We start from the raw sequence: 57671 nt of genomic DNA, 5'->3' as shown, positions 1-57671 counted from the left end.
TGCATAAAATAATGCATATGAAGTACATTCATATTTTCCACTTAACGTTCCTAATTTAACGATTTTTTCAATAAATCAATAATTTCAGGACTAAATAGTAGTAATGCATGATCACTTCCTGGATTGATAACTACATCACGTTCTTTTAGTGTTTCAAGCAAATCAGCAGCATTTGCTTTAACATATGGAGAAGATTGCTCATTTAGAAAATTACTCAGCGAGTCTAAACTTAGAAAGATAGGAACGAATTCCAATCCTTCATAAATCATTGAGAACACTTGCAAGTTTTCACCTGTTTCAATTTTTGTATTTCCTGTTGTGCTATTTGCTAGTAAATATACATCATGGAGTAACATTTCATAAAAGAAGTGTTTTCTTTTATCTACATCATCACCAAGTAATTCAAACTTTTCTTCTAATGTCATCTTAAGCTCCTGCCATGCGTTTTTGCATGACTTCATGTGCGCGATTTTCTAACGTATCATCAAGTTTCGCTAATTGTACTTCACCATAGCGTTTCGCAAGTGCTTTGCTAATAATGAAGTCTGCTACTTCAGGATTTTTTGGCAACAATGGTCCGTGCATATACGTACCAAGTACTTGTCCATTGTAGAAACCTTCATAACCACCTTGATATTCATTTCCATGTCCATGCACTACTTTACCTAATGGATGTTCTACACCACGTGTTTGTCCACCGTGGTTTTCAAAACCAACAATGTTCACGGTTTTTCCATCCAATATCGCTTCAATCTCAATATTTCCGATGCAACGTCCAACACTTGAATCACTTGTTGTATAGTAATTAAAGATCCCTAGTCCTTCAATTTTATTATTGCTGTTGTCGATATAGTATTGACCAAAGAATTGGTAACCACCGCATATCAATAAAACAAATGTTTTTGCATCAATAGCATCAATAATATCTTGTTTTCGTGAAACTAAATCATCAAAGAGCAATCCTTGTTCGCGGTCTGCCCCACCACCGATAAATAATAAATCATAATCGCCAATGTGTTTTGATTCACCAATACCACATGTATCAATTTCAATTTCTATATGACGGTCCATACAACGTTTCTTTAACACTTGTATATTTCCACGATCTCCATATAAATCCATGACATCGTGATACATCCAGAGTACGTTTAGTTTCACTTTTCATTCCTCCTTAGAATTTTACGCATACTTTGTAATGCGGTATATGTTGCAATCACATATGCATGATCATCTAATTTCTTTAATTCGTCAATGGATCCTTCAAGACTTTCACACACAATCAAGTTCCCTTCATATCCTTCGTATTTCAAACGCAATGCCATATCGTATGCACGTTTTCCTGCACATATAATATGTTTTGTATGTGTGTCAACAAGCAAATCAAAGTGTGCATCCCATATCCAAGATACATCGGTTCCATCTTGGTCATTATCATTTAAGACAATAACGATATCCTTATCTTCTGGATCACGCATAATATACTTCATAACTTCGTTAGCCCCTGTTGGGTTTTTCACTAAGTTAAGTAATACATTACGTCCAATGTTAAACGACTCCATACGGCCATCTTTTAATTCAAAGTTTTTAAGTAACTCTTGTACACTTGCAAATGGAATATCCATCAATTTCGCTAATGCGATTAGCCCTGTAGCATTATAAATTGCATACAAAGCATCCTGTGGTGCATGAAAGGTTGTATTTTCTACGACAAAACTTTGTGTATCTAAGTTCACATCACTTGCTTGCACATAGCGTTCATTATGTCCGAACCCACAATTTGGACAAGCGAAATGTCCAATGTGTGAGTATTGATAATATGCATACTCCAGTTGGTGATTACAGCGAAAACAGAATTTTCCTTCACTTGCTTCATTACTGATCTCTTTACTTTCACTATTTTTATCTACACCAAAGAAATATACATGTGCTTGTTTTGATGTATCTGCCAAACGAACGACATTTGGATCATCTGCATTTAAAACCAAATCACCTTGGAAGTCTTCAAGTGCTTTACTTACTTTACCAACAACACTTTCCATTTCTCCGGCACGATCTAGTTGATCACGAAAGAAGTTATTAATAAGCACTTTTGTGACTGGAACACGTTTTAATACGTGAGGTACATTGAGTTCATCAACTTCAATAACTGCACAATCTGCATCCACTTGTAAATTCATCTTTGTATTACGTAAAAATAATGCTGCAATACCTACAAGTAGGTTATCTCCACGTACATTACAAATGACATGTTTGTATTTTTTTTGCATCAAACGATACACCATATTGGTTGTTGTCGTTTTTCCATTTGTTCCTGTAACCAAAATAATTTCTTTTGGATATTTTATTTTCTGTAGTATTTGTCCATCAAGTTTTAGTCCAATTTGTCCTGGCAGTGATCCTCCACGCCCGAGTAGTGACAATAGAAATCTTGATATTTTTACAACACATAAGGTTATTCTAGCTCGCATAATGTTCTCCTAAATTCATGTTTTATTATACCTTAGACAAGAGAAAAGACCAAGCGTATTGGCCTTTTGCTTAAATATATTTACTTGCTTCTTTAATACTTAGTTTTGCCATTTGACTTTGATATCTCTCTAGAAAGTCTCTTACCCAAGCTGGATCCGTTTTACTGTATTGGCGAAGTGCCCATCCGATTGCTTTATTAATAAAGAATTCATCACTACCAAAGTTATTCACGATAATTGTTTCTAGTAATTGTGTATTCGTTTTTTCTTTACGCATCAATTGGTGATCAATAGCAATACGACGCACCCAGAAATCTTCATCTTTAGACCATGCAATCATAATGTCATTTAAACGTTCATCCACTAAGCCAATCGAGCCGATGGTTAGATCTAAACTGTCCACACTATCCCACCATGAATTGGTTTGAACAAGTTTTTTTAATTTGTCGACATCATCAATGGTTAGTGCTTGTTTTTTCTTCTCTAAGTAGTAACAAGCAAAGTAATGCAACTCACGATATTCATCATCAAAGCATTCAAAAAGTAAGTCCCAGTCAATTTCTGGATTTGCTTCTAATTTTATGGCTTGATTATAGACATCTCTTCTTTCTTTCGTTGTTAAGCCTAAACAGGAAAACTGATTACGTAAATATGCTTCTTGTTGCTCAATTCTCTCTGGTCGTTTTATTTTTATTAATTCATCTTTTACATATGTATAAAGTTTGTGCATCTAATAATATCCTCCACCTTGTATTCCAAGGTATTCTTCTAAAGTTAGTCCACTTGCATAAATTGCAGGAGCATGACTTCCAACATAACGTAAATGCCATGGTTCTGCTTGATATCCTGTAATATGTTCTTTACCTGCTTGATAACGAACAATAAAGCCATATTCATGTGCATGTTGTGCAATCCATGATGCTTCTGGTTCACTAGTTAAAAGTTGTCCATTTGGACTAATTAAATCAAATGCCAGTCCACTTTGATGCTCACTATGACCTGCTCGTGCAGAAAATGTATCCGTCGCTGCTTGTCCATAGCTAGCCACATAATTCCAATAGAGTTGATTTTGATACGAGTAACTGCGATAACCACTATAACTATCTAAGACTTGTAAGCCATTTGCACGCATGCCTGCAATGAGTTGTTGTAAAGCATATACTGCTTCTCCATTTACTCCTGGTGCATAACTTGCTGGCAACCCATATTTCTTATTTACCACAAGTATTCCTTGAACATAGGTTGGTTGAACACTAGTTTGTTCAATTACTGGCTGTGGTTGTATTACCGGTTGTTCTATTGGCTGTGGAATTGGTTGTGGTTTTTCACCTATATGCACGGATATAGTTTTATGTATCGCATTTTGATATGCATCAGTGACACTCACATATGCCTCATATGTTCCAGTTAGAGCAAAATCAACCTTACTTGTATCGATATCCATATGCACACCACTTAAGTCAGTTGCCTCAAAGTGTTGATAAAAATCATAATCACTTGCACCATAAGCGACTTCAATTGCCTCTACTTCTTTGGTCAGTGTTGGTGCTATTGTATCTTGTACTTCTAATGTTACAGTTGCTTTTTGTGTTGAATCTTCTACAGGATAACTAATCACAATTGGATACAATCCAACTGCAGGATATGTATTTTCATCATATGTAATCTTTGATGTATCCATTGTTGCTTGCTTTAGTACATCCTTGTCTTCACAAGATAGAAAATCACTTACTTTAAGATTTAGTGTTTCTCCATATTCTATGCGTAGTATCTTACGATACACAGTTACATCCGGTGTATCTTCACTACTGCTACATCCTATAAGTAAAAAAAGCAACAACACACAATATACTTTTTTCATAATCTGTCCCTCTTACAAACATTTTAGCACGAAAAAAAGCAGTTACAAACTGTAAGCTGCTTTCATCACTCTAAATTAACTATTTTGCTTCTGGAACGATTTGTTTACCATTGTAGTTTCCACATTCACACATTCTGTGTGGACGCACATAATCACCACAAGCTGGACATGTTGTCAATGTAGGTTTCACTAATTTATAGTGCGTTCTTCTTTTTGCTTTTCTGTGTTTAGAACCACGTCTTTGTTGAACAGCCATAAATACCTCCTCTAGTCTTCTTCGATCTTAAACTCGGCTAGCTTTGCTAATCGAGGATCCACTTCATCTTTTTTACGTTTTTGGTAATCACTTTCGCTAATTACCTCCCAACCTTCTCCTTTTGGATATTCCTTAATATCGTCTTTAACAACTTTTAAGGGAACTTCCATCATGATATCTTGGAAAATAATCGGCAATAGTTCAATTACATCACCTTTAGCTTCGTGTAAGTCTTCAGTATCATCTACTTTGCGAAACGCAAATACTTCAGTAGGTTCAATATCAAATGGATAAGGAACATCTTCATTCGTAATTGCACAAGGTAAAATCATTTCGCCACTGATTTCCATGTCTACTGTGACTAAGTCACTTTTTCCATCGTAATCAAGACTACCTTCAACATGCACATCCTTCAGGTCGCGTAGTTGGTGGATTTTCGCAAAAGTCTCTTTCGGAAATGTTAAATCTTCTTGAAAAGAAATAACTCCATCTTTTGTATTTAACAAGTCATTCTTTGACCATTTCACGATCATCACCTCATTGCCTGCCTAAATATTATAGCAAAAGTCGACGATAAGTCAACAAAAGATTGGGATATTTCCACACCAAAAATCGTTGCTGTTTTTCGCACTTTTGATAATATACTTCCCTATCTTATAACACTTTTCAAAAAAGGCAAGAAAAAACACCAAAGATTTATGACCTTTGATGCTTTTATTACATTCTTATTTAGACCAAAGTGGTACTGGATACTTACCTTCATCGATAAGTTTTTTAATTCCTGCTTTTACTTTTGGTTTATCTTCTTGATAGGTTACACCATACCAAGAATCATTACTTGATAATACATTAACACTTACTTTGTTTTCACGAACCATTTTCCCTACTTCTTTTGGAATAAAGAATTCTGATTTTAGTAAGTTTGATGGTACTTCTTCTTTAAAGAAATTCACAAAGTCTTCTTTCATATATTGAATGAAGTTTGGATTGAATCCCCAGAAGTTTAATGAAACTAGACGATTTGGATCTAATTCATGGTAAGTTGCTCCTGCATCTTCTGTATAAAAGATATGTCCATCTTCACGTTTTTCAATACTTGTTAGTTCTTGAATGTCACTTAATTTATTGTTTTCTACATTACATACACCACGCGCAACACTTCCATTATCACTTACTGTATTTTGTAGTAAGTAACCAACCATTGCATAGTTATCTTCATCTGTATTATTTACTAAGAAGTCATGGATTTTTACGAATGCTTCTTGTCCATAGTAGTCATCCGCATTAATTACACAGAAAGGTGCATCAATGACATCTTCACAGCATAATAAAGCATGTCCTGTCCCCCATGGTTTTTCACGTCCTTCAGGAATACTGCATCCTTCAGGAATTTTTGTCATATCTTGGAATACGTATTTTACTGGGAAATGTTCAGCGATTTTGTTTCCGATTGCTTCTTTAAAGTCTTTTTCAATTGCTTCTTTGATAATAAAGATAACTTCATCAAATCCAGCACGTTTTGCATCGAACACACTTAGTTCGAGAATAATTTCTCCATTAGGTCCGATTGGATCGATTTGTTTTAACCCTCCATAGCGACTCCCCATTCCAGCCGCTAACACAACTAAACTTGTTTTTTTCATGTTTTATTTACCTCTTCTAGACACTATTCTATCATATTCCTAATTTTATTTGCACTTGAAATCCTATATACTATATATATGAGAAAATTAACAGTATGCGGAATCGTATGTGAATACAACCCTTTCCACAATGGACATATCCATCATATCCAACAAGCCAAAGCCATCAGCAAATGCGATGTGCTTGTTTGCATCATGAGTGGTAATTTCGTTCAGCGTGGAGAACCTGCGATTATCGACAAATGGGAACGCACAAAAATAGCACTTGATTATGGAGTAGATATCGTTGTTGAACTGCCTTATATTTATGCAACGCAAAGTGCCAACCACTTCGCAAAAGCAAGTATTGATATACTAAAAATGATGCAAGTTGACTGTATTGTCTTTGGAAGTGAATCCAATGATGTATCTTTTTTACATTCCTTAGTCGCAAAAGAAAAACAACTTATTAAAAAGCCAGGACAGTCGAGTGCAAAAGCTTATGAAGAAATGTTTGGTGACTTATCACCAAATGATATTCTTGGTTACAACTATATCAAAGCCATAGGTGATGCTCCTATTGCAGCCTATACAATTCAACGCACCAATGCATATCATGGCAAACAGCTTACAGGAAGTGTATCTAGTGCAACAAGTATTCGTAATCAAATTGCTAACCAACAAGTTGTTTCAAATACAACACCAATGACAAACTTAGATGATCGCTTTCTTATGGAACACTACTTTCCCTTTATCAAGTATCAACTTCAAGTACTATCGAAACAAGAACTTGCATCGATTTTCTTAATGGATGAAGGTATGGAAAGTCATTTATACAAACAAGTAGAACTTGCAGACAGTTATGATGACTTTATCAAACGTGCTATCACGAAACGTTACACGAAAGCAAGCATCCAAAGAAGTTTGATTCATTTGCTTACTCACACCACAAAACAAGCGGCAAATAGCTTACCTACACTGGATTACGTACGCATTCTCGGGTTTAATCAAATAGGGCAAAACTATCTAGCAAATATTAAAGAGGATGTCCACCTAGCAAGTAGTTTTGGACAAATCCCACAAGTCTATCGCGATATGGAATATAAAGCTGCACAAGTCTATGCAAGTGTACTCCCACTAGATAAACAAGCTGCTTTTATTAAAAAGGAAATCCAACAGCCAATTATAAAAAAATAGACCCTATCAGTCTATAATTTATATTTATATAAAGCGGTTAAATAACCTTTACCTAAATCCACGATTTCAACAAGTGTGAAACCATTACGTTCATAATATGCACGTAGTGGTTTTTTATATGCGCGCACATCAAGTTTTACAACAGCATATCCTTGTTTACGTCCAAGTTCTTTAAAGTAATCTAACATCATAGTTGATATACCTGATTTACTTGCTTCATCTAAGACCATAACTTTGTGGATATATAATGCTTCTTTTGGTTTATCATGCAGCCAATACGTTGGATCATAATCAACCACACTAAACGTTGCCACCGGTTTATTATCACGATATACAATATGGAAGTTCGTAATATCATAATCCTTAGATAAGGCACCCCATGTGACTTCCTCTAGTTCCCATTGCACAATATCTTTTGCGGCTAGTTCATGTACTTTTGTCGTTAATAGGTTTTCCACAACCATTTCATCACCAGGTTGTGCCTGTCGAATTTGAATATCATATTTCATAAAAACAGTGTAGCAAACCTGCATAAAAAAAGAAAGAAGGACTTTACATCTTCTTTCTCACAGCAATCCAAATTTCACTGTATGCTTCTTGTTGATTTGCATCCAAAAACTTCGTAAAAGAGATCTCTGGAGCTTCTACAAGCTCATACGAACTTGCCGGTAGCCAAATCGAGGCAATATTAGCCCAAGTATCTTGAAGCGCTTTAGGAAAGGCACCACGACTTGGGAAAATTGCCCAAGTATGTGCAGCAACGCTTTTCGCTTGTAACGAAATTGGCTGATGTAAACTTGTCGTTAAAGCTCCAATCATATGTGTTAACGTTCCTTCTTCCTTTGTGCGGTCGCCTGTAAAGTTAAATGATGCATTTACGACCTGGTTTGGATACATATCCATGTATTTATGTATTTCTTCTCTTTGCTTTTCCTTAATCGATTGTGCTAATTTTACGATTTCATCATTGACTCCAGAAAACTGCAAAGACACTGTTCGACTGACTCCCACGATTGTAAAAGCAGGTTTTTCTTCAATCCGATATTCCATTTCTTGTCCTCCTGTTACTTGTATCTGAAAGGATAGCCTTGGAAACTCTTTATGAACATGATTTACCACAATATCGCTGGGTGTATAATTTGTCCATTGTTTAATTGCGCGTGTAAATCCATCCAATGAATCATAACCATAATCATATGCTACATCACTTATACGATAGCCTTCATGTAATGCTTCAATCGCTTGACTCAAGCGACGCAAACGAATGTATTGCGTAATAGAAACACCCGAAATAAAACTAAATGTCCGTTTTAAATGATATGCACTCATACCGAATTTCTTTGCAAGTTTATCAAAATCTACCGTTTCATATAAATGCTCTTCTATGTAATCTACAACCTGATTTAATACTGTAATCATATGACCCTCCTTTCATCTACAGTGTAAAACAATATATGTCCTTTGACTCGACAATTGTTAGACCTTTTCTATCGTACGAAAAAAGAACTCTAATTAGAGTCCTTCTACGTTGTGGTATACGTTTTGTACATCATCAACATCATCAAGTAATGTTAATAAACGTTCAAATAGCATTTTGTCATCACCTTCAAGCGTTACGTATTCATTTGGTACCATTGTTTGTTCTAGCACATCAAATGTTACGTCAGGAATCAATGCTTCGATTTCATCCTTCGCTTTGTATAAATCTTGTGGTGCGACAGTTACTGCCATGTGTCCATCTTCTATTTCAATTTCTTTAACATCAACATCAGCTGTTAATAAAGTTTCTAGCATTGTATCTTCATCTTCATATGCAAAGACTAGTTGTCCTACACTTTCATAGTTAAATGATACAGAACCACTCACTCCAATTTTCGCTTTTGCTTTGTTGAAAGCTCCACGTAAATCTGCAATGGTACGGTTTGCATTATCCGTTAAACATTCAATAACGATTGTCGCAAGACCACCACTACCAAATCCTTCATATACTGAACTTTGATAGTTTTCGTCACTTCCACCTTTAGCTTTATCAATCGCACGTTTAATTACATCCGCAGGTACTTGATTCGCTTTTGCTCTTTCTACAACTTTCTTTAAGTTGGAATTCATTTCAGGATCTGGTTCACCATTCTTTGCAGCTACATAGATCTCTTTTCCAAATTTTGAATAAACTTTTGTTTTTGCAGCAGCCGTTTTGGCCATGCTGGCTTTTCGTACTTCAAAGGCACGTCCCATAGTTATCACTCTCCAAATCGTACCTATTATAACAAATAAGTGTCTCTGGCACAATTTCCAAATACATAAAATATAAATTTTTTATCCTAACTAAAAAAAGATATATAGAATCTTCATTCTATATACCTTGTGGTTTTGTTATTTCTTTGTTTGCTCAAATTGCTTATCAATAAACTTACTCAACTTACTTGCAAGCTTTTTATCTTTTGCTTCTTGATACCCATGTTTTGCATTTTGGTTGTTTCGATAATACACCGTTCCATCCTCACAAACATAGTACGTATGAATTACATTTTTCATCGATATATAGATTCCATGTGCATCTCCTGGCGTTTGCTCAGTATCCACAAAATCTAAATCATTGATAATTGTTGATATTTCTTCATAACAGCTTTGATCAACTTCAATAGTTTTATGTAAATCTTGTATATGACTAAATTCCATATTTTCAATTTTCTCTGCTTTGATACTTTTTGATACACAACCTACCAATAACATGGTGCAAACAAGTGCACATAATCCTTTTCTTTTATATCCCATATAACACCTCTACTACTATTAATAGCATACAAACTGTATTAAGTCAATCATACAGTTTTATTCTTGTAGAAATGATGCCCAAGTGCGTGGTGTATCACCTTTGTGTATCACCCAATATTGCAGTGCTTCTACATATGCATCTACTTGCTTTTGAATATATGGCTTACAGTTCTCGATTCCATATTGATGAACCATCGCTGTAATTTGATATATTGGTAAGCCCAAAGCATGTGTGGGTGTATGAACAACACTACATGCTTGCCCAATCGCATGACATAATGCAATATCTTTTTTATCATCTATTGTTTTGGCAAATGCGTGTATATCAAGTATCATCCGTTTTGCTTCTGGCATTTTGCACTTCCCTTGTGCCCAACATGTCGCTTTATCAACCACGTCTGAAATAATTGATGCATCTGGATATCTTGGTTGTAATTCTTGTGCTAATCGATTTGCATAATCTAGACCCCACAAAACAACCACTTGACGCCCTGCTTGTTTACATGCTTGATCTAATGGATGCAACAATTCACTATCTTGTCCAATCAAAATTGTATTCTTTCTTTTATATCTTGCTTCAATTTCTGTAAACCAGTCCATAGTTCTCCTTTTAGTCGTTTTCGATTAATGGCACAATACTTTCTGGTTTAAAGACAATTTCATAACGATACTTATTGCTATCTACCCAGTCTAATTGTTCCACTGTATAACTTGTGTTGTCTGAAAGCCCAAAGTAATGTACTTTGTATTGATCTTTTCCAAGTTTACATGTAACTTCCAAGCGTTGTGCTTCATTGTTGGTTTCTACTGAACAGTTACCTTCCGCTTGAAATAAATACTCACCAGTAATGTTATTAATAAATACGATTCGTCTAAGAATCTTGAATTGTTCAGCATCTTTTTTGATGTTCTCTGTTACTACATCTGCATCTGAATCACATGCAACAAGTCCAATTCCACACAAAAGGACAAGTACTAAAATTTTTACTTTTCTCATTTTATTCCCTCTACTTTATATCTACATTTTAGTATATTTCTTTGAAATATACACGAGAAAACAAGAGATAATAAAAAAAAATCCTCCGCACGATGCAGAAGAATTTTTAATTTTCACCAGTTCTACAAACTAGAATTTGGCAATTATTAAGCCATCTCAACTATCACTATCTCGTTTCCATCGATATCGTTTAAGCGAACTTCGTAAGTTCCCCAATCATATCTAATAGCCTCAGACATTGAAACCCCTTTTTTCTTCAAATATTTCATTGTTGAATCAAGATTTTCTGTTTGAAAAACGAAAGATTGATAACCTGTTGGTTGTGTGTCGAACACTTCGCAATCCCAGATGCAAAGAGTGGGTGCTTTCTCTATAAAACCAAGATAAACTCCATTTGAATCGTCCACATCTGTCTTAATAAAGGGGATTTCTAATATATATCTATAAAACTCAATAAGCTCTTTTGCTTGCTTAGAAAAAATATTGGTGCAATAGTATCCTGTTATCATTTTCTTACCTCGCTAAGTTCAAATTAATTTAATTATACGATGAAAAAATAGAAAAGACTATAGTATATCCTCCTATTCATATTCTCAGGCTTTTTCGTCACTTTCAATTAAATCTACAATATCTTGCAAGGAAGAATTTGCCGCTCCACCACTAGAAAAATGGAAAAGATAAAAACGCAATTATAAATTATATATTACGCTATATTGGAAGACCTGCAATGCTACAAAATAGAATTATCCATTACAACAAAGATAAAAAAAACAATCAAGTATTATTATGATGAACATAAAACAAATGAACACATTGAAGTATAAGAACATGTATTTCTATTTATGAAAAAACTTCTTCTTCATATTCCCGAACAACAATTTAAAATAATTCGCTATTATGGAATATATGCAACATGTAATCATTCTCATAATGAGAAAATGAAAGTCTTACTTCCACGATTAGGAAAAGCAAAAGCTGCGGATAGGAAGAACAAGTTCCTACATAGTGTTTTGATGAAGTAGCAGAAATGATGCGATATGATAACAACAATGACACACCACATACCCATTGTCCAAGATGCGATAAACCAACACTTTATCCAAAGAAATAAATACAACCTAAAATCAAAATAAAGGATTAGGTCTTTTTAAGTGCCTGACCCTTTATTTTGACTTTACTTAGCAATGAAGAGTACTTTCCTTGAGAATAAAAAAGAGCACTTGGCTCTTACTTAATATCTCTACGTAAATAGATGTATTGATTCATTCGTTTTTGTGATTTCATATACTTTTCTTCACGGCTTACTTCATAGAATTTACTATGTTTTAAAATCCGGATAATTCTTGCATCAGTGTCTGGAATCACTGCTAAATAGGCTTCCCCATACGCTTGTTTAAGCACATATTCAATGAGTTCATGACATACTTTATCACTTTCACCATATACAAAATCAATCAAGCAAATCGTATCTTTATTACATAATGGTTTTTCGAAAATACGAATCAGACGTTTGTAGATTGCTGGACCTCGAAGAATTCCAAACCATTTTATGACTTCATTACGATCTAATTGCAAAGCTCTCTTATTCCCTTGTGTACTTGCTAACACACCAACAACTCTTCCATCGTTTTCTGCGATACATACATGCTGTGGTTGTAAAGCACACATGATTGCTTTCTCTAATTTCTCTTCATCTATTTTTGGCAATTGCTTTTGGTATGCTTTAACTAAAGCATCAGCAACAAATAAACAATCATTTGAATTTCCTGGGCGCACTGTAATTGTTGCACTCTTTATCATAAATTAAACACTCCTTTGATACGCTATTAGTGTAATCAAAGAAGTGCACTTAAACAAGTCATATGCTTGCATATATACTAGAAATCTTTTTTCTCTTCATGAATGATACGATAGACATTTTCAGCAACTTGTTTTGGGACTAGTTCTGTTAATTCTTCCACACTTGCTGCTTTCATTTTTTTCATACTCTTATAGTGATTCCACAGTTTTTTACGACGCACACTACCAAGTCCTGGAATCTCATCCAAGATGGATTTTGTTTGTGCTTTACTACGTAATTTCTTATGGAAGGTAATCGCAAAGCGGTGAACTTCATCTTGCATTTGTGTCAACAAGAAAAATAGCGGTTGATCTTTTTTTACTGGAAGAATATTTCCTTCACTATCCATTAGACTAGCAGTTCTATGTTTATCATCTTTTACAAGTCCACATAGTGTAATATCAATATCTAGTCCATCTAGTATTTCTTTAGCTGCGTGGATTTGTCCAAGACCACCATCAACAATAAGTAAATCATTGGTTTTTCCTTGTTCTTTCAGTAAGCGGAAATATCGACGATAAATCACTTCTTTCATCGAATCTGTATCCGACACATATGTATCAAGCTTGTATGTTCGATAGTCTTTCTTTGATGGTTTTCCATCTTTAAAAACAACCATCCCAGATACATTAAATGCACCTGATATATGCGAGTTATCATAGATTTCAATCGTTGAAATCTTTTTACCAAGTAAGTTTGATAATTCTTCTAGTGCTTCATTACGATTTTCATCTTTACGTTTTACTAACTCAAATTTATCGATGTGTGATTTTTTCGCATTCTCTTTTACCATTTCCATCAAACGCAGTTTTTCTCCACGTTGTGGTTTGATGATCTTACATGGGAATACTTCGCTTAAATCCGTTTGGATATCCTTTGGTAAATATAGAATTTGTGGATATGGATTTTTCTGATAGTACTGCATTAAGAAGGATACAAAGGCATCTTCTACTTCTTCATAAATTGGCGTTACACTTAATGCGCGATCCAAGATTTTCCCTCCACGAATGAAAAACCCTTGGATACATAAATACCCTTTATCATAATAGTAGTTAAAGGCATCTTGATCCTTTTTATCAGCAAACTCAACGTGTTGGTTACTGGCCACATGATCAATGGACAAAATAAGTTCATGGTATTCTTGTGCCCGCTCATAATCCATCTTTTCACTAGCTTCCATCATGCGGTTTTTTAATTGATCGACCACCGCTTTGGTATCACCATTTAGAAACTTACGAATTTCTGTCGCCATTTTTTGATAGATTTCTGGATCAATATCATGAATACAAGGTGCTAGACATTGCCCTAAATGATAATACAAACATGCACGATTTGGCATATGTTTACATTTTCGTAAAGGATAAATCTTATTCAATAAATCTTTTGTTTTATGTGCTGCACCAGCATCTGGAAAAGGTCCAAAGTAATACACATCTTTTCGTTTTGGATTTCGAATAACAGATAATACGGGTGCTTTATCCTTTGTTAGCATGATGTAGGGATAACTCTTGTCATCCATAAACATAATATTGTATTTCGGTGTATATTTCTTAATTAAGTTAATTTCAAGAATTAAACTTTCCTTCTCACTATCGGTAACAATGGTTTCAAAGTCATCAATATTTTGGACAAGACGTGTTGTTTTTGTATCATGGACACCACGAAAGTAGGAACGCACACGATTGTTTAACTTCTTAGCTTTCCCTACATAAATGATTGTTCCATGTTTATCTTTCATCATATAACAGCCTGGTTTTGCTGGCAGCAAATCCAACTTGTCTTGAATCTTGTCCATATTTGCCATTTATTTTTTTCCTTTTAATGTCACAACAGTGGCTCCTAAACCACCTTCTCCTTCGCCACCTAAACGATAGCTATCCACATATTTACTTTTCTTTAAATACTCGTGAATGGCTTTACGTAAGGCTCCAGTTCCTGCACCATGTACAATGCGTACCGAATACATTTTTTGCACAACTGCATTATCAATATATTTCTCAACAATCGGTAATGCTTCTGCAACACGCATTCCTATGACGTTACATTCCATCGCCATTCGCGAATTACTTTGCATTGTTGTTTTAACTGATGCTTTTGCTTTCACTTTTGGTTTGAATGCAGGTACTAAATCTTTTGTCTTTACATTCATGCGCATTCCATTTGTGAGAATGGTTGCTTTATTTCCTTTTAAGGAGATGATTTCTCCTTCATATTGTAAGCCTTTGACTTTCACATAGTCATGTAATTTGACTTCATATACTTTGTCATCTTGTACATCTTCTACAGTTTCACTTTTCAGTTTGGAAGCAACTGCAATCATTTCATGTTCTTTCACATCTTTTAAGGAACGTAATTCTTGCATAACTTCTTTTGCTTGTATCCGTGCATCTTCAAGAATTTCATTTGCTTCTAAACGCGCTTTACGTAAGAGTGTTTCTTTTTCTTCCAACTGTTTATGCTTTGCTTTATCTAATTCTTCATGCATCAGTAGCAAACGTGCTTCATCATCTTTGAATTTACTTTGTGCTTCTAGCAATTCTAGTTTATCTTTCTCTAATTGCTCAAGTAAGATTTCTTGATTACTAAAACTTTGTTCGCGTAGTGTTTGCGCAGTTTGTAAAATCTCAGGTTTGATATGATAACGTTTCGCAATTTCTAGTGCATTGGAATTCCCACTGAATCCTTCCATATACTTATATGTAGGTTCCATTGTATCTAAATTAAAGCCAACACTTGAAAGTAAAATTTCAGGTTGTGTTTTCGCATACTTCTTCACCCCTGAATAGTGTGTTGTCGCAATTGACATAACTTTATGTTCTTTTAAATACTCTAAGATTGCAATTGCAAGACATTCTCCTTCGTTTGGATCTGTTCCACTACCTAACTCATCAAGTAAAACTAATGAGTGACTTGTTGCTGCATCAAAGATGCTCGCAAGTCTTGATAGATGTGCTGAAAAAGTGGATAGAGATTCCAAAATTGATTGAAAATCTCCAACATCAACAAATACATTATCAAATAGTGGAATAATGGCTTCATCACAAAGCACAGGTAATCCACTCATCGACATAATGGTGAATAACCCAATAGTTTTTAGTGTTACAGTTTTTCCTCCCGTATTTGAACCACTTATTAGTAATATTGAATGTGGTTTTTCAATACGATAGGTATTAGCAACAACCTTCTTTTCATCGATTAATGGATGACGTGCATCACGCATAAATAAGGTTGTTCCATCTTTTTGTAAATCTGCATAACATCCATTTGTTGAAAATGCATAATGTGCTTGAGCAAATAAGACATCCAATAAAGTTAGTGTCTCTAAATTTGCTTGCATTTCATCACTATATGGTTCAATCATTTTACACAACTCACGCATAATACGTTCCATTTCATTTTTCTCGTTGGCACGTAAAGACTGTAGTTTATTGTTTAGAATTAGTAGTTCTTCTGGTTCAATGTACACTGCTTGTCCAGATGCACTTTCATCATGCACAAATCCTTTTATTTTATTTTTATCACCAGCTTTAACAAGCAAAGTTGTTCGATTATTACGCGTTGCTGTAATTTGATCCATTAATGATCCACTATAACGTTGTAATAGTTCTCCAGTTTTTTTAGCTATATCACTTTCCGTTTGCTTTAGTCCTTTACGAATACGCGAAAGTTCTTCACTTGCATGATCTTTCACATCTCCTGACGGATCAATTTTTCTTTCAATTTCCTCACCTAGTTTTGTAAAGTCACTCAATGCATCAAAATAGTCCATAACTAGTGGTACATCTATTTCGATGTTTCGTTTGTATGCTTGCATGTTTTTATATGATGCAAAAAACATGGCAACATCAAAAAGATCTGCACCACTTAATAGTTTTCCTTTTCCAACGCTTTTGAAAACATCGTACAAATCTTTAACCCCTGCAAATACAGGTGCTTGGTATCGTTCGTATAATTTTAAACTTTCTTTTCCACGGACAAGTTCACGACTTGCTTGTAGATATGAAAAGTTTGGTTGTTTATTTTGGATATACTGTTTCGATAATGAAAATGATGCATACTTTGCAATCAGTTCTTTTACCTCCTCAAAATCCAATCCTTTATAATCCTTCATAATATTTTCCTTCTATTCATTTATTGTATCAACCTTGTCAAATACATTAAGTACATCTTTAATGACAGGTATATTTTCTTGCATACATTCTTTTACTGGTTCTAAGTGTGCTTGTTTTAATACTTCTCTACCATTACTAAAAAGTGGACTTGCTAGTAGCAAAACAACAAGGATAATATAAATACTTCCTTTTAATACAGCAAGTATACTTCCAAGAATTTGATTGATCGTTCCTACAACAATAATATCGTTAAATTTCTTCGATAGTTTACGTAATATATAAAAAGCTAAATTAATCACTATAAAGAAGATGAAAAACGTTATAAGTTGCGTAGCACTTTTATCTAACGCTTGATTTACATGTACTTCACCGACGTTAATACTTGTTTGAAATACAAAACCACTTTCACTTATCGCAATGGATACTAAGTAACTAGCAACTAAACTAACCAATAATGATGCAACCATCACAAGTTCTAATAACAATCCATTTTTATATCCTCTGATGGCATAAAAAATAAGAAGTGCTAGTAAAACTACGGGAATAAACATACTATATGCAATGGGAAATTCCATAAAAACCTACTTTCTGTTACTAGGACTATCATACAATGCAACCATAGGGAATGCAACTTTCCAAAGTTGTGTTATAATACTCAAAAAGGTGATTATGACAATAACAAAAACATATACAAAAAAACAAATCGATACACTCTATCAAGCGCTATCAAAACAAGGAGACATTCGTAAAACCCCACTATATGCCATCTTTCAAATCAAGATGAGTGATTGTACAATTACAGCATATGAATCAGGAAAAGTTGTCTTCCAAGGAACTGGTGCTTCTTTTTATGCCGGTGAAGATGAAAGTGACAACGTAACGCCAACAAACCAACAAGTATTTCCCCAAAGTGGAAGTGATGAAGTTGGTACTGGGGATTACTTTGGACCAGTTGTCGTATGTGCAAGCCATGTGCGTCAAGAAGATGTTAAAACACTTCATGCGCTTGGGGTGCAAGATTCAAAGAAAATGAAAGATGAACAAATCATCAAAGTCGCAAAGGAATTAATTACGTTTATTCCCCACTCATTTCTTATTTTAACTAATGAAAAATACAATCGTGTACACGAGCATTTCAATATGAATGCCATCAAGGCAAAGATGCACAACCAAGCATTTATCAATCTAGCAAATAAAGGTGTAACACTTGCCCAAATCTACGTGGATCAATTTACGCCACCAAAAAGTTATTTCCGTTATCTTCAAGGGGAACATTCAATTATTCGTGACATCCACTTTGAAACAAAAGCAGAAGATAAATATTTAAGTGTGGCATGTGCATCTATTATCGCCCGTTACTACTTTCTAGATACAATGGATAAAATGAGTGAGCATTACAACTTCACTTTCCCAAAAGGCGCTGGAGCACATGTTGACAAAGCCATTCGTGAATTCGTAGAAATACATGGTAAAGAAACGTTACAACTAGTCGCAAAAACGCATTTCTCAAATACAGAAAAAGCATTATCATAAACAAATAAAAAAGAACGGTTCTCCCACATGAGTCGTTCTTTTCTATATCCTTTCCTATCTTGAATGAAGTGAGGTATCCCTTCCATACCTTATTGATATTTATAGAATATCACAATTCATATAAATGTAACGCAAAAGTACTTCTTTTGGACAAATATGCAATTATTTGGAATAATCGGTAATTTTTGTGTGTTTTCCATGAAGTGAAAAAAAGCAGACCTTCAAGATCTACTTCTTTTTGCCATGATAATTTTTAAGGGCAACTGCGCAACCGATGGAAATTGTTCCAATACCGGCTACCCAGATAATCATGGCTTCACGGTTTTCCTGCGCTACTTTTTGGGCACGTGTACGTGATGCGCTAACTTCACGTTTGGTTGTAAAATCATTTGCATGATAATGCGTCGTAGCTTGCGAAACTGGTGAGAATAAACACGTGAGAGTTACTATCCCTTTACACACGAAAGCAGTAAAACTCATCATTTTTTCTCCTTGATTAGGTACTAATCACCCATATAGTACACCCAAGAAAACCAAAAGTAAAGTTATATTTTAGAAATAATTTTATCCTTTAATCTATGTGTTTTATCTTTGTAAGCAAATGAATGGAAGCACTGTTTCATTCAAGGTATGATAGTTCTATAAAAGGAGATAATGTATATGGAAAAAATAATTGTTGTGGGTGCAAATCACGCCGGCACTGCAAGCATCAACACGATGTTAGACAACTACAAAAATATTGATGTTACGGTATTTGATGCAAATTCAAACATCTCATTTTTGGGTTGTGGAATGGCGTTATGGATTGGCAAACAAATTGCTGGTCCTGAGGGATTATTTTATTCGGACAAAGAACAATTAGAAGCAAAAGGGGCAAAGGTGTACATGAACACAAAAATCGATCACATCGATTACGAAAACAAAATCGTGCATGCAACAACTTTTGATGGAAAACAAATGGAAGCAAGCTATGACAAATTGATTTTAGCTACTGGTTCATTACCTATTGCACCTAAAATTCCTGGTGCAGATTTACAAAACGTGCAATTTGTGAAGTTATACCAAAACGCACAAGAAGTAATTGATAAATTGGAGCTTCATCCAGACATACAAGACATTGCCGTTGTAGGTGCTGGATATATTGGAGTAGAACTTGCTGAAGCTTTCCAACGTAATGGACGCAAAGTGCGTTTGATTGATGTGGCTAGCAGTTCGCTATCAAGTTACTATGATCCAGAATTCACAAAACTTATGGATGAAAATCTAAGTGAACATGGAATCGAGTTGCATTATGGAGAATGTGTTCAAGCAATCAAAGGAACAGATAAAGTAGAAAGTATTCAAACCGATAAAGGTGAATATAAAGCACAAATGGTTATTCTTGCAGTTGGTTTTAAACCAAATAACCTACTTGGTCAAAACCACTTAACGTTATTCAAAAACGGTGCATTCCTTGTGGATAAAACACAGAAGACAAGTGATGATAGTGTTTATGCGATTGGGGATTGTGCAACCGTATATGATAATGCTATTCAAGATACAAACTACATTGCTCTAGCAACGAATGCTGTACGAAGTGGAATTGTTGCTGCACACAATGTTTGTGGTACGCATTTAGAAAGTCTAGGAGTACAAGGAAGTAATGGAATTCATATTTATGGGCTATCAATGGTTTCTACTGGACTTAGTTTACATAAAGCAAAAGACTACGGCTTTGATGCACTTGCTACTGACTATGAAGACTTACAAAAACCTGCATTTGTGACGGAAGATAATCAACCTGTAAATATTCGTATTGTTTACGATAAAGAAACACGTAGAATTCTTGGTGCACAAATGGCAAGTATGTATGATATCTCAATGGGAATTCATATGTTCTCATTAGCAATCCAAGAAAAATTGACTATCGATCAATTAAAACTATTGGATTTATTTTTCTTACCACACTTCAACCAACCATACAACTACATAACTATGGCTGCATTAACGGCAAAGTAAAAAGGACTCGCGTCCTTTTTTTTATGATTCTTGATACTTACTTCCTTGTAACGTATACATAGTAGCATACACTCCGTCTTGATTCATCAAGTTGTCATGACTTCCATCTTCTTTTACAATTCCATCTTCGATTAGAATAATTCGATCACTACTACGACAACTTGATAATCGATGACTAATCATTATCGATAATTTTGTATCAGTAATGTTTTTGAAATGATTGAATACTTCTTGTTCGGCTAGTGGATCCAGTGATGCGGTAGGTTCATCTAAAATCATTAAGGAACCCTGTTTATAAATACTACGCGCAATGGCTAGTTTTTGTTCCTGTCCTTTGGATAGATTTACTCCATCGGCATCCATATCTTTGGCACATGCAGTATCTACTCCACGACTAAACTTCACTAACTCTTTTTCAAAATCAGCTTCATGTAAAGCAAATTGTAAACGTTCTTCATCGACATCGTTAAAAGTAACATTTTCTTTAATTGAATAGTGAAACATCCGAAAATCTTGAAATATAATTGCTAGTTGTTTTAAGTAACAATCATAATCTAGACTTTGAATATCTTTTCCATTTACTAATATTCTTCCACTTGTTGGTTCAAATAAACGTGAAAGCAATTTAATAATGGTACTTTTTCCTAATCCATTTCGCCCAACTAGAGAAATGGTTTGTTTCTCATCAATCGAAAAGCTTAATCCTTTTAAGACTTCTACATCACTTCCAGGATAAGTAAAGTGTACATCATCAAAGACAATTGAAGTAATTGGTTCATCAAACACTTCATCTCCTTTTGGTGTATATGCAGCGATTTGATCATACAACTTTTTATATTCTTCAAGATATACAACTTGTGCATAGGTTTGTAAATACTCCGTTTGTAATACATTTAATGAAGCGTATAGTGATAATGATGCATTTACGATCAAAATCAATTGTTCTGGTGCTAAATCTTGTTGCATCGAACGATATAGTAGAAACACATACATAAATATCATCAATCCCACATTCATTACTTTCGCGACTAATTCACGAATGTTGCGAGCACCATATAAACGATATCCACTTTGTAAGAACACATCAAACACTTCTTGTAATTTCTTTAATAAGAACGGTTGCATTTGATATACACGAATATCTTTGGCTAATTGTGGATTTCGATAATTTGATAAATAATACCAGTATTCTTTGTTTTGTTTCAAACTATCTTTTGTGTCTTTCATTTCCATTTTCACAATGAGTTTATTCACCATGTAATTTACAAGTAAAACTGCTAAAATCACAAGAATTAATAATCCATCATATTCAAGCACAATAAACGAAACACTGAATATGACCAATATACTTTGCAATAGTTTTGGGATGGATAAAGCAAGTGCACCAACAACATTTAATTGTTCAATTGGTGAGATACCTAAATGAATTTGCTCAAGAAAATCAGGATTTTCCATTTGCGCATATGGTGTTTTCAACAAATCATTTGAAATTTTATCATAAAGCATGCTTTGAACAACTTCTTTCTCTACCCGTAAAGTTTTCATTAACTGAATGTATAATAAACGTAATACAAATAATACAGCTAGGAATATTCCAACTTGAAGTAATGCAGCTTCACTTGTTTCGTTACTTAGTGCAGAAATTGCAACGGATGGTAAAAAGACAAGCAGTAATGTAATTGCCGTTTGTAATAAAGCAGCAACTCCATGCTTAAGCATATAGTTTGGTTTTAATTTCATTACATGGGAAAGGAAGAAAGCGATTATTTTTATATTGTAAATCATGCCAATTCCTCCTCTTTATAATATTTAGCTTGTACTTGAAATAAATCATAGTACATTCCTTTTCTTTGCATAAGCTCTTCATGTGTACCAAACTCTGAAATGTTTTGGGCATCAACAAGTAAGATTTCATCACAAAAACTTGTACTTGCTAATCGATGCGAAATAAATAAAATTGTTTTGTCATTATATTCATTATTGATTTTGTGGTAGAACTCATATTCAGCTATTGGATCAAGTGCACTGGTTGGTTCATCTAAAATCAAAATATCACGATGGTATGCAAGTGCACGTGCCATGAGTAGTTTTTGACTTTGTCCACCAGATAATAAAAGTCCTTCACTGTCTACAAAACGTGTCAGTTGTTTATCCCAACCATACGTTTTAATATCTTCATAGATACCTACTTGCTTTGTAATTTCAACGAGTTCTTCATCTAAACAATCATTTTGGAAAGTCAGATTTTCTTTTAATGAATATGGAAAGATATTCAATTCTTGAAATACAGGAGCAAACAATGTGAAGTAACTTTCCTTATCAATATTCTGGATATCTACACCATTGAAATAGATGGTTCCACTTGTTGGTGGATATAAACCCATCAATAGTTTCATCATTGTTGTCTTACCCACTCCATTTAGCCCAATAATTGCAAGTTTCTTACCTTGGCTTAAGGTAAAGTTTAAATCCTTAAATACCATATGGGTGTTTCCAGGATAATGAAAATCTACATGATCAAATACAATCTCCCATGTACTTGCTTCTGGTAATGGTTGTGCTTGTTTTTGATCATCTTCTTCATGTAAATATTCAAACATGCGAATGATACTTGGATAGCGAAAACTAAGAGTTCGAAATCCTTCAAAGATTACTTCAAAAGCACTATTTACTTGCATAACTAAAGAGGTATAACTTGAAAATAATGGAAGCGATATGGTTTTTGCAAAATATGCTACAATGAGTACTCCATACATAACTCCATCTCGTATAAATTGATATACATTATCAAGATGCAAAATATGACTTTCCTTACGTTCCATTGGCATCAAGGTTGCTTGGATTCGTTTAATAATTTGTTCGCGCTTTTCATGTACATAATCTTGCATACGATAAACACGTAGCTCTTTTGCAAAACTTGCATCACGACTAATATCATTTAAATAAAATGACTCTCTCCATATACTTTGGTTTGTTTTTACTTGGTGATCGGCAAAGTTACCAGCATCAAGTTTTAATTTCACATATAATACAAACCATGCAATTGTGATAATCGGTATAATTGGATGAATTTGAAGTGTTGCCCCGATCGATACTGCAATAACACCAAGCGCACCAGATATATGTGCAAGTTGCAAATAGAATCCTTGTACTCCTTCAATGCTTTGTAGTGGTAAAATCACAAGTTCTTGTTTATCTAAATGCTCTGGATCTTCGAATTTATGCAATGGCATATACATGTTTTTCTTCATCAATTCAAACATCAATTGATAGCGAATGGTATATCCAATTGGCGTATATAAATACCGCATAACTGCACTCATTAATGAACTAATAAAAATAGTGACAAATAGCACAATGAGTATTTGCACATCAATTTCTTTTTGCATTAGCATTGTCAAAACTTCTTTTGGCAATAAAAATAATGCATATGTATAAATCCCACTAAAACAAAAATTCGCAAATAAAAGTAAAAAGTAGCTTTTCTTTTGTTTCCACATTTGGGCAAACAGCAGTGAAACTGTCTTTCTAAATGTTTTTATATTTTCCATATTCCCCCTTTGTCTAAACACCTATGTGTTTCTTTTCTCTATTATATGTATGCATCAACTATCTATCTAGACTTTTGACGCAAGTGGTTTGATTTCTTTACCAAGTGGTTTTAAAAAAAGAATAAGCTTATTTGAACTTATTCTTAAAGAAATCCATGAATTTTTTATATGGTTCTTCTTGCTTAATGCAAAGCACCACTTCGTCAGGATCTTGATTTAATAATTCTTGAACGGTGAATGTAATGTATTTTTTTGGAAACATCTTTCCATGAATTTGTATTTCTTTTGAAAACATAGAAATTTTTGCTTTTTTCACATCTGCACGTTTCACATAGATTGGATCCCCATATCCATCAAGTTCACGACTGATTGGTAAAATCACGATTTCATTTTCATTCTCGTCAAATCCAATAGCGTAGCTTGCATATGTATATGTTGTTTTTCTTACAATAACGAAATTCATCATTCCTACATCAACACCGCATCCATATACCACTTCAAAACGATCAGCATCTTCAATTACATCACAAAACAATTGTTTCATTGCTTCATAATTTTGTGTGCACACTTCATCACTTACTTTTCTAGCCATAAGTAGTCCCCCTTTATTTCTATTACTATTATAATTGCATATCGCTTTTGTGTATATAAAAAATCGCTCGCCATTACAAACGAGCAATTTTTTCATAATTTACAGTCTTTACAATATCCATACACAGTTAGGTCATGTTGTTGGACTTGAAAGTCATTTTTACTAGCAATCGTATCTATTGCATGGTGAACTAAACAATCTATTTTTATTTTGGTATGACAGCTTAAACAAATCATATAATGATAGTGCATATTTTCCATATAGTAATAATAGGCACTTCCTTCAATTATACTTTTGGCAATGACTCCTTCTTTTTGAAATAAATCCAGTGCACGATAGATTGTCGCTAGATTCATCTGTCCATCCAATTTTTCATACAACATTTCTGCATTATATAAATTCTCACGATCTTGTTTAAATAAATCCAATAGTTGCTTTCTATGTTTCGTTAGTCGCATCTAGTTACCTCGTATTCGCTTATATCCATAACATATAAATAAAATCGCGGTATATGCAAGAACAATCGTAGAACCCGTTGGAAAGTTTAAATGATAGCTAGCAACAATTCCTACAAACATTCCAATGACTGCAAAGATGATTCCAAAAATTAAGGTTTGTTTAAAACTCTTTGAAAGTTGGACAGCACTAATACTTGGAAAGATTACAAATGCAGATATTAATAAAGTTCCTGCACTTCGTACACCCAACACAACAAATACTGCAGTTGCAGCAGTTAAGGTATAGCGTAAAAGTGTCACTTTAACTTTACGAAAACGTGCATACGTTTCATCAAATGTCATAGATAATAGACTTCGATAATTCACACAAACAAATATCACAACAAGCAATGCAAGTATTACTGTACTTATCATTTCTGTTGTACTGACCGTTAAGATACTACCAACAAGTAATGATTCAATGGAACGATTAAACCCATCACCTACAGTTGCCACAATTAATCCAATTGCTAAAGAAACCGCACTAACTACACCAATTGCAGTATCACTATTAATTCCTGGTTTACTAGATATATAGGTAATCGCAAAACTTGCCACAACAACAAAAGGTAAAGCGAAATATAACGATTGTTCACTAAGTAGAAATCCTAAGATAACCCCAGTAAATGCAATATGACTCATTCCATCCGCAATCATCGCTTGATTACTGAATACTAGAAATGGAGACAAGCAAGCTGCACTAATTGCTAATGCAATACCTAAAATTAAGGCATATATCATAAAAGGATACTGAAACATACTAAACATGTGTGTGCCCTCCTTCATGAATGCATTTGTACTCTTTGACATTTCCATAGTAGTGAATTTTTTGATCAACATATAAGACTTTTTTATGCTCATCTTGATACTCATGCAAATCATGTGTAATGTATAAAATTGTGATTCCTAAACGATGGAGTGATTCTAAAAGTTGATTAAAATGATCACGAAATCCAGGATCTAATGCACTGGTTGGTTCATCAAGTAAAACCAGTTTTGGCTTATTGATTAGTGCACGAATTAAATATACACGTTGTTGCTGCCCACCAGATAATTTATCAATTGGCATTTTTAAAGTATGTTCTATTTGCATCGTATGTAGCCATTTCTCAATTTGTTTACGTTGTGCTTCTTTTATATGTAAATACTGCTTATCAAAACCTGAGTAAATAACTTCCTCTACAGTAATAGGAATGTTTCGCTTATTAAAAAGTTTTTGTGGCAAATAGCCAATGCCGCCTTTCGTATCCACGCTTACTTTCCCACTTGTTGGTTCAAGTAAACCAGTCAGTGTTGCTAGTAATGTGGATTTCCCACTTCCATTGGGTCCAATGACGTATACAAAGTCTCCTTCATCAACTTGGAAGGAAATGTCATCTAAAGCCTTGTAACCTTCAAAATGTACACTTAAGTGTTCTACATCAATTAGACAATGCTTGTTTGATGTTTTCGATGTTTTGTTTGAAGAGGTCTGCATACGTTACTCCTTTCTGTGCTTGTTCTTTTGAAATATTATGATATCCATGTAATTCAAGTATTTCGATTTCATAGTGTTCTTGCTGAAGTGTTTCTTTTATTAACGTAGCTACACGTGGTTCTACAAGTTCTTCTGTAAACACATCTTTTGCTTGATATTCTACAATTGCTTCTTTAAGTGTTTCTAGTTGCTTTGCCGTTACATCTGCATCTGGCTTAAACTGTTCACTTAACGATACGATATTGATGTGATATCGACTGCTAAATGCATCCATCGCATTATGACCCGCAAAGAAAATGGTTGGATCTACTTGTTTATATATGTAATTTGAAAACTCTTGATGCAATGAAGCGATTTCATCTTTATAAGCTTTTGCATTTGCTTCATACGCACTTTGGTGTTCTTTATCTACTTCTACTAAACGCTCACACACTGCATCAATTAATTGCATATAGGTTGTTGGGTCAACCCAAAAGTGTAAACTTGCATGATCTTCATGATCATGTTCTGCTACATGTACATGTCCAACCCCTTGATCATTTTCATCGTCATGTTCCACAAGGGTGAAACTTTCAGATAAATCAAGACTTTGCTTTTTATGTGCACTTGAACTTGTCCATGTCTCTAGTTCTTCACTTAAGAAAATAAAAAGATCTGCTTCATCTATTTGCACCATGTCTTTTGCAGTTGGTTCAAAATTATGAAGTTCACTTCCCCATGGGGTAATATTTTTAACATCTATTATGTCTTTTCCTATATTGGTTGCTAAATCATAACCAATAAAGGAACTAACAACTACTTGAACTTTATGATTGCTTTGTGTTGGTTTTGAGGTAGTACATCCACTTAACAATAAACCAAGCACAAGGATTGCTACTATTTTTTGTTTCATATCTCTCTCCGTTTTTGCGAACCATTCGCAAATGGGATTATACCACACAAAGTTAGATAACGTAAACTGTGATGAATGATGGAAATGCCTTTCCTTTTCAAAAGATATATTCTATAATACTTTTTATCGGACAAAGGAGAACGTATGGTTGGATATATAGCTGCAACACTTACAACTATTTCATTTATTCCACAGGTGATTCAAGTTGTAAAAACAAAAGATACATCAAGTATTTCACTAGGAATGTATACCCTATTTGTGATTGGGGTAGCCATGTGGTTAGTCTATGGTTTAGTTATTGGAGATTTACCAATGATCATCTCAAATGCAATCACAACAGTGCTATCAAGTGTCATTCTTGGATACAAAATTTATGCAGTTCGACAAAATAAGAAATAACTAAAAAATCTACTCGTGCGAAGTAGATTTTTTATTGCAACATTTCATATACAATAAGAATTATAATCGATAAGATTCTACAAGATACGTATACTCCTTGAAATTTCTCATTATATGGCACCTTTTCATTTATAGACTAACATATTTATAATTACTTATATTAAAAAATGATTGACAAGTCAACGGTATTCGATATAATAGTTGAGTCGTCAACTAATTAGGAGGAATATATGCAAAAAAACATAGGTCGTTTAGTCTCGATTGTATATCGTAAACGACAATCAATTATCAATGGTCTTTTTCATGAAGAAAACTTACCAAATGCAGAGGTTAGTATACTGCTACATCTCTATGGAAATGATGGTCTTTCACAAGAAAAACTGACCAAGTATCTCTCTATTGATAAGGCTGCAATTGCTCGCAGTATTTCCTCTTTAGAGACAAAAGGATATCTGCGTCGTGTAAGAAATCCAAAAGACAAGCGTGAGTATCAAATTCATTTAACTCAACTTGGGATGGATTCTGAAGACCTTGTCAAAGGAAAACTAGATCGCTTGAATGAATCGCTACTTGAAGGGGTTCAACAAAAAGATATCGACATTGCCTATGATGTGCTAACAAACATCATCAATAATCTTGGAATCAAGCTCCAAGAAGAAAGGAAGTAATATGATAAAAACCTTAGCGAAAAGTATCAGAGAATATAAAAAGGATTCTATCAAAACGCCAATTTATGTATCTCTGGAAGTTATTATCGAATGTTTTATTCCATTCCTTATCGCTTCTTTGGTAAATGATATTAAAGCAGGAACGAGCATTTCACATTTGGTATACCAAGGAATCTTCTTAGTTATTCTTGCGGGAATTTCATTAACACTTGGTACCTTATCTGGATATGCATGTGCTAGTGCTTCATGTGGATTTGCCAAAAACTTACGTAAAGATATGTACTACAACATTCAAAATTTCAGTTTTGCCAATATTGACCGTTTCTCTACATCATCATTAGTGACACGATTAACAACCGATGTAACAAACGTTCAAATGGCATACATGATGATCATCCGTACAGCAGTACGTGGTCCAATTATGATTGTCTTTGCCTTTGTGATGGCATACATCATGGGTGGAAAAATGGCATTTGTATATTTATTTACCGCACCAGTTCTTGGTTTGGGTTTATTCTTCGTGATGCGTAAAACCATTCCAATTTTCAAACGTGTATTTAAGAAGTATGACAACTTGAACTCTTCCATCCAAGAAAACGTAAAAGGGATTCGTGTGGTAAAAGCATTTGTTCGTGAAGATTACGAAATGTCAAAATTTGAAAATGCAGCAACAAGTGTAACTGCCGACTTCACAAAAGCAGAACGTATCTTAGCTTGGAACTCACCAATTATGCAATTCTGTATTTACTTTATGATGATTTTCGTATTGACAGTAGGATCGTATACAGTAATCACAAGTCGTGGAATGGATTTAGATGTTGGACAAATGTCTGCGTTATTAACGTATTCCATGATGATTTTAAACTCACTAATGATGTTATCGATGGTGTTTGTGATGATCACGATGGCAGATGAATCAAGTCACCGTATCGTTGAAGTATTAAATGAAAAAACAACAATCGATGAAAACGTTGATGGAATTAAAGAGGTACAAGATGGTTCTATAGATTTTGTCGATGTAAACTTCGCTTACTCATCTCATGCAAAAAAGATGGCGTTAAGTGGTGTAAACTTACATATCGATTCAGGACAAACGGTGGGAATCGTTGGTGGTACAGGTAGTTCTAAAACAACACTCGTACAACTTATTGCTCGTTTATATGATGTAACAAGTGGTTCTGTAAAAGTTGCTGGCGTTGATGTTAAGGATTACAACCTTGATGCACTACGTGATCAAGTATCGATGGTGCTTCAAAAGAATGTATTATTCTCTGGAACCATCAAAGATAACCTACGTTGGGGAAATGAAAATGCAACTGATGAAGAAATGCAAGAAGCTTGTAAACTTGCACAAGCAGATGAATTTATCTCACGCTTCCCTGAAGGGTATGACACATATATTGAACAAGGTGGAACAAACGTTTCTGGTGGACAAAAACAACGTCTATGTATTGCAAGAGCATTACTAAAAAAACCAAAAATCTTAATTCTTGATGATTCAACTAGTGCTGTTGATACAAAAACAGATGCACTGATTCGTCAAGGATTTGAAAAGTTTATTCCAGATACTACAAAGATTATCATTGCTCAACGTATTGCTTCAGTTGAGGATAGCGATTTAATTATCGTAATGGATAAAGGAAAAGTACATGCAACTGGTACCCATGAACAACTGCTTGCAAATAATGAACTTTACCAAGAAATCTATTACTCACAAAATAAGAAAGGAGAAGTACTCGATGCATAACCAAAGTCATTCAAGTGTCGCATGGCGACTTATTAAAACCGTATTCTCCTTCTATCCAGTAGCTATGCCAATCATGGTTGTATGTATTGTATTTAATGCCATCATTGGTAGTATACCTTCAATCTTTATGCAAAATGTAATTGCCATTATCGAACAAAACTGGGAACATGGTTCTTGGTCAAGTGTCAGTGGTGAAATTATGAGTCTAGTCTCTATTTTGATCGCATTATATGTACTTGCCTTAATTTCAAGTATCATCTTCAATCAAATGATGGCGGTTGTTTCACAAGGAGCACTACGTAAATTTAGAATTAAGATGTTTGATAAAATGGAAAAGCTACCAATTTCATATTTTGATCGCAATCCACATGGTGATATTATGTCGTACTATACAAATGATGTGGATACCTTACGTCAAATTATCTCGCAAAGTTTTCCACAACTACTTATTTCTTCATTAACAGTTATTACCATTTTTGGCATTATGCTGTACTTCTCATTTTGGATGACAGCAGTTGTAGCCGTTGGAATTGTAGTGATGTTATATGTTACGCGCAAGATTGCTGGAGGAAGTGCTAAATTCTTCCTGCGCCAACAAAATGCCTTAGCCAAAGAAGAAGGATTTGTTGAAGAGATGATGAATGGTCAAAAAGTCATCAAAGTCTTCACACATGAAAAGCAAAGTAAGGAAGCATTTGATGTAATCAACGAACAATTATTCTCTGATTCTCGTCAAGCAAATAAATATGCCAATACCTTAGCGCCAATCATTATGAATATTGGAAACGTATTATATGTTGTTGTTGCTATATTTGGTGGAATCTTCATCGTTTCTGATGTTCAAAACATTTCATTTTCTGGACTTGCATTAAGTGTTAGTGTCGTAATTCCATTCTTAAATATGACGCGTCAATTCTCTGGAAATATCAATCAAGTAAGTCAACAAGTAAATGCAGTTGTTATGGGACTTGCTGGTGCACGTCGTGTCTTTGAACTGCTTGACCAAGAAGAAGAAAAAGATGAAGGATATGTCACACTTGTTAATGCCAAAGAAGTGGACGGAAAACTTGTACCTTGTAAAGAACGTACAGGTATTTGGGCTTGGCAGCATCCGCATAAAGCAGATGGAAGTGTTACTTATAAAAAAGTAGAAGGTGATGTTCGACTTATTGATGTAGACTTCGCATATGTGCCAGGAAAAACGATTTTGCATGATATTAGTCTATACGCAGAACCTGGACAAAAAGTAGCGTTTGTTGGTTCCACAGGAGCTGGTAAAACAACAATCACCAACTTATTAAACCGTTTCTATGATATCCAAAAAGGAAAAATTCGTTATGATGGAATCAATATCGATAAGATTAAAAAAGCGGACCTCCGTCGCTCTATTGGAATCGTATTGCAAGATACAAACTTATTTACTGATACCGTATTAGAAAATATCCGTTACGGTAAGTTAGATGCAACTGACGAAGAATGTATGATTGCTGCTAGATTAGCTGGAGCTGATGACTTTATTAGTCGTTTACCAGATGGATATAATACGATGTTAACTGGTGATGGTGCCAACTTAAGTCAAGGACAACGCCAATTAATCAGTATCGCACGTGCGGCAGTTGCTGATCCTCCGGTAATGATCTTAGATGAAGCAACAAGTTCAATTGATACGCGTACAGAAGAAACTGTACAACGTGGTATGGACGCCTTAATGTTAGGTCGTACCGTATTTGTTATTGCACACCGCCTTTCAACAATCAAAAATGCTGATGTCATTATGGTTATGGAACACGGACGCATCATCGAACGTGGTAGCCATGAAGAACTATTAAAAGAAAAAGGAACATACTATCAACTGTACACTGGTGCATTTGAACTAGAATAGCAAAAAAGGATTCATCGAATCCTTTTTTTATACCCTTTAGTTGTTCTCTATATATGCTTTTACATCAAATAATGAATTTGCAATATAGATTGCTTGTTTCTTTTGTATATCCGTAGCTGGTAGTAAATCAGGAACCATAATACATGGAATACCTGCACGATATGCTGCTTCTACTCCTAAGTATGAGTCTTCTAAAATAAGTGCGTGGTTCTTTTCTACGCCTAAACAATCCACGATTGTATTATACATCTCTGGATCTGGTTTGCGTTTACTGACTTCATTACCACATAGGATGTAGCAAAATTCATCAAAGAGCTGTACTCGTTTTAAGCGTTCATCATTCAATTCACGCTTGGTTGATGTTCCTACTGCAACTTTCACACCATGAGTTTTAAGGTACGCAATAAGTTCTTTTGCTCCCGGTTTTACTTCTAATTCCTGTTCAAGTAATTTCATTCCCGTATCACGAACATCATCTAAGATTGCAAGTGGATCGTCTTGATCATTTAATTCTTCTAGCATAATTGCTTCTACAACATTGCCTGTATGTCCAACACATTTATAAAATACTTCATCACCTAAGTGTTCAATATTATGCTTTTTTCCAACTTGTTGCCACGCTTTTTGCCATACACTTTCTGTATCTAACAATAGCCCATCAACATCAAATATGACTAATTCTAATTTCATGATAACCCTCTTTTTTCTCTTTCAAGTATAGCAGTTCTTAGACATGCAAACAATCGTCATTCTTTCATATTCACTTTTTCCATATAGACATTTACGAGTAAAGCACAAATCATCAAGCATGCACCAATTGCAGCGGTAAATGTAAATGACTCATGTAAAAATAGAATCCCCCATAAAGATGTAAATAGTATTTCTGACATACAAATTACGTTTGCAGTAAATGCATTTGTGGTTTGAATACCTTTGGTAAAAAAGAAGCCAGATAATCCATTTTGGATAATTCCAACAACTAAAATTAATGGAAGTTTAGGTAAAGCAAGAACAACTAATTCGCCTTGATATGCACATACTCCAAGAATGATATTTATCATAAATGCAAAAATCAATGCACTGTATGGATGTGCTTGTTTCTTTGTATTGAGATAGAATTGGAGCCCAAAGAAAGCACCAGATATAATTGCTAATGCATTTCCTACAATACCTCCTGCTTCTAAACTATCAACAAAGAATATTCCAATTCCTAAAAACGCAAGTAAAATTACACCGATTTGATATGGCTTTGGCATTTTACGACGGTCGATACTTTGATAAATTAACACAAAAATCATAGAACTATACTGTAAGACAATTGCATTAGAGATACTTGTATTTTGATTGGCATATACAAAAGTTACCTGCATGAGCACTTGGCAAATGGCACATAGGATAATAAAAAGACTGCATTTTATTGGGGCTTTTCGGTGGATCAGTAAGGTGAAAAGTAATGCGATAATACTTGTACTACCCGATATAACAATACCTGGAAGATCTAAGAACCTTACAAATAATCCTGAAGTACTCCAAAAAATAGCAGTCAAAAAGATATAAATTTTACCTTTATCCATCAATCATCAAATGGATCATCTTCACCTGCTGATACAGTAAACATGCCAACTTGTTCCTTACCGATTGTAGATACTTGTGCCAAAATCGTATCAATGTCTTCTTCCATACTCACTTTTACTGCAGTATCTAATAACATTCCTAGATTGCATCCATAAAATACATGATACTTTTCTTCTTGCATCGCTTTCATAATAGCAGTATTAAATGGAGAACCACTTAATAAATCCGCAAAAACGATTACATGCTCATAGTCTTTCATGTATGCATATGCGTCATCTAAGTTTTTCTGTAATTCCGTTGCAGTGTCTGTGCTAGGAAAATCGACCGTATATACATGTGGTTGATTTCCCATAATCACTTCAAGTGCACTTTTAAATCCACTTGGTAGGTGACCATGTCCAATAATTAATATTCCAATCATACTGATAATTCCTCAACATATTCTTTAATTTCTAATAAATCCTGAATCACGTGATCTGCTTTTCTATTATCATGCTTAATCACTTGATCTTCAAGAGCTAATACAAAAAGTCCTGCTTGCTTCGCTGCTTGAATACCATATACAGAATCTTCAACAACAACGATATCCTCTCGATTTGCATTCATTTTTTGAATCATTGTTTCGTAGATTTCTGGATGTGGTTTGGTTTGTGTAAAATCTTCTCCACTTAGTATATATGTAAAGTATGAACGAATCTTACATGCATCCAATACCTCAAGTATATTGTCCATTGGCGATGATGATGCAAGTCCAATTACTATTTGATGTTCACTAAGGTAAGCTAGGATTTCATCAACTCCTGGCTTTTTAATTTTACTGTAGTCAACTGGATGTTGCACAAAGAATGCATCTTTGCGTTTACGTGTTTCTTCAATTGAAAGATTGAGAAAGGAAGAAATTAAAACATCTTCCTTTTCTCGTGATGAACCGACAAGTTCGAGCATATCTTCAACAGTTTTATGTACTCCTTGCTCGTGTAGAAACTGTACAAAAAGTTCTAAATACACGATTTCACTATTAATGAGTACACCATCCATGTCGAATACTACATAGTGTTTTTTATTCAAAGTGTGCAAGTGGGTCTTTAAATGGATTCACACATGTATCAATACCAATGTCTTTTGCCCCCTTAGCTGCAACAAATTGACAAGGTACTGTGTAAGCAATTGGTGCTAAATATTTGTTTGCTTTATATGTGAATTTTACATCGCGTGCATCTGTTTGCGCATCTTGACAAGTAATCAAGTGTACTCTAGGTGTGTACTTTTTAAATACTTCTCTAAAATGTAACATGCGTTCGTATTCTTTATCATCTGAACCAAACATAATGATTGTTTGTTTGTCTGTTAATCCCATTGTTGGTCCATGAACAAACTCTTCCATCTCATAACCAATCGTTGGTATACGTAACATTTCTCCAATTTTCAACATTCCTTCCAAAGCTGATCCAAAGTCCACTCCATATCCTAAAACAAAGATGCGATCACTGTTTACGATAGTTGTTTTATTTGCTTCATACCATGCTTCACTTTCTTCGATAACTGATTGAAAGTTTGCTGTAAAATCATCAACTTCTGCTAGCGCATGTTTATATGCTTCATCATCATACACACCCCAACTGTGTGCAGTTGCAATTGCCCACATATATAAAGTTAGTAACGTAACTGTATATCCTCTTGTTTCTGGTGGAGTTAATTCTTTTCCACAAAGTAAATCGATAACTGTATCTACGTGTTTTGTGATTTCACTATCCAATGCTTCTGTTAGAGCAATGGTTTGATATCCTTGTTCTTTCGCATATTTCATCACATTTACTGTTGAAATTGATGTTCCTGATTGACTAATCCCCACAAATAGAATTTCATCATTTTCTAATGTATATGTCCAATCTGCTTTTTCATAGTTTTCAAATACGGTTGGGTACTCTGCACGTGCATCGATACCAACAATATGCTTGAAATAATATGAAGCGACAACTGCAGCATTGTAACTAGTTCCTGAACCAAAGAACAAAATCTTTTTTACTTTTTTATCTGCTAGTTTATTTACAAATGGTACTGTATATACCTCGTGATCTTTAAACGCCGCTTGTAACGCTCTAGGTTGATCTTTCATATAACCTAATACTGTTGCTTTTTCCATCATTTGAACCCTCTCTTATTTCTTAAAGTCTTCTGTTATTTCTTCTCTTGGTTCACTTGGAACCATTTGTGAGAATACTTTCACCCCATATGTGTTGACTAATTCTTCAAAGTCCGCTTTTTCTTCAGGACTTACAAAGACCGTTTTCTTTATTTGTTTTGCATCATCTTTGGTTGACATATTACCAATAGTGATTTCGTTAACTACATATCCGTTTTTTGCCATTTCTAAAATTGGTTTTGGGCGATTACAAAGAATCAACACACGAATTCCTTCATCGATTTTACGGATAAATTTATCTGCTGCTTTCTCTGGTGAAAAGATTGAAAGCTTACTTCTTGCTGGTGTACCAAACTTCAATGCAGTTTTTCTTGCTTCATCATTCACAATTACATCATCAACAATTGCAATTCTTTCTACATTAAAGTGCGGAATCCAAAATCCTACTACTTGACCGTGTATCAAACGATCATCAATGCGTACATCTACGATTGCCATAATATCTCCTTCTTATAAAATTCCTACAACTCCACAAATGAATCCAACAACACAGATTCCAAAAATAATTTTCATTACGCCAATTTTTTTGCGTAGACATCCATAAATCGTTAGTGTTGCAAGTAGTGGTAATAACTTAGGAACGATTTGATCTAAGTATTCTTGTAAGACGATTTCACTACCAGAGATCGTAAAGGCCAATGGTGAAGTAATATCTACCCAAGAAGCGATCATACATCCAATAGCTGCTGCCCCAACAATACCCGCACAGAATGTAAATAATTCCATTTTTCCGCTAGATTCTAAATCATTTAATAATTGACTACCATTTTTATATCCAAGTTTTAAACCAAACCAACGTGTTGCAAAGTTTGGAATATTGAATAATAGTAACAACATAATTGGTCCTAATGCATTTCCATCTTGAGCAAATGATACCCCGATCGCACAAGCGATAATTCTAAAAATACCCCAGAAGAATGTATCTCCAATTCCACTAAGTGGTCCCATTAAAGCAACCTTAATTGAGTTAATTGTTGTTACATCAAAGTCTTCATCTTTTTTTGCTAACTCTTCCATTGCAATAGAAATTCCCATTACAAATGGTGCAGGTGCAACTGTCATGTTGAAAGCTGCAATATGTCTATGACAAGCGGCTTTTAAACCTTCTTCATCATCTTTGTATATTTTTTTTAAAGCTGGAAGCATGGCATATAAATATCCAAGACCTTCCATACGTTCATAGTTGAAAGAACCTAGTAAGGTAAATGAACGCCAGAAAATTGAACGAAAATCTTTTTTGGTAATGTTATTTTCAACACTGATTAGATCTGTATTCTTTGCCATAATTAATCCTCCCATTCATCAACAACGTTTTGTTGAACTGCTGCAGGACTGTTTTGTTGTCCTGAACGAAGTAGAAATACCATCCATGCAATTGCAACCGCAATTGCTGTTACTGCTACCATTGTTAATTCTGTATATGCTGCAATTACGAATCCAATAACAAAGAAAGGAATTAAATCTCTTTCCATGATAATGTTCATCAGTAAGGCAAATCCCATTGCAGGTAAGATTGAAGCAATTGCTTGTAATCCATTGTTTGCCCACTCAGGTAATCCATTAACGATACTGTTAATCGCATCATTTCCAAAGTACATTACGATAAATGTCAAACCAAAGTACAACAAGAATGTAAAGAATCCACATAAGTAGTGAATACTAATTGCACCTTTTAAATTTCCTTCATCAATTTTACGATCAGCAGCAACCATCAATCCAGAGAATGCAGTTAATAGTAATGTGTTTAAGAATTGCATAATTACTGCAACTGGTAAAGCAAATACAATCGCTGCTTCTGCCCCTTTTCCAGTCATAATTGCTACTGCAGCTCCAATTGTACCCCCTGTACCAATATCGAGTTGAGCAGTTGGTCCAATTCCTGTTGCTCCCATCCACATCATTTGTAATGCGGCACCAATCATTAATCCTTTTTCAACATCTCCAAGGATCATCCCTACTAGAAATCCGGTAATTACTGGTTCACGAAACTTCGCTTCACCAAGCCAACCACCTTCGAGTTGTGTTAATGCGGCTACACAACCAATTAATACTGCTTGAATTAGTGTCATACGTTTTCCTCCTCGTACATAACATGAAACACTGTGTTCACAAATTGGTATATATTGGTATACCCTATATACCTTTGATAATTTATATATACCACCTTTTTTATTCTATGACAAGTAAAAATGTGAATATTTTGTGATTTTTAACGCAAACCATAAAAAAACCAGCTAGATTTCTCTAACTGGCTAACGTGTTTCATTGTTTTTTGCTTTTCTTGTAACATACCGAAATGATGTATATTCAGGCAAATGATAGGAAATGGTATACTCGATTAAGCGATGATCTTTATCAAAACCAAAGTAGTCAAATAAGAATACATTTCGTGGTTTTTCTTCATGAAACAGCGATACATACATATCTGGTATCTTTGCGATTTTTAAATAGGATACAAGTTGTGTAGGACGATGTCCTTGTTCTTCCATATAGTCATATAGTGATTCGTCTAAGAAATCAAAACGTTCTGCATCACTAAATAAGTTACATGGAAAGTATGCTTTTTGTAAGGCATATGGTTTTCCATTAATCAAAGATAAACGCACAAGTTCATAGACATTTTCACTGTCTGGAAAGAAGTCATATAATGCATCTTCATTCTTTACTTTTTGAAAAGAAATGATTTCTCTAGATGGATCTAGTCCCTTTTGACGGATTTGTCGAGTTAAGCTTATGAGTTCATTATCTCCTAGTTCTACTTTTCGACTGACTACTGGCATGCCACTTACAAAGGTTCCTCTACCTACTTCAGCAGATAAAATGCCTTCATCTTCTAGTAATTTAATTGCTTTTCGTACGGTCATTCGATTGATTCCATACTGTTCTGACATTGCTCTTTCACTTGGTAAACGATCGCCAATTGCAAGTTCTCCATCTACGATTTTCGTTTTGATGTTATCTGCAAGTTGTTCGTATAATGTCGTTGGTTTATTCATATGCACTCACACTCCGAAAGTGATAAAAACTTGGTAGTGCAATCAATTCAAAACATTCCAGTGGTGCAACATCATCTTCTGTATACGCTTTTCCTTTGATCATTAACACTTCTGTTTCATCTTCTGCTAATTCCAGTAGTTCTTTCTCTGAAGCATTTGCATCAACGATAAAAATTTCTTCTTCACTTTTTGTTGATTCCAATCCATAGTCTTGTTTGATTTTATCGTAAAATGATTGATTAGAAAAATCTGCCGTTTCAATCCCAGGTACCTTTCGATAATCCACATAAGTGGTTTCAATCGAACGCGGTTTTCCTTCAACAATACGAACTTTCTTCAAACAAAACACTTTGGAAGCCAAACTCAATCCGAGTTGTTTACTAATTCGACGATTGGCTTCTTGCACCTCACAAATCAAAATTTTATAAGTAAAGGTCAATCCTTGTGCAAGAATCGCATGTGTGACAGAAGAAAACTTATCTAATTCTTTTACGATATGTACATCATCATTACGCATAAGTATCTCCTTTTTCTTTGATTATATCATGAATAAATTAAATTGGTATATCTGTAAATCTATTCTATACCAATACATAATTTCTTGCTAGTAAAAAAGGAAATCGTTTGTATCGACTTCCTTTATATGATTCTATGAATTGTGTTTTCTACCTTCTCTAATAAGCTTATACATACCAAACAAACCTGCACCACTCAAAATAAGGATTACTAGATATATTGGATCATTTGCCTTCATACCAGTAATTGGTCCATCTCCATCATCTGGACTTGTATCACTACCTTTTGGTACTTCAGGTGTTTGTGTTCCGTCACTTGGTGGTGTTGGTTCTAATGGATCTACTGGTTTTGGTGGTGTCGGTTCATTCGTGTCACGTTCTACTGTATTTGTGATGTGAATAACAAGATCACTTGTCACCGGATAAAAAGAAGCATCATATGCATGTTCACCACTACCATCATTTACGGTATAGCTAACATCATAACCTTCTAAAAGCACTTCTGCGACTTTTACTTTATAGCCTTCAGGTATATCAACAATTGTAATCGGTGCATCTTTACTTCCCAATTGGAAACTGATCATACCATTTGCATCGGCTAGCACATTTGTTCCATCACTAAGTGTTACATATCCTGTAAGTGGATGTCCTTCATCATCTTGAATATACACTTGAACGGTATACGCTTTGTCTACTAATGCAGGTGTTGTACTATTTGTAATTTCAGCTACGGTTACCGTGTGTGTATCTACAACTGGGTCATTTTCCCAAATTGCATCAATATGCAACACCTTGGTGTTGTTACCAATATCTTGTAGGATAACTCCTTGCGGCAATTGTTTTAAATCAAATCCATGCATATCATCATCCGTAATATCGATACCTTGTTGGGTAATATCATTATTGACTCGAAGTACGTATTTTACAAACGTACTATAAGTAAATGTAAATCCAATTTCCTCATTGTTTTTTAGAGGGATCGTTGGTAGTCCATCCGCCAAATTATACACAAACACTTGTGATTTTGTTGCTTCAAAGAAGGTTGGGTTTTGCCCATGATATTTCACGATAATCGTACCTGTCGTTGGTTCTTGTGCTTTTTCATCAAAGTTAATATCATAACTGTTTAATGGACTTTGTTGGTAGTCTGGCTCTGCACTATGTAAATCGGGAGATACACCTTGTACTTTCATTGGTATATATGCATCATATTTTTCAATTGCGTTATTTGGAATAAAAAGTACATCTGCGCTATTTCCTTGAAATATTGTATCTGCATCAATATGCATTCGTTCATACATATTTACAAGTGCACCATTTTCTTCGATTTCTGGATTGATGTAAATCGCTCCTCCATCTCCTGCACTCGTATTTGAACTATACTCTGTAGTTGCATGGTTATTGGTAAATGAACTGGCTCCACTAATACGTATAGATGTCGCACTATCAATATACATTGCTCCGCCAAACTCTGCTTGTCCACCATCAACGGATACATTACTTGCTTCAAACACCGTTGCACCTGTGATATAAATTCCACCACCATAGGTAGCATTTTCCGTATTTGCTGACAAATCGCGTGATGTCAATTCACTTTCTAATTTGGAATCTTGAATATAAAAGTTGGAATCCACAATCATCATTGCTCCACCTTTAAAACCAAGTGCTGGTGCCATGTGTGTACTCTTGTTATCGATAAAGGTTGAATTTTGCACAAAAACATCTGCACCTTTGGCATAAATCGAACCACCTGATCCACTTGCATGTGCATCCGTCGTTTTTAAATTATCAATAGACACAGACGCATTTAGAATATGAAAATCTCCACCGGATAAAGAAGAACTACTACTTGTAATTGTCAGATTCTTTGCATCAATTTGTGGTACACCTGCATTGGTTCGATCTAAATTCGAGTTATCAATATAAAATGCACCACCATTACCACTTGTTGCGACCCTTGAAACTTGAAGTGTATCTATAGCCACCGTGACATCCTTAAAAAAGAATGCTCCATTAAATGTTGCTGCGGGTGTATTCACTTTGCTATTTGTAATGTGCACATTATATGTTCCTGCAAGTAGTTCTTGGTTCGATTTACTATTATCATAATACATCACCGAACCATGACCACCTGCAGCTGATGCTGTTGTCGCTTTTGTTAAATTAAATGTAACAGCATCAAGCGCTATTTGTGCATTATCATACGCTTCAATTGCACCACCAAATTTTGCAACTGTTTGATTAAATATTACATTGGATAATGTAAGTTTTCCACCACCTACATAAATTCCTCCACTGTACGAACTTGGACTTGCTTCATTTGCTTGGCCAGTTAACGTTATTGTATGACCACTAGTATCAACAATGGATAAATCTCCATTTTTTGTTACCGAGAAGTGTCTTTTTCCTTCACTTACTTTCAAAGTAATATTTAGATTCGACGCATTTGTAATTACCACTTTGTGATTAATCACCAGTGTATCCTTCATCGGATGTTTAAACATATCATTGCTTGTAATTGCGATACTTTGGGCACCTGCATCAATTGCTGCTTTTAGTTCATCATAGGTTGCAACATTGGTTGTGACACCCAAAACATTCTGTTTTTCTTGTGTTTGCAGCTTTGGTGTTGTATATGCAAAACCTGTTAACATACTTACACCCACCATCATTACAAGTAACAATCGTAATTTCTTATGTATTTGTTTGCGCATTAAGAATTTCATTTTCCTCATCTCCCATCTCCATTCTAAATGTAACATCATCCACTTAATACACAAACTATAATGCTCACCCCTGTTTACTTTATCTAAACCAATACAAAAAAAAGGGCAATTGCCCTAGTGTTCAATATCTTGATTCAATTGTATATATCCCATGCATGATGCTTCATCTAGAAAATGAAAACCAAGTTTCTTATAGAAGTTTCGATGCATTTCATCATTTTCACTGATGAGTACTTTTTGATAACAATCTTCATAATCTTGCTGTACTAATTTTAGTAGTTTTGTTGCTAGTCCCTGTCTTTGATAGTCAGGATGAACCAGTAAATCTTGAATGTAAATAATTGAGATGCCATCACCCACAACACGAATAGCAGCAATAAGTTTTTTGTCATCTCGAATCGTGTATACACAAAGTGCCTTTTCATAACACTGCTGTATATTTTTTACCTTTTCCATATAGAATTCCCATCCAACTAACTTGTACAATTCAACAAGTTCTATTTGTGTGGGAATAAAGTTTTTCTCTAAATTCATACGTCCTCCACTTCCAATAATTGATGAATTGGCAATTGCAATCGAATGGTATATGTAGACGTACTTTGCTTAACCTCCATACATCCTTTATGAATATCAATCACTCGCTCGATACTCTTCACACCAATCTGATTACTTTCTACATGGTGTTTTTTAGCAACCTTGTTTTCAAATACCAAATGAATATAACCTTTTTTTACTTCAACTAAGATGAGTACAGGTTCGCTTTTATCTGCATACTTTTGGATATTGCTAAAAACATTATCAAGCGCACGTTTCAATAACAACACATTCATATCAATGATAAGTGACGTATCATACTGCACTTGCTTATAAACCGTATATCCATCATGTTCAAGTAATATACAACTCTCATTAAGATAGTCAATGAATTCACCAATTGCAGTTGGCAAAAGTTCTACATCCTTTTGTTTTCCATATACCAAGAAATATGAGAACATTTCATCTGATAAAGTGCGAATTTGCTCCACCTTTGTTAATGATTTGTCTAAATATTCCGCATTTTTGTTTGGATCTTTTTGATATTTGATAATTTCTAAATATCCAAGTAAAGAAGTAAGAGGCGTCCGCAAATCATGTGAAATAGAAGTAATCAAATCTCGGTTGGATTGTTGCAGTTTTTCTTCATTTTCTAAAGTCTCAATGAATGATAGACGCATTAAATTCACATTATGCGCTAACTGAGCAACCTCATCCGTTCCATCACTTGACACTTCGTGATATAAGTTACCGCTAGCTAAAACTCCAATATCCTCTTGTATTTTACGTATTTGCATAACTTTATATTGCATGAAATTTAGTAAGATTATCATATATATCAGTATTGCAGTCAGTACGATAAGTATTTGAAAAGGATATACAAACGGAAGCAATGGATAATAATAAATCGTTATCGTTAATATTTGATCAGCACTTGGAACATGAAAGGATCGGACAATCGGTGTAGATATCACTACTACATTTTGTTCGTACATTTCAAATTCATCGAAACGATTATAGCTTGCGATATGAGAATAATCTTCATCAAAGATATCGATTCCCGAATTGTCAGGTACCACTTTTTTCATCAAACTTGTGATATCTTTATACTCTAATTCATTAATGTAAACATGTTGAAATGTATCGTTAATTTTTTGTTCATCAATATCAATCATTGAGTTATATGCGTGATTAAAAAGAAACTCAAAAAAAGAATATTTATTTTGATTTGCTAAAGTATAGAAACCAAGTCCAAGGCTGATTGCTAAAATATTCACCGCCACCAATTGAATGGATAGACGTTGAAATACTTTCCATCTGCAAATTCGATTAGCAAGTCGTCGAATCCAACCATTTCGATAGTTTAAGGATAATAGAATGTAAAAGACAATTCCTATCATCAAACTGACAATCATTGCAAGCATTGCATAGGATGCAAACATTTTATTGAACTTTGGCCAACTGACCAAAGTAAGTTCTTGTTCTCCAACATTCAAAGTATAATCTCTTTCATATCCTACTTGAAACAACTGTGATTCATTTGGCCAAATTTCACTCAACAAGAAAACTTCAAAATCAATTCCGATTAGCTGCACAGCATAATCAGGAAAATCATCGTTTAGATATTTTTGAATTTTCTCTTGATCATCATAGCTTTGGATATCCATATGTTTAATTTTCTTTTGTAAAGCATTGATTCGCTTCTCACTTATGGTGATTCTCTGTTCAGTAAACTGGTTGCTAATACGCAAAGCATCATAGCGAAACGCATAAAGAAAAAAGAAACAAGAAGCACTAAGAATCAAACAAATCAGTACACGAATACACTTCCGTAAATTACTTGATTGCATCAAATGTATACCCCTTTCCCCATACTGTTTTTATATAGTTTGGTTGTTGTGGATCGTCATGTAGTTTTTTACGTAGATTTCGTATATGTACCATTACAGTATTATTAGCACTTTGATAATAGGTTTCATTCCATACGCTTTCAAACAAATGTCTAACCGAAAAGATTTGATTTGGGTTTGTTGCTAGAACATGTAATATTTGATACTCAATATCTGTACATTCACAATCTACATCATCCAAATACACTTTTTGTTGTTTTTCATCAATGCGTAATCTACCAAAATCCAGTATTTCACGTTCTTTTACAGGTGCTTCTTTTCCTTGATAGACATAATACCGTCTTAGCAAGGCTTTTACACGTGCAGTTAATTCATTATATGAGAATGGTTTAGTTAAATAATCATCTGCTCCACTAGAAAAACCGAGTGTTTTATCACTCTCTGCTCCTTTGGCACTCAAAAACAAAATTGGTGCTTTACTTTTTTCACGTATGATTTGACATGCTTGATAGCCATTCAAATTGGGCATCATAATATCCAAAATAATAAGATCAATATGTTCATCACACATATCTATTGCCTCTTGTCCATCTTTGGTCTCGATGATTTCATATCCTTCACTAGATAAAAGGACACGAATCACTTCACGGATTTCTTGATGGTCATCAGCAACTAATATTCTCGTCTTTTTCATATGTTTATTATACACAAAGATAGTTATCTTTTGTCTTTTTCATGAATAATTAAGAATTCTTAAGATTTTCTTTCGCTGATTCTTAAGAAGTTTTTGGCATACTAACTACGAGGTTACTTATGAAGAAACGACAATTATTTATTTATATATGTATCTTTACAATTGGTGTATGTATACCAATCGTATTACATGATGCTTCAACACTTTTTGGTTCAACAACCGATTATGTAAATCAACACATTCAAATCGCAAAAGCGATTCGTCAAGCTGTGTACCAACAAGGATTCTTTCCAAACTTTATGGAGAGTTTAGGCGCAGGACAAAATATTTATAACTTTGCTTACTATGGACTGTTTCGTTTAGATATACTGATATCTTTACTTTTACCTAATGTAGACATGTATACCATTATTTCTACATACATGATATGCATGTATGCAATTAGCTTATGTTTATTCTATAAGTTATTAAAAGAGCATCAACTCACAGATAGCATTGCATGTATTATGGTACTTTTATTTGCACTATCTTCCTATAGTTTTCAAATACATCGACAGATCTTATTTGTGAATTATCTACCATTCTTATTGCTATCTATGCTTGTGATCAAAAAAGAGAAATCACAACTTTGGTTGGTTTTACTATTTACTTGCATCATTTTACACAGTTTTTTCTTTAGTTTAAGTTGTGCAGTAGTGCTTGCAATATACAAATTATATCTAAATCACGATAAGCCAATCAAACAGCTTTTCATTCTTGGCTTGTATATTGGATTTGCATATCTTTTATGCAGTTTCTATTTATTACCTACTGGACTTGCAATTCTGACAAATAGTCGCTCTGATGCAGTAGTCGCATCTATTGCACCTATCGATTTAAGTTTTTCTACCATCCTGTATGACAAATACGGAATGGGATTAACTTTCATTTCATTATTCAGTTTGTTTTTAGCACTACGTTCAAAACAACTACGCATTCTAGCAATAGTCTTATTAATACTCTTTAGTATTCCAATATGTAGTTACATTTTGAATTTTGCATTATATGTACGACCTAAAGCATTCATTCCATTTATTCCACTTGTTTTACTTGTCACTGGTTTAGTAATTCAACAAATTAGTAAACATGAAATATCATGGAAAGCTTATGATGTTCTATTTATTATCCTTGTAATAGTTGCAAGTAAGTCACCTACTTTGGTTGCAATGGATGCATTATTGACAATAAGTATACTGCTATGTATCTATTATCAAAAGCAGGCACTATTTGCTAATGCTGCTTTATTGGCTGCTATCATTACTTGCCAAGTAAACAATCAGTATGAAACCTATGAAAAGAAAGCAAACTATCAAAAACTTACATCACTGAAAAATAATTCTGATATTCATGCGTTGGATTTAGAAAACTATCGCTTTGAAGATTTACGATTTGTCTCTACCAGTGTAAATACAGCTTCACCAAAACTCAAACGCACAAGTATGTATACAAGCATCAACAATAGTGCATATAATACATTCTTCTATGATGTGATGATGCAAGCCATTCCAAGTAAAAACCGTGTAATTACTTCATATCAACATAATCCAGTTTTTGCCAAACTAATGGGCATTCGATACTTGTATACGACAAAGAAATACGTACCTATCGGTTATGAAGTGTATGCAGAAACCAAGGATTATAAAATTCTTGAAAACAAAGAGGTTCGTCCTATTGCATATGGTACAAGTAAACTACTGCATACCGATGTCTTTGAAAAACTATCAGCTGTTGAAAAACTACAAGCTCTGCAGTCATATCTAATTACAGATAATACATCAAATCAAGCGTATGAAAATAAAGTACAATCTGTAGCATTTCAACCAACCTTTACAAAACAGAGTACATCGTTACAACTTGAAATGAAAAACGATACACTTTTTGTACAAGCAAAGAGAAAAGCAAGTGTAGACCTTACACTCAAACAAGATATCAAAGGAATTTTGGTGATTGAATTTGATGTCGAAGATATCTCAAATCTAGCCAAACAGGATATGTATATTGATATCCAAGGTGTGCGCAATAAATTATCAAGTTTACATGCTGCTTATCCAAATCACAATACGCATTTCACTTACACGCTTAGTGATGCAAAAGAATTAAAAAAACTACACCTTACCTTTTCTGAAGGTAACTATAAACTCACCAATATTCAGCTACACCAATTAGAAGATGTCTCTATAGATCAATTACATCTTGATACATTTACACAAATTGAAAGTGATGCAGTTTTAGAAGGAACTATCACAATGCAAGAAGATGGCATGTTTGCCACCTCCTTGCCGATGCAAGATGGCTTCCAACTTTATGTAGATGGTAAAAAACAAGCCATTGAAACTGTGAATACAACCTTTGTTGGAACAAAACTAAGCAAAGGAAGTCACACAGTCAAAGTAATCTATACACCTCCAGGAAAGCCTTTAGGGTTTTTAATCAGTGGATGTATGTTTATCATACTTTGCTTAAAAGGTGTATGGGAAAGGAGAACCTATGTTCAACATCGACAAACAACTCATTAAATATATTTTCAATGGTGGTTTCACCACACTTGTAAACTACATCGTTTACTTCATTTTGACATACGTAGGAGTTCAATATTTAATTGCAAATACAATTGCTTGGCTAGTAGCTGTACTAGTTGCATTTTATACCAATCGTTTATGGGTATTTCAATCAAATGAACCACTTATACAACAATTACTCAATTTCGTGTCATTACGTGCTTTAACTTTACTGATTGAAAATGGACTACTGTATGTTTGTATTCAACTTATCGGTATTGCTAGTATACCTGCAAAACTGTTTGTGAGTGTTATTACAGTTATCGCAAACTATGGCATATGTAAAAGTAAAATTTTTAGAAAAGGAGAACAGAATTATGGAAACCATTAGTATCATCGTTCCTTGTTATAACGAGGAAGAATCCATACCATTATTCTACACAACAACAAAAGCAGAACTTCAAAAAATTGAAGGTGTGAATTATGAGTTTATTTTTGTGAATGATGGTAGTACAGATCAAAGTATTCATGAACTAAAGTTACTTGCTTTACAAGATACAAACTGTCACTATATTTCATTCTCACGAAACTTTGGAAAAGAATCCGCAATGTTTGCAGGATTGCAAAAAGCAACGGGTGAGTATTGTGTCATTATGGATGCAGATTTACAACATCCTCCTACCTTACTAAAAGAAATGTATCAAGTCTTAAAATATGAGAACTATGATTGTGCAGCTGGTAAACGTATGGACCGTACAGGTGAAGGAGGCTTACGCAGCTTTCTAAGTAAACAATTTTACAAAGTCATTAGTCGCCTAACAAAAATGGATATGAGTGATGGTTCTGGTGATTTTCGAATGATGCGACGCGTAATGGTTGATGCGATTTTACAAATGAAGGAATACAACCGATATATGAAAGGAATCTTCTCATTTGTTGGTTTTGATACAAAGTGGATCGAATTTCATAATGTAGAACGCGTTGCTGGACAAACGAAGTGGAGTTTAAAAAGTTTATTCTCCTATGCCTTTGAAGGAATTGTATCTTTTTCTACGAAACCATTATTGTTTGCGGGAATTGTTGGAACTATCTTACTAGCAATATCAACCATTCTAGGAATGAGCATTATCATTCGTTTATGTTTAAGCCAAGTGATTCCCTCATCATTTTATCTACTTACACTGCTTGTCTTTTTAAGTAGTCTACAAATGATTTTCGTATCTATACTTGGTCAATACGTATCAAAGGATTACTTAGAAAACAAGAAACGTCCAATCTACATTATCAAGGAAAGTGATTTATGAGTTTTGCGAAAATTCTACTTTGTCTTAGTATTTTACTTTTTAAAACTCCTACAATCCAACAAACAGAACATACAAGTTTGATGATTGTTGCACATCCTGATGATGAATCGCTTTTTGCTGGTGAAGAAATACGCTCACATCCCTATTTTATTTTATGCATTACGAATGGAGACAATCCTACACGTAGAGCGGAGTTTATGCAAATGCTAAAGAAGACAAACAATAATGGAATCATTCTTTCCTATCCAGATAAAGTAAACAATCGGCGAAGTGATTGGTATTACGAAAAAGAAAGCATCAGAAAGACACTTTCTTTCTATACAAAAATATATGACTGGAAAAAAATTGTTACTCATAATCCACAAGGTGAATATGGGCATCAACATCACATCATGACAAGTAATATAGTAAAAAATATTACCCAACAACAAAACATAAAAGAAAAACTCTATTGTTTTTCCTATTTCAAGAAAGAGCAAAATCCACCATATGCAAAACAACTCACGAAAGCACAACATCAAGCAAAAGTGGAATTACTTGAACTCTATTCTTCACAAGAAAAAACAGTTCATAAGTTTGATCACTTCATTGACTACGAGAAAATCGTTCCCTATTTCAATGATTGAAAGATTTGTTCAATCTCTTGTCTTTGCCAAGCATCTAGTGTACCTAGGTGCTTTTTTAATACCGTATACCACTCTCTAGCACTTTCTAAGCGAGTAAGTGTATCTGTATCTAATGTGGGTGTCTGTTGAAATAAAAACTCCTCAGGATAGATATAACGAAACAATAAAGCAAGCGTTAAACTATCCAACTTACAAAAATAGATTTCATATTCTTCTTGATTGAAAATCGACATATCAAGAATATCCAAAACATCATGAATGGATGCCTTAGATGACAATAATTGTTGAACTCTAGCTTCTGTACAAGATTCTTGTTCAATCTGTTCAACTATATCCAAAAATGAATCATTGTCCATCGCATGGTGTACTTGAAATTGTACTTTACTACAATCTTCCATTTCATAAATAATAAATGAAGCAAAACTTTGATGGTTAATAGCAATTTGTAATTCTTGGATAAATCGTTCTTTAAAGCGCAAAGAATATGTGTACATTTCAGGATTAATAATATTTTGCAATCGCTTGTATGCTAGATTGGCAAATGTATTTGCATTTGTAATTTTCTGCGCTAAAAATTCTAATTCTACTTTAGTGAGTAATAATTTCTTTGGATTTGGAAGTAAACAGGCAAATAGTTGTTGTCGAAGTAGTAGTTCCATAACATTCAACCCTAGTACATGTACACTAATCCCCTTTTGCAATTCATACCATCGTACAAGTGTTTCTAACTGATTTTCATACAAATGACAAAACTGTTGTTCCAAATCAAAACGATTGGCATATTCTTGTGCTAAATCAAGACCAACCAAACCATACATTTGATGATCCAAAGCAAGCCCATCTAATAATGGATAATCAAAATCTTGCTTACAAAGTGTTGCTTTATATGCGGGATGATAATCCTTAATAAAATCAAAGAATTGATGATGCAAGACATCTTGATAGCGCTCATTTTCCACGTGTAGTGCTTGTTTTTCTAAACGCAATGCTTGGTGCTTTAAAGATTCAAGTTGCTTTTCTATATACTGAAAGCCCTGTTGATAGAAGCTTTCTATATGATTTGCTTGTAGTAAACTCGGGTTGTCTTTATATGTATGTACATGATCAAGTGCATACAAAATACTACGATGAATTTGCTTATAGGTATGCAATGATATAGTGGAACTTCTTTTATGGTTATATTGCAATACCAAATGATGTGCAATCTTTACTAGTTCACTTTCAATTGCTTGTACTTGCACCTCATCTATTTTCCCTTCTTTTTGTAGTTTATGAACCATATCCGTAAATGAATATTCTTGATATTGTGCATGTATTAGTTCATTCATTTTGAAGACCTCGCAGTTTGGATAATTTGATAGATACATTCACTATCTAATTGACCATGATTATGCAAGTATTGTAGATACATCAAAGCAACTAGCTCATCATCATATAAACGAGCTCGTACATATTTACGTATGGCATAATACGCATTCATAAAAGATGCAATTGCATCCACAAAATCATCTTGTCGAATAAATGGTGAATATGCAAGTTTACTAGCAATGGTAAAAATAATATTCGTATGAATATCGATCAAGCCAAATTGGGTATAACTTTGTTTCTGACAAATGATCAATTTGTTAATATCTTCATTTGATAATTGATGTCCAGCTTGTGCAATTTCATAATTCACATCATGTAATTGAAGACTAAAATCAGTTGTGTTTGGGATATTGTTTTGTCTCATAAATGACCTCCGTGTACTCTTTATACGCCTCATTACGACACATGACAAGCCTTGAAAAAAAGACGAAAATATGGTAATATAACACTATAAAAAGAAGCAAAAAAGTAGAGAAATTTTCCACAAAACGGAAACTCTCTACTTTTTTATTTTAGTATATCAAATCTGTCAAGTTACACATCAAGTTCGCGAAAGTCATGAGAAATCATTTCTTCAAACATGAGTTTTCCATCTTCATATGTAAAGCGTAAGATTGCACAATTTGGAATTGGATACGTAATTTTTGTTTTTGCATATGCTTCATTTGCACGATAGAGTTGTGCACACGCTGCACCATGAGAAACCATTAACACCTGTTGATGATCCTCTTGATCCATAATGTTCGTGACAGTATCCATCAAACGTTTACGAAACTCCATTTCGTCTTCTCCACCATATTGCACAAAGAAATCACCATACGGCGGTTTTGGGTCAACCACATCATTAGATCCTTCTAAACGACCAAAATTCCATTCCTTTAATCCACGCACACGTTGGTATGCTTGCTTACTAACAAGTTCCAATGTATCACTTGCTCGTTCTGAAGTTGACGAGTAAGCGTGATCAAATACAATATCATGCTCCTTAAAATATCTTCCTGCAATGATTGCTTGGTTTTTTCCTAATGTAGTTAGTGGAGAATCACTCCACCCTTGTTTAAGATGTAAGACATTGAACAACGTTTGTCCATGTCGCATAAAATATAATGTTTTTGCCATACTACTCCCTTATTATACACTTATCAATAATTTGTCTTTCTTGTATTGCTGTTTCTTGTAAATACGTCGCAAAACCTGATGCATTTGGTTTGTTGATACACGATGTAACATAAGATGCATCATCTTTTAAAAACACATGAGGTGTCAGTTGCCATTTCAATAACATATAATTCAGCAATAATGCACATACACATGTATTTCCTTGTGTAAAAGGTTCAATTGTCCTCATTACTAGGTATAATGAAGCAACTTGCTTATACTGTCGTTTGATAACACGAACTTTAGAATGATGAAATGTATCCAACACTTCCTTAAACGCCAATTTTGCTTGTGTATTCCTATATGTTACTTCAATATTTGCATCCTTGTAAAGAAGTTGTACAAGTTCTAGCACATCATGTTCATCTATATCTTTCTTACTACTTGCAAGTTCTAACATTTGATTAAATGCTTGTTTGTAATTGAGAATCGCATAAATTTGCTGTGGAGATATTGTGAGAATGAACTCACTTGCATGAAATGCTAAAGCATATACTTCCGCGTACGATAAATATTGTTTTTGCTCAGATAACGCAAAGAAAATACTTCGTGATACGAAGCTACGATAATACAGTGTATGTTTTTTTAATAACTCTGTGATATTCATTACTATCATTGTACATGAGTCCATCGTATTTGTCGTTACTTATTCATTGAACAAAATTGCACATCATTCATCTTTTTGTTTTTTCTTTTCTTGATAGATTTTATAACTAGCAAAAAGATACATTGCGTCGGCAAAAAGAATGGCGATAGCAAAGGCGAACTCACTTCGATCGTTGGTTAACAAAACATACACAGCGTATATCAATGTTAGTACACTTATTATATCACTAAGCGTTTTTAAGACTTTCTTCATATATTCATCATAACATATCAAATATCGAATTGCATATTTATACAAAAAGCAGTCACTAGACTGCTCCTATTTTTGTAATGGTGAGAACTTTGCATCGAAGACCTGCATATAGTATGTGTTTTCATCCTGCAATAGTTTCAATGCAGTTTGCTTATCCACAACTAAACGTATTCCATATATCTTTGTTTCATCATTCTTTAGTTTTTCAACTTCGTCATTGATCACATCGATTACATATGGATAATTTACTGCTCGTTGAAGAAATTCACTATGATCTTTCAGTAATTTTAAAGAACTTGCATAAACTTCTTTTAGTCCTTCTTCAGTATAAACTACATCTCCGCATAATCCTGGATATGATGTTGAACACACTTGCGGGAAGTATAGTGGTGAGAATCCTAACGTATTAATATCGCGTATATTTGTCGCAATGTATTGTATATCCACATCAGCTAAGATTTCCTGTTTGTATGTAGCAAATTGATCAAAACTCATCAACGTATCAAAAGATATAGATATGTCGACTTGTGCAGACTCAGGTAAATTATCAATATCTTTTTTTAGAGCTTCATGTTGTTTAGCTATTTCATTTTCACTAAGTTGAAGATAATCGTCTTCATCCGTTATTTGCTTATCCTTTGCATAAAACTGATACACATGAAACATCGTATGTAACTGAATGCGACGATTACTTACTTCAATTACATCCTCAGATTCACCATAATTGATTCGATCTAGATATGAGATATACCTTCCATAATACTCATAGTTACCAGAACCTAAGTTTGTGTAGCTACCATCCCCGAAAAGCGGAACATAGACAACTCCAGGATTTGCTACTGAAATATATGCTGAAACAAGCATTTGGAAGTCCTGACGATCTATTGAATCTTCCTCATCACCAAATACATTATAATATCCTTCAATCTTCTCATTTACTGGATTGTAACTTGTAAGTTCTTTAAGCTTGTTTATACCAAAATACGCCCCAGTTAATACAAGTGCCACAATTAGTGTATATACAAGCATTCGCTTAACAAAATTCATATTCATACCATGTTTGATTTTCTTGAATGTTTTTTGATCAATATCTTTAGTGTCCATTGATAATAAATCATCAATTTTTTTATCTTCGTTCATAACATTTCCTCCTCTTTTGCATAAGCGATTAGTTTTTGTTTCACTCGATATCGTATACTGCGAATATGATCAAGTGATATTTTAAGCAACTGTGCAATTTCTGCATCGTCCAATTGCGTTACCAAACTTAACAACATAACATTTCTTTCTTTATCTGATAGTGTGTAGATTTTACGATACAGCCACCGTTTTTGTTCATCTTTAATATATTTCTTTGTTGCATCATAAGGATCTACCAACCACTCTACTTGATATTGACCTTCATCTAATAAGCGATGATTCTTTCGATATGTATCAATAAACTGATTTTTTAATACTCGAAATAACCATGCTTCAATTTCTTTTTCACTTTTCAAATTAGTCATACCTAATTTGATAAATGTTTCAGATACCAAATCTTCAGCAGATGCTTCATCTTTTGCCAGTGACAACGCAAAAAGATATAGACGTTGATGATATGTATGATACAAAATTTCTAGCCAACGATTCTCCATACGTTTCCCCTTCACTTATATAACGAACTTATAGACAAAAAATGACAAAACTTTTCAAAAAAAGTGTACCATGTATTCTGGCAAAAAAATATCTATTATTGACAACATGCGAATGTTTTACCCCACAAATAAATACTGACAATATAAAAGTTAGAAGTTAATTGATTTTCAATATAATATTCAAGAAAAAGCAAAAGATAGATTATATAATCCACACAAAGTAGTACATGATATCATATAATCTATCCTTTTTTGATCTTTTTCATTTTTAATTCTTTTTGTTTATATTTTTTGCAATATCAATAATCATTGTTTCAAAATCTTTGTTACTAATCCCGATGTCAGCAAGTAAATCATCAAATTCTTTTCTGCACATTTGACTTTCAGTGTAGTTCTCTTCGCCATTTGTGTATACAATACATTCTTTTGATTGTTGTTGAACTTTACCTAATGTAATAACTGCATTACTTTTAGAATTGACCAAAAAAACTATATTCAAATCTTTTAATTTTGTCTCATTATTAAATTTATATTCTTTATTTTCAAGATTTACAGTTATCACATCATTTCCTGCCCATCTATTTGCACTTATTTCGAATCCACTTTCAAGAAATAAAGATACATGATCGTCATCAGACTTACATATCATCAACACTACACATGATATCAGTAAAGCAAAAATAAAGACTCCTTTTTTAATTTTCATCTTAACCTCTCATAACTTTTTTGAAAAACTCTCCAACTCTAGGTGAAAATTCAAACAATTCAGCAAAGCGTTTGTACTGTTGTATTTCCAAAGATTACAAAATTTTCCATTACTATCAATGAAAATATCATACAAAACCTAAATCATTAACTTTTTTCACCTTCCCATTGTTTTTAACTGTGAAGATAATATGTTCACAATTTAAACTGCTCTCTCAGTAATTTAAAGAATTTCATAATAACAGAAATTCTAGTTATTTTATCTCAACATCATTCAGTTTATTTACTATCAGCTTCACATGTATAGCCTTTAATTACTAATTGCTTAATAATGTCATTCATAATTTTCGAATCATTCGTATCATCAAGTATTAGTTCATCTAAGACATTATCTTTAGCAATAAAGACCACTCTGACCCCTTCATTAACAAAGTCAACAGTAAGCTCAGATTCATCCAATCCCATTTCATCACTGAATGTTTTCTCAATTTCTTTGCGATCATCTTCATTCAATTCCTTTTTATCACCAATGAAATAGTCTGGATGAAAAACAAGTTTAACTTCAATTTCATCTACTATCGTTTCATAATCGAGTGAGCTTATCTTATAAGTGCTAATAATACCTGCTTCCTGCATCTTACATATTTCAGTTTTATAATTAGTTTTTCCATCTACAAATGACAGATTGTTAGAACATCCTGCTAAAATCGCAGTTAAGATAATAAGCATGATTGTTTTCTTTGTTTTTTGATTTTTTTTCATCTCTCCTCCAATATTCGTTATGTATTTTTCAACCATTTATTGAAAAGTGTTATTTCATTTTATATTACATCGATTCTATGTTGGAACAACGGTCGTTTCCCAAAACATATTAGAAAATGAATTGCATTGATATAACATAGACGATGGGTGTACAACCTACATTCTACTTTAAACATTTGTTGTTTATCTTTTTGTTAAATATCATAGTACTTAATAGTGTTTGTCCTATTTTATTACAAACATATTTTTCTACACTCAAAACTTTACTTATATAATCAATAATTGTTCTTTATTGCCCTTTCGTTGTTTTAGAAGAGTTCTCATTTATTAACCCCTCGTTTTCTTTCGTTAAACTACTATATTCTACAAATGACTTAGCTCTATTATCACTCAAAGTTATGACTACACCACTATCGGTATCCACGAATGTTCAAGAATCTTTCATTAGAAATTTCAATCCTAGTTGTTTCTTCGACACTTTCAGTAAAATCTTCCATTTTTATTACATCCTGCTTAGCATCTTCTCTCTCAACATTATTCAACACAGAATAATAGAGAACGTTACGACTGAACTTAAAATTAATAAATTTTTTTAAATCCCCCTTTTTTAAGTGTTTAATCAATCAAATCCACTAAGCAATTCAATTTATTTCTATAGTTTATCTCTCAACATTAGTAAAACTTTCTACACCTCCTGCTTCGTTTAATAACGTGTACTCTTTATTTAATAGTTCTATAAATATAATAGGTCAAACAAATACAAATGTCAACACTTAATCAAAACAACGATATTCAAAGTAATTTTATAAAAAGCATAAAAAAACCATATAACTCCAAACAGAATTATATGGTTTCAATTTTAGTACAATAATAATTCACTATTTATGAATCAAAGTTCACAATATACGTTTTACTTACTGCAATATCTCAAATATAGAATGAGTAGTTCCAACAACATTTATAGTTGTACTATTTTCTCTTTGTATTAATTCTGTACAGTTAGCATGAAAATTACCCAAAACATTCTTTATAAATTCAAAAATAAACTCGTTAAGTAAACTAATATTGAAATCTTCATTATTTACTTCCTGTAGTAAGACTATTTAGTATATTTACATACTCTAAGAATTCACGTCTTCCCTTTTTTGTTAACGAATATGTAGTTTGCGGCTTATTGTTAATAAACTCTTTTTTGACAGATATATAATCATTTTCGACTAACTTTTTTGTATGCGTCGTCATATTACCATCTGAGCATTCA

The 57671-nt window shown here is 33.9% G+C and carries 62 protein-coding genes (1 of these 62 running past the window's edge); 11 read left to right on the top strand and 51 right to left on the bottom strand.

The window, feature by feature from the left end; genetic code table 11:
• Nucleotides 1–50 precede the first annotated feature (50 nt).
• The 8 genes from M2098_RS00995 to M2098_RS00960 all read right to left on the bottom strand — a co-directional run bounded on the left by M2098_RS00995 (nt 51) and on the right by M2098_RS00960 (nt 6228).
• Entirely contained in the window at nt 51–425 is a 375-nt protein-coding gene (locus M2098_RS00995; RefSeq protein WP_166667485.1) for an SseB family protein, read from the bottom strand.
• A 1-nt stretch (nt 426) separates the two neighbouring features.
• The gene (locus M2098_RS00990) at nt 427–1158 is read right to left on the bottom strand and encodes a glutamine amidotransferase (RefSeq protein ID WP_280680741.1); all 732 of its coding nucleotides are present in this window, start codon (nt 1156–1158) and stop codon (nt 427–429) included.
• The gene (locus M2098_RS00985) at nt 1155–2468 is read right to left on the bottom strand and encodes a Mur ligase family protein (RefSeq protein WP_280680743.1); all 1314 of its coding nucleotides are present in this window, start codon (nt 2466–2468) and stop codon (nt 1155–1157) included. The genes M2098_RS00990 and M2098_RS00985 overlap by 4 nt, the downstream gene beginning before the upstream one ends.
• A 70-nt stretch (nt 2469–2538) precedes the next feature.
• A complete protein-coding gene (locus M2098_RS00980) occupies nt 2539–3198 on the bottom strand; it encodes a DNA alkylation repair protein (RefSeq protein WP_280680744.1) in 660 nt (219 codons plus the stop codon).
• Nucleotides 3199–4329: a M15 family metallopeptidase gene (locus M2098_RS00975; protein WP_280680745.1), complete on the bottom strand. Its 1131-nt coding sequence runs from the start codon at nt 4327–4329 to the stop codon at nt 3199–3201.
• A 79-nt stretch (nt 4330–4408) separates the two neighbouring features.
• Nucleotides 4409–4585: a 50S ribosomal protein L32 gene (gene rpmF, locus M2098_RS00970; protein WP_134167331.1), complete on the bottom strand. Its 177-nt coding sequence runs from the start codon at nt 4583–4585 to the stop codon at nt 4409–4411.
• 11 nt (nt 4586–4596) lie between these two features.
• Nucleotides 4597–5118: a YceD family protein gene (locus tag M2098_RS00965; RefSeq protein WP_134167487.1), complete on the bottom strand. Its 522-nt coding sequence runs from the start codon at nt 5116–5118 to the stop codon at nt 4597–4599.
• Between the two features lie 192 nt (nt 5119–5310).
• The gene (locus M2098_RS00960; RefSeq protein WP_280680749.1) at nt 5311–6228 is read right to left on the bottom strand and encodes a nucleotidyltransferase; all 918 of its coding nucleotides are present in this window, start codon (nt 6226–6228) and stop codon (nt 5311–5313) included.
• A gap of 78 nt (nt 6229–6306) precedes the next feature.
• Between M2098_RS00960 and M2098_RS00955 the strand changes: the two genes are divergently transcribed.
• The gene (locus M2098_RS00955) at nt 6307–7404 is read left to right on the top strand and encodes a nucleotidyltransferase family protein (protein WP_280680751.1); all 1098 of its coding nucleotides are present in this window, start codon (nt 6307–6309) and stop codon (nt 7402–7404) included.
• A gap of 11 nt (nt 7405–7415) precedes the next feature.
• Here M2098_RS00955 and M2098_RS00950 read toward each other — a convergent pair whose 3' ends face one another.
• The 11 genes from M2098_RS00950 to M2098_RS00900 all read right to left on the bottom strand — a co-directional run bounded on the left by M2098_RS00950 (nt 7416) and on the right by M2098_RS00900 (nt 17703).
• A complete protein-coding gene (locus M2098_RS00950; protein WP_280680752.1) occupies nt 7416–7913 on the bottom strand; it encodes a GNAT family N-acetyltransferase in 498 nt (165 codons plus the stop codon).
• A gap of 43 nt (nt 7914–7956) precedes the next feature.
• Nucleotides 7957–8823, bottom strand: coding sequence for an AraC family transcriptional regulator (locus M2098_RS00945; protein WP_280680755.1), 867 nt, complete (start codon nt 8821–8823; stop codon nt 7957–7959).
• A gap of 93 nt (nt 8824–8916) precedes the next feature.
• A complete protein-coding gene (locus M2098_RS00940; RefSeq protein ID WP_280680757.1) occupies nt 8917–9639 on the bottom strand; it encodes a YebC/PmpR family DNA-binding transcriptional regulator in 723 nt (240 codons plus the stop codon).
• Between the two features lie 138 nt (nt 9640–9777).
• Complete coding sequence (locus tag M2098_RS00935; protein WP_280680758.1) at nt 9778–10179, bottom strand: hypothetical protein; 402 nt, start codon at nt 10177–10179, stop codon at nt 9778–9780.
• Nucleotides 10180–10236: 57 nt separating this feature from the next.
• Nucleotides 10237–10779 carry a putative immunity protein gene (locus M2098_RS00930; protein ID WP_280680760.1) on the bottom strand — a complete coding sequence of 181 codons (543 nt, stop codon included), beginning with the start codon at nt 10777–10779 and terminating at the stop codon, nt 10237–10239.
• A gap of 10 nt (nt 10780–10789) precedes the next feature.
• On the bottom strand, nt 10790–11176 hold the full coding sequence (locus tag M2098_RS00925; RefSeq protein ID WP_134167349.1) for a hypothetical protein: 387 nt from the start codon (nt 11174–11176) through the stop codon (nt 10790–10792).
• A 146-nt stretch (nt 11177–11322) separates the two neighbouring features.
• Nucleotides 11323–11685 carry a VOC family protein gene (locus tag M2098_RS00920; RefSeq protein ID WP_280680763.1) on the bottom strand — a complete coding sequence of 121 codons (363 nt, stop codon included), beginning with the start codon at nt 11683–11685 and terminating at the stop codon, nt 11323–11325.
• A gap of 718 nt (nt 11686–12403) precedes the next feature.
• Nucleotides 12404–12976: a hypothetical protein gene (locus M2098_RS00915; RefSeq protein ID WP_280680765.1), complete on the bottom strand. Its 573-nt coding sequence runs from the start codon at nt 12974–12976 to the stop codon at nt 12404–12406.
• Between the two features lie 77 nt (nt 12977–13053).
• Nucleotides 13054–14820 (bottom strand): excinuclease ABC subunit UvrC, encoded by a 1767-nt coding sequence (gene uvrC, locus M2098_RS00910; RefSeq protein ID WP_280680767.1) that lies wholly within the window; start codon nt 14818–14820, stop codon nt 13054–13056.
• Nucleotides 14821–17127 (bottom strand): endonuclease MutS2, encoded by a 2307-nt coding sequence (locus M2098_RS00905; protein ID WP_280680769.1) that lies wholly within the window; start codon nt 17125–17127, stop codon nt 14821–14823.
• A 12-nt stretch (nt 17128–17139) separates the two neighbouring features.
• The gene (locus M2098_RS00900; protein ID WP_280680771.1) at nt 17140–17703 is read right to left on the bottom strand and encodes a CvpA family protein; all 564 of its coding nucleotides are present in this window, start codon (nt 17701–17703) and stop codon (nt 17140–17142) included.
• 94 nt (nt 17704–17797) lie between these two features.
• On the opposite strand from M2098_RS00900, the gene rnhC reads away from it, so the two are divergent.
• Nucleotides 17798–18661: a ribonuclease HIII gene (rnhC, locus tag M2098_RS00895; RefSeq protein WP_280680773.1), complete on the top strand. Its 864-nt coding sequence runs from the start codon at nt 17798–17800 to the stop codon at nt 18659–18661.
• 228 nt (nt 18662–18889) lie between these two features.
• Here the strand turns inward: rnhC and M2098_RS00890 are convergent, their stop codons facing one another.
• Entirely contained in the window at nt 18890–19141 is a 252-nt protein-coding gene (locus tag M2098_RS00890) for a hypothetical protein (RefSeq protein WP_280685211.1), read from the bottom strand.
• Nucleotides 19142–19321: 180 nt separating this feature from the next.
• Here M2098_RS00890 and M2098_RS00885 point away from each other — a divergent pair, with 180 nt between their 5' ends.
• Nucleotides 19322–20659, top strand: coding sequence for an FAD-dependent oxidoreductase (locus M2098_RS00885; RefSeq protein ID WP_280680776.1), 1338 nt, complete (start codon nt 19322–19324; stop codon nt 20657–20659).
• A 21-nt stretch (nt 20660–20680) separates the two neighbouring features.
• Here the strand turns inward: M2098_RS00885 and M2098_RS00880 are convergent, their stop codons facing one another.
• The 7 genes from M2098_RS00880 to M2098_RS00850 all read right to left on the bottom strand — a co-directional run bounded on the left by M2098_RS00880 (nt 20681) and on the right by M2098_RS00850 (nt 27668).
• Nucleotides 20681–22444, bottom strand: coding sequence for an ABC transporter ATP-binding protein (locus M2098_RS00880; RefSeq protein ID WP_280680778.1), 1764 nt, complete (start codon nt 22442–22444; stop codon nt 20681–20683).
• On the bottom strand, nt 22441–24210 hold the full coding sequence (locus M2098_RS00875; RefSeq protein WP_280680780.1) for an ABC transporter ATP-binding protein: 1770 nt from the start codon (nt 24208–24210) through the stop codon (nt 22441–22443). The genes M2098_RS00880 and M2098_RS00875 overlap by 4 nt, the downstream gene beginning before the upstream one ends.
• 127 nt (nt 24211–24337) lie before the next feature.
• Nucleotides 24338–24802, bottom strand: a complete 465-nt coding sequence (locus M2098_RS00870) for a hypothetical protein (RefSeq protein ID WP_280680782.1) — start codon at nt 24800–24802, stop codon at nt 24338–24340.
• A 92-nt stretch (nt 24803–24894) separates the two neighbouring features.
• Nucleotides 24895–25260 carry a transcriptional repressor gene (locus tag M2098_RS00865; protein ID WP_280680783.1) on the bottom strand — a complete coding sequence of 122 codons (366 nt, stop codon included), beginning with the start codon at nt 25258–25260 and terminating at the stop codon, nt 24895–24897.
• The gene (locus M2098_RS00860; RefSeq protein ID WP_280680785.1) at nt 25261–26067 is read right to left on the bottom strand and encodes a metal ABC transporter permease; all 807 of its coding nucleotides are present in this window, start codon (nt 26065–26067) and stop codon (nt 25261–25263) included.
• Nucleotides 26060–26776 carry an ATP-binding cassette domain-containing protein gene (locus M2098_RS00855; protein ID WP_280680787.1) on the bottom strand — a complete coding sequence of 239 codons (717 nt, stop codon included), beginning with the start codon at nt 26774–26776 and terminating at the stop codon, nt 26060–26062. The genes M2098_RS00860 and M2098_RS00855 overlap by 8 nt, the downstream gene beginning before the upstream one ends.
• Nucleotides 26721–27668, bottom strand: a complete 948-nt coding sequence (locus M2098_RS00850; protein WP_280680789.1) for a metal ABC transporter substrate-binding protein — start codon at nt 27666–27668, stop codon at nt 26721–26723. Before M2098_RS00850 ends, M2098_RS00855 begins: the two co-directional genes overlap by 56 nt.
• A gap of 144 nt (nt 27669–27812) precedes the next feature.
• Between M2098_RS00850 and M2098_RS00845 the strand changes: the two genes are divergently transcribed.
• From M2098_RS00845 to M2098_RS00830, 4 genes are all read left to right on the top strand, one after another.
• Nucleotides 27813–28067 (top strand): SemiSWEET transporter, encoded by a 255-nt coding sequence (locus M2098_RS00845; RefSeq protein WP_280680791.1) that lies wholly within the window; start codon nt 27813–27815, stop codon nt 28065–28067.
• 230 nt (nt 28068–28297) lie between these two features.
• Nucleotides 28298–28735 carry a MarR family transcriptional regulator gene (locus M2098_RS00840; RefSeq protein ID WP_134167389.1) on the top strand — a complete coding sequence of 146 codons (438 nt, stop codon included), beginning with the start codon at nt 28298–28300 and terminating at the stop codon, nt 28733–28735.
• A gap of 1 nt (nt 28736) precedes the next feature.
• On the top strand, nt 28737–30482 hold the full coding sequence (locus tag M2098_RS00835; RefSeq protein ID WP_280680793.1) for an ABC transporter ATP-binding protein: 1746 nt from the start codon (nt 28737–28739) through the stop codon (nt 30480–30482).
• Entirely contained in the window at nt 30475–32364 is a 1890-nt protein-coding gene (locus tag M2098_RS00830; RefSeq protein WP_280680795.1) for an ABC transporter ATP-binding protein, read from the top strand. Before M2098_RS00835 ends, M2098_RS00830 begins: the two co-directional genes overlap by 8 nt.
• Before the next feature lie 36 nt (nt 32365–32400).
• Here the strand turns inward: M2098_RS00830 and M2098_RS00825 are convergent, their stop codons facing one another.
• The 14 genes from M2098_RS00825 to M2098_RS00760 all read right to left on the bottom strand — a co-directional run bounded on the left by M2098_RS00825 (nt 32401) and on the right by M2098_RS00760 (nt 45457).
• On the bottom strand, nt 32401–33054 hold the full coding sequence (locus M2098_RS00825) for an HAD family phosphatase (RefSeq protein WP_134167395.1): 654 nt from the start codon (nt 33052–33054) through the stop codon (nt 32401–32403).
• 56 nt (nt 33055–33110) lie between these two features.
• Nucleotides 33111–33938 (bottom strand): DMT family transporter, encoded by an 828-nt coding sequence (locus M2098_RS00820; protein WP_280680798.1) that lies wholly within the window; start codon nt 33936–33938, stop codon nt 33111–33113.
• Nucleotides 33938–34360 carry a hypothetical protein gene (locus M2098_RS00815; RefSeq protein ID WP_134167400.1) on the bottom strand — a complete coding sequence of 141 codons (423 nt, stop codon included), beginning with the start codon at nt 34358–34360 and terminating at the stop codon, nt 33938–33940. The genes M2098_RS00820 and M2098_RS00815 overlap by 1 nt, the downstream gene beginning before the upstream one ends.
• On the bottom strand, nt 34357–34977 hold the full coding sequence (locus tag M2098_RS00810) for an HAD family phosphatase (protein ID WP_134167402.1): 621 nt from the start codon (nt 34975–34977) through the stop codon (nt 34357–34359). Before M2098_RS00810 ends, M2098_RS00815 begins: the two co-directional genes overlap by 4 nt.
• A 22-nt stretch (nt 34978–34999) precedes the next feature.
• Nucleotides 35000–36085, bottom strand: coding sequence for an SIS domain-containing protein (locus tag M2098_RS00805; RefSeq protein ID WP_243833710.1), 1086 nt, complete (start codon nt 36083–36085; stop codon nt 35000–35002).
• A gap of 12 nt (nt 36086–36097) precedes the next feature.
• Complete coding sequence (locus tag M2098_RS00800; RefSeq protein ID WP_067422832.1) at nt 36098–36580, bottom strand: PTS sugar transporter subunit IIB; 483 nt, start codon at nt 36578–36580, stop codon at nt 36098–36100.
• A 12-nt stretch (nt 36581–36592) separates the two neighbouring features.
• On the bottom strand, nt 36593–37426 hold the full coding sequence (locus M2098_RS00795; protein WP_134167404.1) for a PTS system mannose/fructose/sorbose family transporter subunit IID: 834 nt from the start codon (nt 37424–37426) through the stop codon (nt 36593–36595).
• Between the two features lie 2 nt (nt 37427–37428).
• The gene (locus M2098_RS00790) at nt 37429–38211 is read right to left on the bottom strand and encodes a PTS sugar transporter subunit IIC (protein ID WP_280680806.1); all 783 of its coding nucleotides are present in this window, start codon (nt 38209–38211) and stop codon (nt 37429–37431) included.
• Between the two features lie 183 nt (nt 38212–38394).
• Nucleotides 38395–39138: a GntR family transcriptional regulator gene (locus M2098_RS00785; protein WP_134167408.1), complete on the bottom strand. Its 744-nt coding sequence runs from the start codon at nt 39136–39138 to the stop codon at nt 38395–38397.
• Nucleotides 39131–39655: a UTRA domain-containing protein gene (locus M2098_RS00780; protein ID WP_134167410.1), complete on the bottom strand. Its 525-nt coding sequence runs from the start codon at nt 39653–39655 to the stop codon at nt 39131–39133. The genes M2098_RS00785 and M2098_RS00780 overlap by 8 nt, the downstream gene beginning before the upstream one ends.
• 132 nt (nt 39656–39787) lie before the next feature.
• Nucleotides 39788–42379: a hypothetical protein gene (locus M2098_RS00775; RefSeq protein WP_280680809.1), complete on the bottom strand. Its 2592-nt coding sequence runs from the start codon at nt 42377–42379 to the stop codon at nt 39788–39790.
• Nucleotides 42380–42493: 114 nt separating this feature from the next.
• Complete coding sequence (locus tag M2098_RS00770; protein ID WP_280680811.1) at nt 42494–42913, bottom strand: GNAT family N-acetyltransferase; 420 nt, start codon at nt 42911–42913, stop codon at nt 42494–42496.
• Nucleotides 42910–44763 carry a HAMP domain-containing sensor histidine kinase gene (locus M2098_RS00765; RefSeq protein WP_280680813.1) on the bottom strand — a complete coding sequence of 618 codons (1854 nt, stop codon included), beginning with the start codon at nt 44761–44763 and terminating at the stop codon, nt 42910–42912. Before M2098_RS00765 ends, M2098_RS00770 begins: the two co-directional genes overlap by 4 nt.
• Complete coding sequence (locus tag M2098_RS00760; protein WP_134167416.1) at nt 44750–45457, bottom strand: response regulator transcription factor; 708 nt, start codon at nt 45455–45457, stop codon at nt 44750–44752. The genes M2098_RS00765 and M2098_RS00760 overlap by 14 nt, the downstream gene beginning before the upstream one ends.
• A 119-nt stretch (nt 45458–45576) precedes the next feature.
• On the opposite strand from M2098_RS00760, the gene M2098_RS00755 reads away from it, so the two are divergent.
• Genes M2098_RS00755 through M2098_RS00740 form a run of 4 tightly spaced genes read left to right on the top strand, consistent with a single transcriptional unit; the run spans nt 45577 to nt 49924 of the window.
• Nucleotides 45577–48012 (top strand): YfhO family protein, encoded by a 2436-nt coding sequence (locus M2098_RS00755; RefSeq protein WP_280680816.1) that lies wholly within the window; start codon nt 45577–45579, stop codon nt 48010–48012.
• Nucleotides 47984–48385, top strand: coding sequence for a GtrA family protein (locus M2098_RS00750; protein WP_280680818.1), 402 nt, complete (start codon nt 47984–47986; stop codon nt 48383–48385). The genes M2098_RS00755 and M2098_RS00750 overlap by 29 nt, the downstream gene beginning before the upstream one ends.
• Entirely contained in the window at nt 48372–49298 is a 927-nt protein-coding gene (locus M2098_RS00745; protein ID WP_280680820.1) for a glycosyltransferase family 2 protein, read from the top strand. Before M2098_RS00750 ends, M2098_RS00745 begins: the two co-directional genes overlap by 14 nt.
• Nucleotides 49295–49924, top strand: coding sequence for a PIG-L family deacetylase (locus M2098_RS00740; RefSeq protein ID WP_280680822.1), 630 nt, complete (start codon nt 49295–49297; stop codon nt 49922–49924). Before M2098_RS00745 ends, M2098_RS00740 begins: the two co-directional genes overlap by 4 nt.
• On the opposite strand, the gene M2098_RS00735 is transcribed toward M2098_RS00740, so the two are convergent.
• The 10 genes from M2098_RS00735 to M2098_RS00690 form a co-directional block, all read right to left on the bottom strand.
• Nucleotides 49909–51252, bottom strand: coding sequence for a DUF6179 domain-containing protein (locus tag M2098_RS00735; RefSeq protein WP_280680824.1), 1344 nt, complete (start codon nt 51250–51252; stop codon nt 49909–49911). The genes M2098_RS00740 and M2098_RS00735 overlap by 16 nt on opposite strands.
• Nucleotides 51249–51656, bottom strand: a complete 408-nt coding sequence (locus M2098_RS00730) for a DUF6323 family protein (protein ID WP_280680825.1) — start codon at nt 51654–51656, stop codon at nt 51249–51251. Before M2098_RS00730 ends, M2098_RS00735 begins: the two co-directional genes overlap by 4 nt.
• 170 nt (nt 51657–51826) lie before the next feature.
• Nucleotides 51827–52411: a histidine phosphatase family protein gene (locus M2098_RS00725; RefSeq protein WP_280680827.1), complete on the bottom strand. Its 585-nt coding sequence runs from the start codon at nt 52409–52411 to the stop codon at nt 51827–51829.
• A 1-nt stretch (nt 52412) separates the two neighbouring features.
• Nucleotides 52413–53066 carry a hypothetical protein gene (locus M2098_RS00720; RefSeq protein WP_280680830.1) on the bottom strand — a complete coding sequence of 218 codons (654 nt, stop codon included), beginning with the start codon at nt 53064–53066 and terminating at the stop codon, nt 52413–52415.
• A 54-nt stretch (nt 53067–53120) separates the two neighbouring features.
• On the bottom strand, nt 53121–53309 hold the full coding sequence (locus tag M2098_RS00715; protein ID WP_134167427.1) for a hypothetical protein: 189 nt from the start codon (nt 53307–53309) through the stop codon (nt 53121–53123).
• A 66-nt stretch (nt 53310–53375) separates the two neighbouring features.
• Nucleotides 53376–54449 carry a hypothetical protein gene (locus M2098_RS00710; RefSeq protein WP_280680831.1) on the bottom strand — a complete coding sequence of 358 codons (1074 nt, stop codon included), beginning with the start codon at nt 54447–54449 and terminating at the stop codon, nt 53376–53378.
• Nucleotides 54446–54943 (bottom strand): RNA polymerase sigma factor, encoded by a 498-nt coding sequence (locus M2098_RS00705; RefSeq protein ID WP_280680832.1) that lies wholly within the window; start codon nt 54941–54943, stop codon nt 54446–54448. The genes M2098_RS00710 and M2098_RS00705 overlap by 4 nt, the downstream gene beginning before the upstream one ends.
• A 268-nt stretch (nt 54944–55211) precedes the next feature.
• Entirely contained in the window at nt 55212–55649 is a 438-nt protein-coding gene (locus M2098_RS00700; RefSeq protein ID WP_280680834.1) for a hypothetical protein, read from the bottom strand.
• Between the two features lie 278 nt (nt 55650–55927).
• Complete coding sequence (locus tag M2098_RS00695) at nt 55928–56410, bottom strand: hypothetical protein (RefSeq protein ID WP_280680836.1); 483 nt, start codon at nt 56408–56410, stop codon at nt 55928–55930.
• A 1077-nt stretch (nt 56411–57487) separates the two neighbouring features.
• Nucleotides 57488–57671: the 3' portion of a transcriptional regulator gene (locus tag M2098_RS00690; protein ID WP_280680838.1), read on the bottom strand. Its footprint extends 113 nt past the window's final position; 184 of the gene's 297 nt are visible here — the last part of the coding sequence; its start codon lies beyond the right edge, outside the window; its stop codon occupies nt 57488–57490.

It is taken from the genome of Breznakia sp. PFB1-19 (assembly GCF_029893935.1).
GTDB lineage: Bacteria > Bacillota_I > Bacilli_A > Erysipelotrichales > Erysipelotrichaceae > Breznakia > Breznakia blatticola.
This window is presented reverse-complemented; position numbering and strand designations above follow the sequence as displayed.

Excerpts from the sequence above, each read along its gene's own strand:
- M2098_RS00975 (WP_280680745.1), bottom strand. The coding sequence starts at position 4,329 with ATGAAAAAAGTATATTGTGTGTTGTTGCTTTTTTTACTTATAGGATGT.
- M2098_RS00930 (WP_280680760.1), bottom strand. The coding sequence starts at position 10,779 with ATGGACTGGTTTACAGAAATTGAAGCAAGATATAAAAGAAAGAATACA.
- M2098_RS00815 (WP_134167400.1), bottom strand. The coding sequence starts at position 34,360 with ATGATTGGAATATTAATTATTGGACATGGTCACCTACCAAGTGGATTT.
- M2098_RS00835 (WP_280680793.1), top strand. The coding sequence starts at position 28,737 with ATGATAAAAACCTTAGCGAAAAGTATCAGAGAATATAAAAAGGATTCT.
- M2098_RS00885 (WP_280680776.1), top strand. The coding sequence starts at position 19,322 with ATGGAAAAAATAATTGTTGTGGGTGCAAATCACGCCGGCACTGCAAGC.
- M2098_RS00955 (WP_280680751.1), top strand. The coding sequence starts at position 6,307 with ATGAGAAAATTAACAGTATGCGGAATCGTATGTGAATACAACCCTTTC.
- M2098_RS00705 (WP_280680832.1), bottom strand. The coding sequence starts at position 54,943 with ATGGAGAATCGTTGGCTAGAAATTTTGTATCATACATATCATCAACGT.
- M2098_RS00825 (WP_134167395.1), bottom strand. The coding sequence starts at position 33,054 with ATGAAATTAGAATTAGTCATATTTGATGTTGATGGGCTATTGTTAGAT.
- M2098_RS00700 (WP_280680834.1), bottom strand. The coding sequence starts at position 55,649 with ATGAAAATTAAAAAAGGAGTCTTTATTTTTGCTTTACTGATATCATGT.
- M2098_RS00880 (WP_280680778.1), bottom strand. The coding sequence starts at position 22,444 with ATGATTTACAATATAAAAATAATCGCTTTCTTCCTTTCCCATGTAATG.
- M2098_RS00765 (WP_280680813.1), bottom strand. The coding sequence starts at position 44,763 with ATGCAATCAAGTAATTTACGGAAGTGTATTCGTGTACTGATTTGTTTG.
- M2098_RS00770 (WP_280680811.1), bottom strand. The coding sequence starts at position 42,913 with ATGAATTTAGAGAAAAACTTTATTCCCACACAAATAGAACTTGTTGAA.
- M2098_RS00950 (WP_280680752.1), bottom strand. The coding sequence starts at position 7,913 with ATGAAATATGATATTCAAATTCGACAGGCACAACCTGGTGATGAAATG.
- M2098_RS00730 (WP_280680825.1), bottom strand. The coding sequence starts at position 51,656 with ATGAGACAAAACAATATCCCAAACACAACTGATTTTAGTCTTCAATTA.
- M2098_RS00940 (WP_280680757.1), bottom strand. The coding sequence starts at position 9,639 with ATGGGACGTGCCTTTGAAGTACGAAAAGCCAGCATGGCCAAAACGGCT.
- M2098_RS00935 (WP_280680758.1), bottom strand. The coding sequence starts at position 10,179 with ATGGGATATAAAAGAAAAGGATTATGTGCACTTGTTTGCACCATGTTA.
- M2098_RS00850 (WP_280680789.1), bottom strand. The coding sequence starts at position 27,668 with ATGAAACAAAAAATAGTAGCAATCCTTGTGCTTGGTTTATTGTTAAGT.
- M2098_RS00745 (WP_280680820.1), top strand. The coding sequence starts at position 48,372 with ATGGAAACCATTAGTATCATCGTTCCTTGTTATAACGAGGAAGAATCC.
- M2098_RS00710 (WP_280680831.1), bottom strand. The coding sequence starts at position 54,449 with ATGAACGAAGATAAAAAAATTGATGATTTATTATCAATGGACACTAAA.
- M2098_RS00750 (WP_280680818.1), top strand. The coding sequence starts at position 47,984 with ATGTTCAACATCGACAAACAACTCATTAAATATATTTTCAATGGTGGT.
- M2098_RS00790 (WP_280680806.1), bottom strand. The coding sequence starts at position 38,211 with ATGACACTAATTCAAGCAGTATTAATTGGTTGTGTAGCCGCATTAACA.
- M2098_RS00900 (WP_280680771.1), bottom strand. The coding sequence starts at position 17,703 with ATGGAATTTCCCATTGCATATAGTATGTTTATTCCCGTAGTTTTACTA.
- M2098_RS00725 (WP_280680827.1), bottom strand. The coding sequence starts at position 52,411 with ATGGCAAAAACATTATATTTTATGCGACATGGACAAACGTTGTTCAAT.
- M2098_RS00795 (WP_134167404.1), bottom strand. The coding sequence starts at position 37,426 with ATGGCAAAGAATACAGATCTAATCAGTGTTGAAAATAACATTACCAAA.
- M2098_RS00945 (WP_280680755.1), bottom strand. The coding sequence starts at position 8,823 with ATGATTACAGTATTAAATCAGGTTGTAGATTACATAGAAGAGCATTTA.
- M2098_RS00865 (WP_280680783.1), bottom strand. The coding sequence starts at position 25,260 with ATGCGACTAACGAAACATAGAAAGCAACTATTGGATTTATTTAAACAA.
- M2098_RS00695 (WP_280680836.1), bottom strand. The coding sequence starts at position 56,410 with ATGAAAAAAAATCAAAAAACAAAGAAAACAATCATGCTTATTATCTTA.
- M2098_RS00905 (WP_280680769.1), bottom strand. The coding sequence starts at position 17,127 with ATGAAGGATTATAAAGGATTGGATTTTGAGGAGGTAAAAGAACTGATT.
- M2098_RS00775 (WP_280680809.1), bottom strand. The coding sequence starts at position 42,379 with ATGAAATTCTTAATGCGCAAACAAATACATAAGAAATTACGATTGTTA.
- M2098_RS00720 (WP_280680830.1), bottom strand. The coding sequence starts at position 53,066 with ATGATAGTAATGAATATCACAGAGTTATTAAAAAAACATACACTGTAT.
- M2098_RS00740 (WP_280680822.1), top strand. The coding sequence starts at position 49,295 with ATGAGTTTTGCGAAAATTCTACTTTGTCTTAGTATTTTACTTTTTAAA.
- M2098_RS00870 (WP_280680782.1), bottom strand. The coding sequence starts at position 24,802 with ATGGCTAGAAAAGTAAGTGATGAAGTGTGCACACAAAATTATGAAGCA.
- M2098_RS00830 (WP_280680795.1), top strand. The coding sequence starts at position 30,475 with ATGCATAACCAAAGTCATTCAAGTGTCGCATGGCGACTTATTAAAACC.
- uvrC (WP_280680767.1), bottom strand. The coding sequence starts at position 14,820 with ATGGCAAATATGGACAAGATTCAAGACAAGTTGGATTTGCTGCCAGCA.
- M2098_RS00960 (WP_280680749.1), bottom strand. The coding sequence starts at position 6,228 with ATGAAAAAAACAAGTTTAGTTGTGTTAGCGGCTGGAATGGGGAGTCGC.
- M2098_RS00860 (WP_280680785.1), bottom strand. The coding sequence starts at position 26,067 with ATGTTTAGTATGTTTCAGTATCCTTTTATGATATATGCCTTAATTTTA.
- M2098_RS00820 (WP_280680798.1), bottom strand. The coding sequence starts at position 33,938 with ATGGATAAAGGTAAAATTTATATCTTTTTGACTGCTATTTTTTGGAGT.
- M2098_RS00965 (WP_134167487.1), bottom strand. The coding sequence starts at position 5,118 with ATGATCGTGAAATGGTCAAAGAATGACTTGTTAAATACAAAAGATGGA.
- M2098_RS00735 (WP_280680824.1), bottom strand. The coding sequence starts at position 51,252 with ATGAATGAACTAATACATGCACAATATCAAGAATATTCATTTACGGAT.
- M2098_RS00915 (WP_280680765.1), bottom strand. The coding sequence starts at position 12,976 with ATGATAAAGAGTGCAACAATTACAGTGCGCCCAGGAAATTCAAATGAT.
- M2098_RS00920 (WP_280680763.1), bottom strand. The coding sequence starts at position 11,685 with ATGATAACAGGATACTATTGCACCAATATTTTTTCTAAGCAAGCAAAA.
- rnhC (WP_280680773.1), top strand. The coding sequence starts at position 17,798 with ATGACAATAACAAAAACATATACAAAAAAACAAATCGATACACTCTAT.
- rpmF (WP_134167331.1), bottom strand. The coding sequence starts at position 4,585 with ATGGCTGTTCAACAAAGACGTGGTTCTAAACACAGAAAAGCAAAAAGA.
- M2098_RS00995 (WP_166667485.1), bottom strand. The coding sequence starts at position 425 with ATGACATTAGAAGAAAAGTTTGAATTACTTGGTGATGATGTAGATAAA.
- M2098_RS00840 (WP_134167389.1), top strand. The coding sequence starts at position 28,298 with ATGCAAAAAAACATAGGTCGTTTAGTCTCGATTGTATATCGTAAACGA.
- M2098_RS00845 (WP_280680791.1), top strand. The coding sequence starts at position 27,813 with ATGGTTGGATATATAGCTGCAACACTTACAACTATTTCATTTATTCCA.
- M2098_RS00855 (WP_280680787.1), bottom strand. The coding sequence starts at position 26,776 with ATGCAGACCTCTTCAAACAAAACATCGAAAACATCAAACAAGCATTGT.
- M2098_RS00800 (WP_067422832.1), bottom strand. The coding sequence starts at position 36,580 with ATGGCAATCGTAGATGTACGCATTGATGATCGTTTGATACACGGTCAA.
- M2098_RS00810 (WP_134167402.1), bottom strand. The coding sequence starts at position 34,977 with ATGGATGGTGTACTCATTAATAGTGAAATCGTGTATTTAGAACTTTTT.
- M2098_RS00875 (WP_280680780.1), bottom strand. The coding sequence starts at position 24,210 with ATGGAAAATATAAAAACATTTAGAAAGACAGTTTCACTGCTGTTTGCC.
- M2098_RS00785 (WP_134167408.1), bottom strand. The coding sequence starts at position 39,138 with ATGAATAAACCAACGACATTATACGAACAACTTGCAGATAACATCAAA.
- M2098_RS00980 (WP_280680744.1), bottom strand. The coding sequence starts at position 3,198 with ATGCACAAACTTTATACATATGTAAAAGATGAATTAATAAAAATAAAA.
- M2098_RS00760 (WP_134167416.1), bottom strand. The coding sequence starts at position 45,457 with ATGAAAAAGACGAGAATATTAGTTGCTGATGACCATCAAGAAATCCGT.
- M2098_RS00805 (WP_243833710.1), bottom strand. The coding sequence starts at position 36,085 with ATGATGGAAAAAGCAACAGTATTAGGTTATATGAAAGATCAACCTAGA.
- M2098_RS00985 (WP_280680743.1), bottom strand. The coding sequence starts at position 2,468 with ATGCGAGCTAGAATAACCTTATGTGTTGTAAAAATATCAAGATTTCTA.
- M2098_RS00715 (WP_134167427.1), bottom strand. The coding sequence starts at position 53,309 with ATGAAGAAAGTCTTAAAAACGCTTAGTGATATAATAAGTGTACTAACA.
- M2098_RS00755 (WP_280680816.1), top strand. The coding sequence starts at position 45,577 with ATGAAGAAACGACAATTATTTATTTATATATGTATCTTTACAATTGGT.
- M2098_RS00925 (WP_134167349.1), bottom strand. The coding sequence starts at position 11,176 with ATGAGAAAAGTAAAAATTTTAGTACTTGTCCTTTTGTGTGGAATTGGA.
- M2098_RS00890 (WP_280685211.1), bottom strand. The coding sequence starts at position 19,141 with ATGAGTTTTACTGCTTTCGTGTGTAAAGGGATAGTAACTCTCACGTGT.
- M2098_RS00780 (WP_134167410.1), bottom strand. The coding sequence starts at position 39,655 with ATGCGTAATGATGATGTACATATCGTAAAAGAATTAGATAAGTTTTCT.